This window comes from Hylemonella gracilis str. Niagara R (assembly GCF_000600295.1).
Classification (GTDB): Bacteria; Pseudomonadota; Gammaproteobacteria; order Burkholderiales; family Burkholderiaceae_C; genus Hylemonella; species Hylemonella gracilis_A.
The window spans coordinates 3,074,311-3,131,556 of the sequence record NZ_JEMG01000001.1 but is presented as its reverse complement, the minus strand read 5'-3'; the positions used below and the strand labels follow the sequence as shown (position 1 = coordinate 3,131,556).

At 60.9% G+C, this 57,246-nt stretch carries 50 protein-coding genes and 1 tRNA gene (1 of these 51 only partly in view); 20 read left to right on the top strand and 31 right to left on the bottom strand.

Annotation, left to right across the window (positions count from 1 at the left end):
* The 9 genes from AZ34_RS14230 to AZ34_RS19050 form a co-directional block, all read right to left on the bottom strand.
* Positions 1-715: the beginning of a sensor histidine kinase gene (locus tag AZ34_RS14230; RefSeq protein WP_035609226.1), read on the bottom strand. Its footprint begins 1,874 nt before the window's first position; only the first 715 of its 2,589 coding nucleotides appear in the window; it begins with the start codon at positions 713-715; the stop codon falls past the left edge of the window.
* Positions 715-1,803 (bottom strand): hypothetical protein, encoded by a 1,089-nt coding sequence (locus AZ34_RS14225; RefSeq protein WP_155831830.1) that lies wholly within the window; start codon positions 1,801-1,803, stop codon positions 715-717. Before AZ34_RS14225 ends, AZ34_RS14230 begins: the two co-directional genes overlap by 1 nt.
* A gap of 191 nt (positions 1,804-1,994) precedes the next feature.
* Positions 1,995-2,207 carry a hypothetical protein gene (locus tag AZ34_RS18425; protein ID WP_155831829.1) on the bottom strand — a complete coding sequence of 71 codons (213 nt, stop codon included), beginning with the start codon at positions 2,205-2,207 and terminating at the stop codon, positions 1,995-1,997.
* A gap of 818 nt (positions 2,208-3,025) precedes the next feature.
* The gene (locus AZ34_RS18420) at positions 3,026-4,342 is read right to left on the bottom strand and encodes an ImmA/IrrE family metallo-endopeptidase (RefSeq protein ID WP_155831828.1); all 1,317 of its coding nucleotides are present in this window, start codon (positions 4,340-4,342) and stop codon (positions 3,026-3,028) included.
* Complete coding sequence (locus AZ34_RS18065; protein WP_081767233.1) at positions 4,335-4,775, bottom strand: hypothetical protein; 441 nt, start codon at positions 4,773-4,775, stop codon at positions 4,335-4,337. The genes AZ34_RS18420 and AZ34_RS18065 overlap by 8 nt, the downstream gene beginning before the upstream one ends.
* A complete protein-coding gene (locus AZ34_RS14220; RefSeq protein WP_051509871.1) occupies positions 4,772-5,089 on the bottom strand; it encodes an AbrB/MazE/SpoVT family DNA-binding domain-containing protein in 318 nt (105 codons plus the stop codon). Before AZ34_RS14220 ends, AZ34_RS18065 begins: the two co-directional genes overlap by 4 nt.
* Positions 5,090-5,248: 159 nt before the next feature.
* Positions 5,249-5,674 (bottom strand): helix-turn-helix domain-containing protein, encoded by a 426-nt coding sequence (locus tag AZ34_RS14215; protein WP_035609223.1) that lies wholly within the window; start codon positions 5,672-5,674, stop codon positions 5,249-5,251.
* A 232-nt stretch (positions 5,675-5,906) separates the two neighbouring features.
* Positions 5,907-6,512, bottom strand: coding sequence for a 5' nucleotidase, NT5C type (locus AZ34_RS14210; protein ID WP_035609221.1), 606 nt, complete (start codon positions 6,510-6,512; stop codon positions 5,907-5,909).
* Positions 6,513-6,551: 39 nt separating this feature from the next.
* Positions 6,552-6,830, bottom strand: a complete 279-nt coding sequence (locus AZ34_RS19050) for a DUF433 domain-containing protein (protein ID WP_081767232.1) — start codon at positions 6,828-6,830, stop codon at positions 6,552-6,554.
* A gap of 271 nt (positions 6,831-7,101) precedes the next feature.
* On the opposite strand from AZ34_RS19050, the gene AZ34_RS18415 reads away from it, so the two are divergent.
* The 3 genes from AZ34_RS18415 to AZ34_RS14195 are packed head-to-tail and all read left to right on the top strand — an operon-like array spanning position 7,102 to position 8,805.
* Positions 7,102-7,554, top strand: coding sequence for a hypothetical protein (locus tag AZ34_RS18415; protein ID WP_155831827.1), 453 nt, complete (start codon positions 7,102-7,104; stop codon positions 7,552-7,554).
* A gap of 13 nt (positions 7,555-7,567) precedes the next feature.
* A complete protein-coding gene (locus tag AZ34_RS14200) occupies positions 7,568-7,990 on the top strand; it encodes an HAD domain-containing protein (RefSeq protein ID WP_035609214.1) in 423 nt (140 codons plus the stop codon).
* Positions 7,987-8,805 (top strand): metallophosphoesterase, encoded by an 819-nt coding sequence (locus AZ34_RS14195; RefSeq protein ID WP_035609212.1) that lies wholly within the window; start codon positions 7,987-7,989, stop codon positions 8,803-8,805. Before AZ34_RS14200 ends, AZ34_RS14195 begins: the two co-directional genes overlap by 4 nt.
* A gap of 51 nt (positions 8,806-8,856) precedes the next feature.
* Here AZ34_RS14195 and AZ34_RS14190 read toward each other — a convergent pair whose 3' ends face one another.
* The 4 genes from AZ34_RS14190 to AZ34_RS14175 all read right to left on the bottom strand — a co-directional run bounded on the left by AZ34_RS14190 (position 8,857) and on the right by AZ34_RS14175 (position 14,527).
* Positions 8,857-9,162: a HigA family addiction module antitoxin gene (locus AZ34_RS14190; protein ID WP_035609210.1), complete on the bottom strand. Its 306-nt coding sequence runs from the start codon at positions 9,160-9,162 to the stop codon at positions 8,857-8,859.
* A 100-nt stretch (positions 9,163-9,262) separates the two neighbouring features.
* Positions 9,263-10,624 carry a TniQ family protein gene (locus tag AZ34_RS14185; RefSeq protein ID WP_035609208.1) on the bottom strand — a complete coding sequence of 454 codons (1,362 nt, stop codon included), beginning with the start codon at positions 10,622-10,624 and terminating at the stop codon, positions 9,263-9,265.
* Positions 10,605-11,810 (bottom strand): AAA family ATPase, encoded by a 1,206-nt coding sequence (locus AZ34_RS14180; RefSeq protein ID WP_035609206.1) that lies wholly within the window; start codon positions 11,808-11,810, stop codon positions 10,605-10,607. Before AZ34_RS14180 ends, AZ34_RS14185 begins: the two co-directional genes overlap by 20 nt.
* 2 nt (positions 11,811-11,812) lie before the next feature.
* Entirely contained in the window at positions 11,813-14,527 is a 2,715-nt protein-coding gene (locus AZ34_RS14175) for a Mu transposase C-terminal domain-containing protein (protein ID WP_197026561.1), read from the bottom strand.
* 398 nt (positions 14,528-14,925) lie between these two features.
* Between AZ34_RS14175 and AZ34_RS14170 the strand changes: the two genes are divergently transcribed.
* Positions 14,926-15,750: a hypothetical protein gene (locus AZ34_RS14170; RefSeq protein ID WP_155831826.1), complete on the top strand. Its 825-nt coding sequence runs from the start codon at positions 14,926-14,928 to the stop codon at positions 15,748-15,750.
* A 94-nt stretch (positions 15,751-15,844) separates the two neighbouring features.
* Here AZ34_RS14170 and AZ34_RS18410 read toward each other — a convergent pair whose 3' ends face one another.
* The gene (locus AZ34_RS18410; RefSeq protein ID WP_155831825.1) at positions 15,845-16,597 is read right to left on the bottom strand and encodes a hypothetical protein; all 753 of its coding nucleotides are present in this window, start codon (positions 16,595-16,597) and stop codon (positions 15,845-15,847) included.
* Positions 16,598-16,641: 44 nt separating this feature from the next.
* On the opposite strand from AZ34_RS18410, the gene AZ34_RS18055 reads away from it, so the two are divergent.
* On the top strand, positions 16,642-17,958 hold the full coding sequence (locus AZ34_RS18055) for a DNA cytosine methyltransferase (RefSeq protein WP_081767231.1): 1,317 nt from the start codon (positions 16,642-16,644) through the stop codon (positions 17,956-17,958).
* Between the two features lie 41 nt (positions 17,959-17,999).
* On the top strand, positions 18,000-19,658 hold the full coding sequence (locus AZ34_RS18050) for an ATP-binding protein (protein WP_081767230.1): 1,659 nt from the start codon (positions 18,000-18,002) through the stop codon (positions 19,656-19,658).
* Positions 19,659-19,790: 132 nt separating this feature from the next.
* Here the strand turns inward: AZ34_RS18050 and AZ34_RS14160 are convergent, their stop codons facing one another.
* Together AZ34_RS14160 and AZ34_RS14155 are read right to left on the bottom strand one after the other, a co-directional pair.
* The gene (locus AZ34_RS14160; protein ID WP_051509869.1) at positions 19,791-20,180 is read right to left on the bottom strand and encodes a hypothetical protein; all 390 of its coding nucleotides are present in this window, start codon (positions 20,178-20,180) and stop codon (positions 19,791-19,793) included.
* A complete protein-coding gene (locus AZ34_RS14155) occupies positions 20,161-20,919 on the bottom strand; it encodes a LysR substrate-binding domain-containing protein (RefSeq protein WP_231495540.1) in 759 nt (252 codons plus the stop codon). Before AZ34_RS14155 ends, AZ34_RS14160 begins: the two co-directional genes overlap by 20 nt.
* Before the next feature lie 282 nt (positions 20,920-21,201).
* On the opposite strand from AZ34_RS14155, the gene AZ34_RS14150 reads away from it, so the two are divergent.
* Together AZ34_RS14150 and AZ34_RS18045 are read left to right on the top strand one after the other, a co-directional pair.
* On the top strand, positions 21,202-21,573 hold the full coding sequence (locus AZ34_RS14150; protein WP_035609197.1) for a cupin domain-containing protein: 372 nt from the start codon (positions 21,202-21,204) through the stop codon (positions 21,571-21,573).
* A gap of 33 nt (positions 21,574-21,606) precedes the next feature.
* A complete protein-coding gene (locus tag AZ34_RS18045; protein WP_081767228.1) occupies positions 21,607-22,023 on the top strand; it encodes a cupin domain-containing protein in 417 nt (138 codons plus the stop codon).
* Positions 22,024-22,257: 234 nt separating this feature from the next.
* Here the strand turns inward: AZ34_RS18045 and AZ34_RS18405 are convergent, their stop codons facing one another.
* Positions 22,258-22,419: a hypothetical protein gene (locus tag AZ34_RS18405; RefSeq protein ID WP_155831824.1), complete on the bottom strand. Its 162-nt coding sequence runs from the start codon at positions 22,417-22,419 to the stop codon at positions 22,258-22,260.
* 204 nt (positions 22,420-22,623) lie between these two features.
* Here AZ34_RS18405 and AZ34_RS14145 point away from each other — a divergent pair, with 204 nt between their 5' ends.
* From AZ34_RS14145 to AZ34_RS14135, 3 genes are read left to right on the top strand one after another with little or no spacing between them, the layout of a single operon-like run.
* Complete coding sequence (locus AZ34_RS14145; protein ID WP_231495539.1) at positions 22,624-23,787, top strand: efflux RND transporter periplasmic adaptor subunit; 1,164 nt, start codon at positions 22,624-22,626, stop codon at positions 23,785-23,787.
* A gap of 32 nt (positions 23,788-23,819) precedes the next feature.
* Positions 23,820-26,978, top strand: coding sequence for an efflux RND transporter permease subunit (locus AZ34_RS14140; protein WP_035609195.1), 3,159 nt, complete (start codon positions 23,820-23,822; stop codon positions 26,976-26,978).
* Positions 26,975-28,447 carry an efflux transporter outer membrane subunit gene (locus AZ34_RS14135; RefSeq protein WP_035609193.1) on the top strand — a complete coding sequence of 491 codons (1,473 nt, stop codon included), beginning with the start codon at positions 26,975-26,977 and terminating at the stop codon, positions 28,445-28,447. Before AZ34_RS14140 ends, AZ34_RS14135 begins: the two co-directional genes overlap by 4 nt.
* 296 nt (positions 28,448-28,743) lie before the next feature.
* Here AZ34_RS14135 and AZ34_RS14130 read toward each other — a convergent pair whose 3' ends face one another.
* The 8 genes from AZ34_RS14130 to AZ34_RS14095 form a co-directional block, all read right to left on the bottom strand.
* The gene (locus AZ34_RS14130) at positions 28,744-29,397 is read right to left on the bottom strand and encodes an SOS response-associated peptidase (protein ID WP_035609191.1); all 654 of its coding nucleotides are present in this window, start codon (positions 29,395-29,397) and stop codon (positions 28,744-28,746) included.
* Positions 29,398-29,581: 184 nt separating this feature from the next.
* Positions 29,582-32,497 (bottom strand): Tn3-like element IS1071 family transposase, encoded by a 2,916-nt coding sequence (locus AZ34_RS14125; RefSeq protein WP_003049965.1) that lies wholly within the window; start codon positions 32,495-32,497, stop codon positions 29,582-29,584.
* 114 nt (positions 32,498-32,611) lie between these two features.
* Positions 32,612-33,925, bottom strand: coding sequence for a hypothetical protein (locus tag AZ34_RS14120; RefSeq protein ID WP_155831822.1), 1,314 nt, complete (start codon positions 33,923-33,925; stop codon positions 32,612-32,614).
* Positions 33,926-34,776: 851 nt separating this feature from the next.
* Positions 34,777-34,852: transfer RNA gene (locus AZ34_RS14115), tRNA-Ala, on the bottom strand.
* Positions 34,853-34,943: 91 nt separating this feature from the next.
* Entirely contained in the window at positions 34,944-36,191 is a 1,248-nt protein-coding gene (locus tag AZ34_RS14110) for a M20 family metallopeptidase (protein WP_035609184.1), read from the bottom strand.
* A 61-nt stretch (positions 36,192-36,252) separates the two neighbouring features.
* Complete coding sequence (gene uraD / locus AZ34_RS14105; RefSeq protein WP_035609181.1) at positions 36,253-38,049, bottom strand: 2-oxo-4-hydroxy-4-carboxy-5-ureidoimidazoline decarboxylase; 1,797 nt, start codon at positions 38,047-38,049, stop codon at positions 36,253-36,255.
* Between the two features lie 23 nt (positions 38,050-38,072).
* Positions 38,073-39,020 carry an allantoinase PuuE gene (gene puuE, locus AZ34_RS14100; protein ID WP_035609178.1) on the bottom strand — a complete coding sequence of 316 codons (948 nt, stop codon included), beginning with the start codon at positions 39,018-39,020 and terminating at the stop codon, positions 38,073-38,075.
* A 28-nt stretch (positions 39,021-39,048) separates the two neighbouring features.
* Positions 39,049-39,717 (bottom strand): GntR family transcriptional regulator, encoded by a 669-nt coding sequence (locus tag AZ34_RS14095; RefSeq protein ID WP_035609176.1) that lies wholly within the window; start codon positions 39,715-39,717, stop codon positions 39,049-39,051.
* Between the two features lie 110 nt (positions 39,718-39,827).
* On the opposite strand from AZ34_RS14095, the gene uraH reads away from it, so the two are divergent.
* Both uraH and AZ34_RS14085 read left to right on the top strand, forming a co-directional pair.
* Complete coding sequence (gene uraH / locus AZ34_RS14090; RefSeq protein ID WP_035609174.1) at positions 39,828-40,196, top strand: hydroxyisourate hydrolase; 369 nt, start codon at positions 39,828-39,830, stop codon at positions 40,194-40,196.
* Positions 40,197-40,227: 31 nt separating this feature from the next.
* Positions 40,228-41,454: a urate hydroxylase PuuD gene (locus AZ34_RS14085; RefSeq protein WP_035609171.1), complete on the top strand. Its 1,227-nt coding sequence runs from the start codon at positions 40,228-40,230 to the stop codon at positions 41,452-41,454.
* Positions 41,455-41,530: 76 nt separating this feature from the next.
* Here AZ34_RS14085 and gshA read toward each other — a convergent pair whose 3' ends face one another.
* A complete protein-coding gene (gene gshA, locus AZ34_RS14080; protein ID WP_035609168.1) occupies positions 41,531-43,135 on the bottom strand; it encodes a glutamate--cysteine ligase in 1,605 nt (534 codons plus the stop codon).
* Positions 43,136-43,345: 210 nt separating this feature from the next.
* On the opposite strand from gshA, the gene AZ34_RS14075 reads away from it, so the two are divergent.
* From AZ34_RS14075 to AZ34_RS14050, 6 genes are all read left to right on the top strand, one after another.
* The gene (locus AZ34_RS14075) at positions 43,346-43,897 is read left to right on the top strand and encodes a hypothetical protein (RefSeq protein ID WP_231495538.1); all 552 of its coding nucleotides are present in this window, start codon (positions 43,346-43,348) and stop codon (positions 43,895-43,897) included.
* Positions 43,898-43,968: 71 nt separating this feature from the next.
* A complete protein-coding gene (locus tag AZ34_RS14070) occupies positions 43,969-46,074 on the top strand; it encodes a PAS domain-containing hybrid sensor histidine kinase/response regulator (protein WP_035609162.1) in 2,106 nt (701 codons plus the stop codon).
* Entirely contained in the window at positions 46,058-46,744 is a 687-nt protein-coding gene (locus AZ34_RS14065) for an RluA family pseudouridine synthase (protein WP_155831821.1), read from the top strand. Before AZ34_RS14070 ends, AZ34_RS14065 begins: the two co-directional genes overlap by 17 nt.
* 130 nt (positions 46,745-46,874) lie before the next feature.
* The gene (locus AZ34_RS14060; protein WP_035611800.1) at positions 46,875-47,684 is read left to right on the top strand and encodes an SDR family NAD(P)-dependent oxidoreductase; all 810 of its coding nucleotides are present in this window, start codon (positions 46,875-46,877) and stop codon (positions 47,682-47,684) included.
* A gap of 112 nt (positions 47,685-47,796) precedes the next feature.
* Complete coding sequence (locus AZ34_RS18945; RefSeq protein ID WP_035609156.1) at positions 47,797-49,290, top strand: methyl-accepting chemotaxis protein; 1,494 nt, start codon at positions 47,797-47,799, stop codon at positions 49,288-49,290.
* A 72-nt stretch (positions 49,291-49,362) separates the two neighbouring features.
* A complete protein-coding gene (locus tag AZ34_RS14050) occupies positions 49,363-49,815 on the top strand; it encodes a PAS domain-containing protein (RefSeq protein WP_051509865.1) in 453 nt (150 codons plus the stop codon).
* A gap of 95 nt (positions 49,816-49,910) precedes the next feature.
* Here the strand turns inward: AZ34_RS14050 and AZ34_RS17705 are convergent, their stop codons facing one another.
* Positions 49,911-52,559, bottom strand: a complete 2,649-nt coding sequence (locus tag AZ34_RS17705; RefSeq protein WP_051509863.1) for a molybdopterin cofactor-binding domain-containing protein — start codon at positions 52,557-52,559, stop codon at positions 49,911-49,913.
* Positions 52,556-53,134 (bottom strand): (2Fe-2S)-binding protein, encoded by a 579-nt coding sequence (locus AZ34_RS14040; protein WP_155831820.1) that lies wholly within the window; start codon positions 53,132-53,134, stop codon positions 52,556-52,558. Before AZ34_RS14040 ends, AZ34_RS17705 begins: the two co-directional genes overlap by 4 nt.
* Positions 53,135-53,293: 159 nt before the next feature.
* On the opposite strand from AZ34_RS14040, the gene AZ34_RS14035 reads away from it, so the two are divergent.
* On the top strand, positions 53,294-53,731 hold the full coding sequence (locus tag AZ34_RS14035) for a universal stress protein (RefSeq protein ID WP_035609154.1): 438 nt from the start codon (positions 53,294-53,296) through the stop codon (positions 53,729-53,731).
* A 41-nt stretch (positions 53,732-53,772) separates the two neighbouring features.
* Here AZ34_RS14035 and AZ34_RS18940 read toward each other — a convergent pair whose 3' ends face one another.
* From AZ34_RS18940 to ettA, 3 genes are all read right to left on the bottom strand, one after another.
* Positions 53,773-53,895 (bottom strand): hypothetical protein, encoded by a 123-nt coding sequence (locus tag AZ34_RS18940; protein ID WP_269320447.1) that lies wholly within the window; start codon positions 53,893-53,895, stop codon positions 53,773-53,775.
* A gap of 163 nt (positions 53,896-54,058) precedes the next feature.
* A complete protein-coding gene (locus AZ34_RS14030) occupies positions 54,059-55,357 on the bottom strand; it encodes a PA0069 family radical SAM protein (RefSeq protein WP_035609151.1) in 1,299 nt (432 codons plus the stop codon).
* A gap of 46 nt (positions 55,358-55,403) precedes the next feature.
* Complete coding sequence (gene ettA, locus AZ34_RS14025) at positions 55,404-57,065, bottom strand: energy-dependent translational throttle protein EttA (RefSeq protein ID WP_035609148.1); 1,662 nt, start codon at positions 57,063-57,065, stop codon at positions 55,404-55,406.
* Positions 57,066-57,246 lie beyond the last annotated feature (181 nt).

Below are 57,246 nucleotides of genomic sequence, written 5' to 3'. Positions count from 1 at the left end.
TGGTACGACGCCAATCTGGCAGGTCTTTCAGGCCGTAGATGTTGATTCGCGTGCCCTTGAAGCGTTTAGTGTTTTCTCGGGTTTGCGTGAAAACGGGCACTTTATCGACGGTGACGGCACTTTGACAGTCTTGCCATCGGAAATGCGCGACAGTAAGCGGCATATCGGCACTCGTTGCAGATTCAACCTCCAATATGTCGCCCAACTTCATAGTGCCCAGGCGCCCAAGACCCTTGTCTCCCAGTGGTGTGCGCCCTTTATTTGTTGCTTTCTTTGGCCCCTGCCCATCGGACCGCTTTGCGGATCCGCTAATGACCAGCCATGACGATGCGATTTTCTCGGGACTAATACCATCACCGCTGTCCTCGATACTCACCTTGCCCATGTAGTGCAAGTGGCGATGAATGGTCGCCTGCGGATCCAGTTTTCGAACCGATCCATTGGGTCCATCTATCCGCTTGCCCTGGTCGTCATAGAGGACGACTTGGACGCCTTCAGATGCCTCAGAGAAGCCGAGAAGTTTTTCTGCAGTGGCTGTTTCATGGATCTCACCAGCATCGCGCGTGTCAATCTCGATGCGACAGCCGGGTGAGTCAGCGTCGTAAGCGTTCTTAACGCATTCAAGGAGCGCCTGGTCAACGTCGGTGACTAGCTCGCTGCCCAACTGGACCAGCACATGGGCGCTGACTTTGAGAGATGTGGTGTCTTCGGGCACTATGCAAACTCCGCGACAAGAGTGGCCTCGGCGGTAATCATTTCGCCTACCGAATTTCGCGAGGGCATACGTTTGCTGGGCAACTCTCGTTGAAGTGTCGCAATCGGCTTGCCGCCGAGAAATTCGACAATGTCCCGACAGATGGCATCAAACGGTACGCGCATTCCACTTGCCGTCCTGTTTCCTGTCGTGAGAATCCAGTGCGCGCTGCTCGATGACTGCGAGCGTATTTGACTGAGCGATTCCAAGAAGTCGTAGGTGAAGCAGCCGACCTTCTGAATCGCTGCCGTATTGCCGGCATTCCTGGCCGTTTTGACAAAAGCTGCGAAGGTCGGCGACGTGAACTTCATGGTCTCGGCCTTCTCCATTGCGCCAACCTTGGAGCCGCCGAGGCTTGAACTGTCAAGCGCGTGCGTATTGGAAATGTGGTCGCTTGACCAGCCTGCAGGTAGATCGATTTCCGGAATCCACTGTAGTGTCAGATACGAGAACTGACCGTATGGAATTGTGGTTTGGTTATCGCCATAGGGCGGTGACGTTACCAGGATGTCGTGCTGCTTCGCGCTTTTTCCGAGTTTCGCAACACGCACGTCGCTACAAATGATGCGGACTTTGGGCTTGCGCGCACGACCGGCGAGATGCTCCTTCCTATATTCCTCAATCCTGTACAAAGTCTGGCGTAGGACATCCTCAAATATGGAGGCAACGCGCGATCCCTCAACGAGTTCATCGTCTTTGCGAATGTGCAGCTTGTAGGTGCTTGTCCGTGAGTTGGAACTCTTGCGCACGGTTTCGGCAAAAGCCGTCCACAGAACCTTACGTGCAGCACGGTCCGCAACTTGTTCAATTCCGCGTCGCACTCTGGACAGGTGCATGGCGCTCTCATCGCTGAACCACTTCGAGCGATTGTTGAACTCGACGTCAATCGTTTCTTGAATGTCGGTCCGCAGATAGTGAATGACGGTCTTCGCAGCTCCATTGACATCTGCTCCTGCATCAATAGCCGCTTTGGCTTCGCACACGAGCACGGCCAATGGGTTGATGTCAATGCCAGTGAAGTCTAGCCCTCGGATGATGGCTTCAGTCATGATCGTGCCTGAGCCCACAAACGGATCTAGAACTCGGCAATCTTGTCCGGTGACTCCCAGCACTGCATCGATGATGTCTCCCTGCATCTTCGGCACCATCATTGCGGGATACCGCAGCAACCCATGAAGGTTCGGACGGACGTTAAGTCCTACTTCGCACCAAGACTCTGGGGGGGCCAAAGCTAATTGCGCTAAATCGCGAACAAGGCGGCGGGAAGTGATGGAAGATATTGCACGGGCCATTTTGATGATGGCCCGTCGAGTAAGTCGAAGGACCAGGCGAATCTTAGAGTGCCGCGCGAGCCGTATAAAGCTTTTTTGTATGTTTGTCTAAAGAATATCGCCTTGATTCCGCCATGCTGTTGCATTCCAGCATCGGCATGGTCAATTTGAGCGGTACTCATCTAATGCTTGCATGGCTGAACATGTGACTCCGCCTGGAACGGATAGGCCCGCATGCATGCGTCTCCATTTGTGCTGCCTGCCGTGCAGCATCAAGTTGGCAAAGTCTATAAGGCTCGCTGTTCTGGTGATATCCCCCAAAAGGAGCATCACATGACAGCTTTTGGGGCCACTCCCTCACTTCATTGCTTTTGGCAGACTCATAGCAAACCGGGACGGAAGCAATTCCGTTCCGCATGGAACCATAATCGTGCCGAAAATGAACCGATTTGCAGCCCTGGCGTGACGTAGGCACAAGTGTGCTCAGGAAGAGCATCAGCGCCTAAGCGATTGAATTACAGGGATTTTTTGTCTGACGCAGCGCATCCGATGCCGGTCAGTGGATTCTGGCGTAGGACCAAAATCGCCGGAAGCAAAACCGTTCCGGCCCAAAAAGAAGCATAAGCGTTCCGAAGCGGAACAGTTATGGTTCCAGCGACAAAAGCTGTCGCTGGAACCATAAATATGCCGCGACGGGAAGCATAACTGTGCCGGCTGGTGCTGATATGACGATTCGACCTAGGTTTCAAACGCATAGGCCATCGAACTTGTGGTCATTGGCACATTGCGGTTATTGAGCCGATACGCCAGCGAGGGCGACGACGACCAATATCAAGTGCACTGCTGGTATTACCACTATCAGCGTTCAGTCAGTTTTGCTTCGATTTGCCCGATGCTCGCTTTCACGAGTATCGAACTGGGCCCGGCCCACGTCAAAGTCTTATGACCGGGTATGACGATTGATCTCGTGGAAGAAAGTGCCGGACACACCTTTTAGCAGTCAGGCGGCCATTTGATAGGGCAAGTTCTGTGACCACTGATGATGTATATAGCCGTTGTTGAGCAATAGGCTAGTTATTGTCTGCTCACTGACCTCGAACCTGTAGGCGGCGTCCTCGATGGCATACGATGAAAAGTCGCCATTCAAGTAGGATTTTAGTGCATCAATCGGGCATAGAAACTCGGCAGCAAAAGCTCGTTGGTATTTCTGACGAGACGTCCCCAGGTCGGTCGATGCAAGCCATTGATGCTTATCTGTCGGACGTAGATACTCGCCTAGAAAGCGGGCGAATTCAAACCGCTGCCCAATCCGATTGCGTTTTCGCGGAACGAACTTCAACTGACGATCTTTTGCCGGTATCGCCACTGCAACGGTTGACCTCCCCTCGGGTGCGGACCAATTGGTAACAGCTTCATTGCTTAGACCAAGAAGATCGTGCAGGTACCGATCTGAGATAGGGCCGCTGGGATTGCCAATTTTTCGGCGAAGCGCCTGTGCATCATGAACCGCTCGCTCCCAGGGTGCTCCTTGGTCTGAGTGCCCAATGCTGTCAGGCGAAATCGTAGGTTTTCCAATGATTCCATTGGCCGTGGCGAGTTGTCCAAGGACCGACAATTCAGGACCGTTTCCTGAAGCTGAAATTGCGGGTGCTAGTTCTGATAGAGCTGCCTCGCCGACCTGCTCTTCCCATTGCAGTGCCGCGTTCAGCGCGTGTTCAGGGCACTCCTCGGGATCGAAGCCCAGTTCAGCCTCCAGCCTCCTGCGGCGAATCACTTTGGGATTCGCAAGATCTTCCTCCAGGATGGTCCAAAGATGCGCCAGATTTGTATCTCCAAGTTCCTTAGCATCTAAACGAGCGAGAACGCTCTTCACGAAGTGTTGGATGCTTAGTTGGAAGCTGGGCAACGGAATCAGCCTTGGCACATCCAGCGCTTGCAGATATTGCACCGACTGGTCGGGTGTCATTGAGGCCCCAGCCCACACATAAACTGCTTCACCGTCCGGGATAAAAATGACGCGCGGCCACACGAAACCGTGATTTGCCGCACCGAGCTCATGGACCATTCGCCAGTCATGGCTAGGTTGCTGAGTTGGCAGTGGCTCGTAGTTTAAGCGCCACCAAGAGCTTGCAAACCACATCGCCAAGGGATAAGCCGACACGAAGACGTTGTCGCGGATAGTCTCAGCCCAAATGTCCTGATTCTTAGTCAGGCTGATGTTGTCGACATACATGTCAACCAAGGCCGCCGTGGCTTTGACTTCCGGTTCTCCCGAAGCCGCTGACATCCATTTTGCGTTGAGATTTAGCCTAGCCATTGAGACGCTTCCAGCGACGAATCACTTCCAACGACAGCGGATCGGTATCAGGCATCGGATAGCCGTGATAGGTTCCCAATTCGGGATTCTCAAGCTGAGCTTCCATGGCAAAACCGTCCTCAGTAACTGACCAGACGTTCTTTGGCCATTCCCCATCCATTCGATCGCTTGCGAGGCCGCTGCGCAGTCCGAGCTGAAGCAACTTTTCTGCTTGCTCTCGCTTAAAAATTTTGGCGACGTCGCACAAAGATTTTCCTTGCCTTGGATCTGATGGCGGTGTCAGCCCGAAATCACCCGGATTTTTCTTATGCTCCGGGTTGCCACCATAGCGAACTCGCTCAGCTAACTTCCCAAGCTCATCCGCGCGAGCTTGTGCCTGAGCAGGCGTGAGTAGCTTGCGTTTGGGATTGAACGGGCCGTAGCGAGGCTTCATGGTGTGGCCTTACGCTCAGAGTTTACCCCGTATGTTGAATTCCGCCGAAATCTGTCCCACAACCACACCTGCTCCGCGTCGCCTTTGTTGCCGAACTCGCCCATCACCAACTTGTCGCCGCCTTCGGCCGCGAGCTTCTTGGCTGCTTCGGCCCAGCCGTCGCGGGCCGGCTTGGCGGGCGTGCGCAGGACGATGGCGCCGTTCTCGACGGTCATCTCGGCCTTAGTCGCCTCTTCGAGGCCGGCTTGCGCCAGGATGGGCTTGGGCAGGACGATGCCCTTGCTGTTGCCGATAGGGCGGATGGTTACGTGCATGGCTAGCTTCCCCCCGCGTTTAATGGTCTGCGAGTTGGGTCTACGTGGGGCAACTTTGGATGAAAATTTGGAGTGAGCCCCTGCAGCTAGGCCACCGGGAGTCAGATCTAAGCCGCGTGCCGGACCAGTTGCTCTTCGAGCTTAGCTAGAAGGCAATAATTAGGTTTCAGCCAGCCGTGCCGCCGCGCCGCGCTTTCCAAGTTTCCGAACTTCGGCGATACCTTGCAGTTGACTGGCCCTGGGCTTGGCTTGTCCCTTTTCCCAGTGGTAGATGGTTTGTAGTGAAACACCCAGTAGTTTCCCCATCTCGGCCGCTGACAAGCCTAGCTTCTTGCGCAGGCTTGCAAAGCCGGCCGCACGAAAACGCAGCTTTGGGTTCTCGTCTGACGGCGCATTGGTGGCCGAAGTTTCAGTCTTGCGAAGACGGTTGATCAGCTTCTCCTGAGCGGCCAAGGCTTGCTTGAGCGCAGCGATGTCACTACGGTAGTGAGCGGCGGCTTTTTTGAGGCTGTCAATTTCGGAGCGGACTTCTTTCCGAGCGAGGCGAGAGATTTCTGATTTCAGGAGGCTTGTAATGTTTGTCATTTCAGTCCCAACGGTTGGATTGAGAGCAATGTTACAGAACACCAAGCGGGTAGCAATTGGCGGCAGCTTTCGAGCTGAACAGTAGCGGTGTTCTACGCCAGGGACGACACGCGTTGCCTAGAACCTATCTAAAAATCAAACCACCGAGCCTGGGAGGTTTGCCAGGCATAACGGTCTGTGTCGATTTCCATTGAGAGTAGCGCCGGTTGAGATCCCCTGAACAATCGGCTTTTCATTTCCGTTCGGCTAACCATGAACGGGAAAATTCCAATAGGTCTTTGTGCCGCGAGTCGATGTGAGCCAGTAGCGAACCAACGTTCGGTGAGCCATTTTCCCCGCGCGTGATGAGCGCCCGATGGATTCCAGCATCCACCCCGACGAAGTAGGGCAGATAGTCGTCCACGAACGCGACCGGTCTGAGCGCTTTCAGTTTGTCAGCCTTTGGGCTCATGGGTGTCGCCACGTTGTCGGTCACGTGCACCATGTCGATTGGAAACCCATGGGCCCTCAGGTTGTGCTCGCGAGCCGTGCAGAACTCTTCCGGCAACGCCGTCACGCACACCAACTCGAATCCTGCGTTTGCGAGCGACTGACATGCTTCGACGGCTCCCGGCACCGGTGGGATAGACGCCCAGAAGTCCGAGTCGAAGGCGTCGCGAAACTGGGCCAACCGATCACCTTCGAGGTGCTCCACCTGCCACCGATCCATTGGCCAGTAGGCCAATGGATCCCGTTCCAGGGGATACACGCCAAAGGCTTTCTGCCAGGCACTGGCATATGCCAGACTGTAGTCAAGAAGCACGCCATCAGCGTCAAGCGCGATGATGCCCTTGCTCATGCTGTGAAGTCATTCGATAGCATCTGTTCAAGCTAATGCCTAAATCAATCCCTGATGAATGCGTTGAAGCGTGAGCTTGCTCACCGGCTCTGCGCCAAGGAAGGTGTCGCTGAGTCGCCCTGATGGCCTATGGCGTGGGTGTGATGCCGCATAAAGCCACGCGGCCAAGATGTGCTCAGCTGTCAGGAATGGATAGGCTGCACACAGACGCTTCACGTCCACGCCTTGCTCCAAGGAACCAAGAACATTGTCGATGGGAACTCGCGTTCCGGCGAAACAGGGCAGTCCGCCCATCACATCGGGATCTACGCTGATCATCGTTTTAATGCCCCACTGAGAGTCGAAACTTCAGCGCGCCGCGCCTTGGCAACTCGAAGAGAGGATTCATGCACCATAGCTCGCAACTGGTCCTGGCGTCGAATCGGCTCTTGAAATACCTCCCTCCCAGTATGAAGCTATTTGCCGGGAAGCATAAATGTTCCGAGCGAAACACATGGGATTCGTTGCCTGAAGCGTTTGCCGCTTTCAGAATCTGATCCATCGTTCTACGGCCAGTGAAGACGGCCATCCTGGACGCAGGAGGTGTGATGTGAGTGAAAAGGAAGAGCTTCACCCAGACAGAGATGAGGTGTTCGACACCTTGGTGCTTTATCTGACCCGCGGCGGCGTGCATGGCATTGCCCCTGTCAGTCAGGAGCCGAGAACAGACCTTGTGAACTGGAAACTCTACCGTGTTCGCTGGCCTGATGGAAGAAAGACGCGACACTTGATCGGGCGCAATATCCGTACCGATGAAGGTCGAGTCTGTTCATCCATCAAGAGCGTGGATTTGGAGGCCTTGACGTGTACGTCATCTTCGGGGCGGATCTACCGGGTCCATGGACCCAGCTGGCATGATGTCGATGCCTCCTACGTCTTTGGCGTCTGGTTGGACGGAATTCGAGGCCAGGCTGTGGAGATCACGGATCCTTTCCTCCGCCTGCTGCGTATGCGTGCTCCCAAGGCGTTTGATGGCGTGTCAGTCGGGCTTACCTTGCGATGACTTCTAAACAACGATGACCGAAGCAAAGATCCTGTTCCTGGATTTTGATGGTGTTCTGCATGCCACTTCGGGCCCGGCCACCAGCATGCGCGAGTTCGTCTGGTTGCCCATCCTGAAAGATCTCATCGCAGGCCACTCCGATCTCAGGATCGTGCTTCACACTTCACATCGGTTCACTTCTTCACCCGAGTTCCTTCTCTCGCGGTTGGGTTTGGGTAAAGACGTCTGTCTGGGTGTCACCAAACCGTCGCTGGGTCGATGGCCGTCAATCCAGGACTGGACAAAAGGCCGTCCCTGGATCAAGTCCTTCAGAATCCTGGATGACCAGGCCCGTGAGTTTCCAAATCCTCCGCCCACTGAGCTGATCCTGTGCGATGGGCGACGGGGACTGTCTGAAACCCGCGTTCAAGACATACTGCGTCAGTGGCTGGCATGAAGATTCAGCTCGCCTCTGATCTGCACCTGGAAATTTTGGTCAAGGCTTCCGGTGGGAATGACAGCCTGCTCCTCCAACAGACCATCATCCATCCTGTGCCGAATGCTGACGTCTTGGTTCTGGCAGGGGACATCCACCGCGGCATTCAGGCTGTCAACGTATTCCGCGATTGGCCCGTTCCCGTCATCTATGTTGCGGGCAACCATGAGTTCTACGCCCGCAAGTGGGAAGAAACGCGGCTGAAGCTGCGCCAGGCCTGCGAAGAGGCCGGCATCCATTTCCTGGACGACGACGAGCTGGTGCTGGATGGAGTGCGATTTCTGGGCTCCACGCTTTGGACGGACTTTCGGCAGCGTGGACTCACGCAAGAGCAGAGCATGCGGGAGGGTAGCCAGCACATGACCGACTACTACCGCATCGAGACCGACACGGGCCTGCTCACCCCGCAGCAGACGCTGGATGCGCATCTATCCAGTCGAAGATGGCTGGAGGCGGAGCTCAACAAGCCGTTTGAAGGCAAGACGGTCGTTATCACGCACCATGCGCCGCATCCCCTGAGTGTGCACAGGCGTTTTGTCGGGGACTCACTCAATGGGTGCTTTGTGAGCGACCTCACGCCGCTCTTGTTCCAGGCCGACTTGTGGCTGCACGGGCATTGCCATGACAACTTCGACTACAAGGTCGGCCGCTGCAGAGTTGTGTCCAACCCGACGGGATACATCCAGAATGGTCCGCAAGTGCAGTCGCCGCAGGACATGGGGCAGGCCGTTTTCGAGAACACGGGCTGGGACCCCAATCTGGTGATCACCATCTGACTCGTCTGTTGCTGGGCAACTGCTGGGTGGGGATGAGTGTCTTTTCTAGGGTCAAACCGCCAATGCAAGCGGCCTGATCTCCTTGGCAATGGTCTTGCCGGCCGCTATCTCGGCAGTGCGAAGGTCATACGCGCTTTGCAGATTGAGCCATCCTTGCGCCTCGCTGCCGAAGTAGCGCTCCAGACGCAAGGCCGTATCGGCTGACACGCCCCGTTTGCCCTTGGTAATCTCGCTGAGGCGAGAGTAGGGAACGTGCATGGCCAGAGCCACGGCGCGCACGCTGACGCCCATGGGCTTGATGCAGTCCTCCAACAGCACCTTGCCGGGGTGGACAGGACGCATGCCATTCCTGAACATGATGTGCTCCGTAATGTTTCTGAAGTTGATGATAGACCTGTGATTCAGTGCGTGTTTTCAATCAGCACGTGGTAGCAGTCAATTTGCGGAGGTTCCCTGTTCATTGGAGGCTCATCAAACGGCGCCTGTACGCCGTGTAGAGGTCTGGCCGCATCAAGGAAAGCTGGCGTTGACCGAGCATGCGCTCCACCTTGCGCCGGCTCGGATAGACCCGGGATGCGACAAGTTCGGTGATGACCTGCTGGAGGTATTCGTGGTCAGTCCGGTAGCGTCGTTCCAGAGTTCGGGATTCGGCCATGCGGCGCTTCAGTACGATCTCTTTCGATTGGGCAGGGAACCAGTACTTCAGGGCGTGCCTGCTGAGGCCCAGCTGGTGGGCGACGGCAGCCAGGCCGCGGTAGTCCGAGGGATTTTCCAGTACCAGCTCCAACTGCCTTTCAAGCAACTCGCGTTGCCGATAGCCCAGCATCGGCCGCTCCTGTCGATCACTCGAAGGCGTCTGGGCTGGTTTGGGAAGCTCGGCGCGTCCAATCGCCCCATTGGCCAAGAACAGATCGGCTGGAAGCAGGTTGAGGCCATGGCAGAACCGAAGCAGCAGGGCCAATGAAGGGCGCTCATCCTTGTTGAGCCAGCCATTGATCGCCCTGGGCTGCAGCCCAAGCGCCTCACAGAGTCCCTTGCGGTTGCCCTGGGTCAATGAAGCGGCAAGGTCCACCAGGTTCTGTTGCATCTGTGCCAGGCTGCCGGCGCGCTGAAGCTCGGGAATCCTAGAAACCAAGTCGACGAGTGCGCTGGCCGACCAGCGGTCAAAGGCCGAGATTTCCTCTTGCGAGGAGGTAACTTCCAGATCGGCGGGACCCGGCGGCCGCACGATCATGGATTCCCCGCAGGCGTTGCAGTGCAGAAGACTGGGGTAGATCGGCAAAAACGCTTGCTCAGCGCCACAGGCCGGGCACCGCTCGCTCATGAACCCCTGATGCACATGACAGACCCGGTAGTGTTCAAACGACCACACCAAAGGGTGATGCGGTCGTTGTCCCTTTCGGGCCTGTTCACACAGGCAGGCTGGGCACCAGCGGGGATTTCTGGCCAGTAGGCCTTCCCCATTGAAAGGCAGCAGATGGGCCAATCCCAGGAGGGTCATGCACTGCGCCTTGGATGGTCGCGGCCTGCCCAGGGCATCCAGCATCGTTAGGGCGTACCTGCCCAAGCCATTGACCGTGGCGCAATGCCGCTCAAAGTACGCGGTATCGCTCCAGAAGTCCGCATGGCGTTCGGACTGCTCCAGCAGGTATTTCACGAGTGTCCTTGGGCCTAGGCAATGCGCGTGGGCCAAGCCGACAACCCAGGAAAGCAAGCCTTCCGGTGATTCCGAAGACCCCTCCCTCCTGAGTGCATAAAGGGTGGGTGGGATAACGGCTCCGGCGTCAGCCTCGAAGGGATCAAGTGCGCCGTGGGCCATAGGCTCCTCCCGCCGGGTCTCGACTCGAATTGCGTTCGCCTATGCGACGTTGGTTGAAGCCGCCTTGAGTGCCGGTGGTTTTCTTTGGGGCGGACCTGTTCGAGGAATTCCCAGTTCCTGAGGATGCGCCAGGATTGGTCGCATTCAAAACGCTCCTGACATCGTCCAGAGAGACATCGAGGAGAAGGCGTTCACCATGCATTGCATCCCGCGCAATCTCGCGAGCCACAGTGTTGTAGGGTGTGAACTGAAGGATGAAATCCTCGGTCATCTTCTCGCCGGTGCGCAGCGCATGCTGGAACGCGCGCGTCAGCGTTCTCTTCAATGTCCCAATGCACCCAACTGTGCTGATGCAAATCTTCTTTGCACCTTCCAGGCTGAGAGTCTCCATGCGTTGCTCGGTCGGCATATGCGCCAGAAGATTGATAAGTGTCCGGGCGTAGGCGTTGAATTCATCCGAATCCGTTGGGTCGTAACGCCGCAAATGCACTGTGTGCTGGCGATGCAGCCAGTTGTTGCGAGTGCAGGCGGTGCGAGCCAGTTGATAGCTGCCAATCAGGACGATTCGGGTATCCGTCTGTGCTGCCAGATCTCTGAGGATCTGCAGACTTTGGAGACAGCCGCTCGGATGAGACTCTGGAAAAAGACGGTCTGCCTGATTGATCAAGAGAAGTTGAGTCTGGCGGTGTTTCAACATGCTGATGGCTGCGTGCTTCAGCGTGTCGAAGTTCCGGTTGCGCGGATCCGCATACGGGATTGGATGTGTCAGAGTGAACTGACTTGGTGGAACGTAGATCTTGCGGTCGATCAGAACGTCGCCATGCGCGTGCAAGAGGTCGCCCAGCAATCGGATCCAGTATTGCGTGTTGATACGCTCGGCGTTGTCTGGCGCATCGACAACGACAGTTGCTGTTGTCGGTGCTGCCATTCCATCCTCATCCGGTTCAGAGGGCGCGTTGCTGGTGTCTTTCCAAAGTCTGCGAACGATCTGGGTTGTTCCGACGCCGGCGGGGCCAACGATCCAGACGAGTTCGCCTTTTTCGCTGAACTCGATGCAGTCCAGAGCCAGGTTGTAGGACTGCACAAGGTGGGGATGGCTGACGATCTTTTTCTTGAAGTAGTCCAGTTTCTTCTCGCTCGCGTCGCTCAGGAGTTCGGGAGGGAATTTCGATTCGATGTATTGCATGCTCAGAAGTCCTTGTACGCCTCTTGGGAGATGGAGTCGAAGCCGACATCCTTTGTCGGCTCGGAGGGGGACGGATGCGGCGGGGAAAGTGGCGACGGCGAGAGGGTGTCGCTGGAATCCGCGGGGCCTGTAAGCAGGCCGACATCCTGATCGGTGGAGCGAAGCTCGCGATCGCGTGTGCGCTGAAGTTCCAGCTTCAGTTTTGCCTCGCGTCCGCGAATCTTCTGGAGGTAAGCGCCTAGAAGGGCAGCACGGTCTTTTTCCCGTACGCCATCGCGCCTGTTGACCTCATTGATCTCTTGGGAGATGGCTTCGATTTCCTTTTCGGAGCGGCCTGCCAGTTCGCTTCGATACATGCTCGTGGCCTCAATCCATCCGAGTTTCCCCAAGGCATAGGCATGGGAAACATCGAACGGGTCGTACCGCACAGGAATGTTTTGGCCGACGTAGTCCAACAGAGCGTTGGAAAAATAGTCGATCCGGTTGACTTTGATGCTTCCGTCGCGCTGAACGCGAGACGTGCCCTTGGTATTCGTGGGCATGGACAGGATCAGGAAATTTTGGTCGTAGGGAATCAGGGTGTGACTGCGTTCGCCCGACTGCACCATGCCTATTTCCATGGCAATCGTTGGACTAATACCTAGCGCAGGGTGCTCCACCTGGTGATAGACCTCTCCCAGGTATCCATCGAAGGATTCTCTGAAAGCACGCAGATTCCAAACCGCCAAGTCGCGCGGATCGTGAGTTGGAGACATGCTCCGCGGCGACTGAAGAGCTTTGTTGTTGCCGATCAATGCAAGAGTGAACTGCGAGTTCTGGACTCCGAAGACGCGTTCAATGATGTTGCCGAATCGGGGTTGGCTAGCAGGACGCGTTCGCTTGTTCACGCCGAACATGGCTAGCAACTGCTCGTAGTAAGTTCCCAGGAATTCCCGTCCTTGATCAGAGACAAGAGTCCGTGGCAGCCGGTGATGTCGCCGCACACAGTCACGCAGAACCAGCATGCAGGATCGGTAGCTAGGCTCAACAAAGAGAAGGACCCAAGCCAGGATCATCCGTGTGTAGGCATCGATCATGACTGTCAGCCATGGCTTTCCCATGGGCGCGCCCGTAGCCTCATTGACCAACTGCAAATCGAGCTGTGTATGGTCGATGTGGGCAATGTCGAAAGGGCGTGTACCGTGTTTGGGTGTATCTCGCTCCAGGATGAGGAAAGGCAGTTCCAAGCTGTATCCGGCTTTTTCACCTTCTCGTGCCTTCTTCAGTGCCTCTGGCGTTGTCACTCGCTGAATCTCAGCAGTAAAGGTCTTGCGGCTGGGCAACATCAAGCCCTCTTTGCGGCAGGTGTTGACAACCAGTGACCATGCGTTGAAATTCCCCGGGGCGGTGCTGGATTGAACTTCTTGGTCAATGACTTCATGAATGATTTCAAGCACGCGTGGGGGAAGTCGGCGCGCGCGATTGCCCCGGTCATGGATCTGAGGCAGTAGCCCGACGAATTCATTCCCGTATTCAATCAGTCCTTGTTGTGCGAACCGCTTCCATTTGCGGATGGCCCTCGAACTGGCGAGATGGTTCTCCGTAGGCGGACAGAGCTCAGGGTGGATGCAGTAGTAGCGATGCATGGCCGAGCGGATATCCTCGGCCGTAGCCCGGCACAACCGAGCGCCAGCGGCGGCCAGTTGTGGATTCGTAATCGCGGTCGTACCGGCGATCGATCCGGTGCCAACTAACTGCTCGAAGTCGGCCACGGGCAGGCGTTGGACGCATTCCTTTCCATCAGTATTCTTTCTGCGCAGAAAGATCTCGGTGTCTCCGGCATTGACGATCTCCCAAGCCGATCCGTCCCAGACCACGGCCGAACCAGATGTCGGCGTCACGCTACGGATCCCAGTACTAGACGTGGCAAGCAGCGGCTCAAACCAGATTTCAGAGGATTCCAGCAGGGCGCGAGTCCTGAACACTCGGACCCTGTGAGGCTCGCGCATGAGGGATGCCACGCGCAAGTCGACGTGCAGTTTTTCGTCTGCGATCAGCTTGTAGATGGCATCGGCCATCGGTCCATCGCCGCATTTCAGGAGATCGCGCAGCCAGCACCAACCATCGCGCAAGGCATCCTGAATCTGCTTCAGCTGCTGTATCGTCGGCTCAGGACAGTCTTCGCGGTAGTAGTCGGAAAGGTCAGAAATGTTCTGAATGACAATGGGATCCGATTCGACCGAGGAGCGGACTGTGTAGTCCAACCCGTATGCGTGAGCAAAGCGTTCCGCGGCCGGGCACCGCCAGGTGCCGGTCTTGTCCTGGATGTAATGGGGTGAGGGCGACGTGGCTTGCTCCCGCAACCACCCTTCCGCTTTGCATTCGACCCAACCCACGAAGTCTTCCGCGATGCGGAAAAAATCTGGTGTGTACAGGTGGCTTCTGGTTTTTCCGTTACCCAGATCGTGGATCTTCTTGATCGCCGGCGGCTGGTCGTAGAACTCGTGGGTGACATCGTCATGGTCCCACTGGAAGATGGCGGCCAACTCTGTACGACGTGCCTCCGCTTTGATCACACAGCCCATCTTTCGGCTGGTGTAGTGCGTCACGACGTTATGCGTGCCGCTGCGCAGGATTCGAGACGGCTCACTCTGCCGGATGTTCTCGATCATGGCGATGGCGTCGGCGCTTAGTCGACGCCGGTGGAACAGGTCCGCCAATTGCTCTTGAGACGACATTTCAGACTCCTGAAATGCCACGCGGTCGCTGAGAACTCTACAAATCGACAGGCAAAAGAATCCCTCCGCGCACGACTTGACGTGTGCGACAGGAGTCATATACTTTGAAGCGTTTCAACCAAAGCTATGACGGCTGAGGGAAAAAGCCTGGGTCTTGCCGGACCCGGGCTTTTTTATTTCTGGCTGTCCTTGTGTGTGCTCTTGCTCCTGCGTGGCGGTTGGTGAAGCCCGGCTGAAAAGCGCGGGCACCACAGCACTTGCCGTGGCAAGAACCAAACTACGACAGCTCTTTTTTTCGTCAACGGTCGATAGACGGAAAGGAAATAAAATGGGAATTTATTTCCTGCATCTTGGAACGGAGAATCGCATCCAAGCGTGGGCGACCAGCAACCCCGCTGTTGCAGCGACTACGCGTCATCGTCTGGAGTCATCATGTAATGGTGGCCAGCGGTGCCGTGCAGGCCGATCAGTTTGAGAGACTGATTTCAAAATCGCACCCCAAGCTGCGTTTTTCTAGTGGGCTATGGCCGCGTTACTTGCGCGGGGACGTGATGCCGCAGGGTGCCCAGGAGCAAGCCAAATCCAGCCTGATCCTGCGCCTTGATCGGATCTATCCGGGAACGGCCGAAATCTTCTATCACCCGATCTGGGAACTGATGGACTTTGATCGGCTGCTGGGACCTCAACGCCTGAGAGAGCTCTACCTGTCCATGGCTCCATCGATATGGTCGCCATTTGTGGACAGCTCATCTGATGGGGATTTGGCGAGGTTGCATGCTGATGAAGAGCCCTTCTGGAAAGTCCATCACAAAGCTGAAGAACTGGACAGACTCTGGTCCAGGGTGACGGGCCTGGACGGAGTCGCCGTCTGCTTAATCGAAGCTCGGATGAGCTATCTTGGGCAAACAGGCATGAGGTTCGTTCACGCCATGCTGGGTGCGCGGACGCGGCTCCTCAGTTTTGGAAAGGATGCAGGTTTTCAGTTCCCGAAGCAGCAGTCGATACTCGTCTTGCTTGAAGCGATGTGTCTGCGCTTGATCGAGTGCCTGGTTGTGGATCGAAGTGGGCTTGCCAAGAACAACGACATTGCCCGGGCAATCAGGCATTGGCAAGCAAGCGCAGAGAGGCGGATGAACTCACATCTTGAGTCCTTGCCTCGGCCAGATCGGTTGGCGCTGCAGATGTGGTCTGCGCAGGTGACTCGTCAAGACTATTCTTGGTAGATTGCATTGACAAAAACGCCCTCAAGCGCCTGGTCGAATGCACATCACGCAGCCATCTCACGTACACAGTAATGAGCATCGACGATCCGACATGTCAACAATCTTTTGTACGTGCCCGTTGCTTAGGTCGTAGTTTTTCACCGCATAGCGCACAGATTAGCGCTAGGTTTGGGCGCCCCCAAACATTGACATCGCAATTAAGACACGTGTACTTAATCTTGCGCTTGGCCTCTTTCAGATCCATCTGTTCCTGCAGCTGAGGATCGATCACCGCGGGGCCAACCGGAGATGAAAGCAATTTGGAGATGTCTTTTGGTAAATCAGCTAAAGGTCTTTCTGGCGTAATTTCCGACTTCAGCCAGCGCTCGGAAAATGGTGGCCGCCCTGAATCGCCGGCGATTTCCGCGCAAGCGGCAAGAAATTTCCCTCCGGGTTGCGGTATCAGGTCCAGGCCTTGGCCTGTCTGCCGCTGCGATTGTTCATCTCGCGAAACAGGCTTGATACCGATGTCGATCATCTTGCGCGTCCACTGCGCGTTTCTGTAACCAGGTCGGCTCGGTTCGCCATGCAGGTGTTGCCACATATCACATTGAGCTTGGACTATGGTCAGTAAAAGTGTTAGCAGTGGACGCTGAGCAAAGAGCTCTGGATTCAAGGTGATTTCATTCACCCGCTTGCCAGACCCTGCGCTCCACCTTCGACCGGAGAAATACCCAAGGCCATGGCCGTGGCGGCGCAATGTAAACAAGGGGGCGGGTAGCGTATTGCCGAAGAGTTTTTGATTGAACACTTCGCCTGCGGACTCAAGATACGCATAAAAACCACGCGTGGGATTGACGTTTCTCATATTCTGAGTGTATCGTACGATACATTTCATTGAGAGAGGGAGCGATGGAGGAAAAAATTACAAAACAGTTTGAAGATTTTCAGACTGAAGATTGCGCCCAGAATTTGAACGAAATTCCGGTGCGCTATGCCTTTGTTGACCTTTTCTCTGGTCTAGGTGGATTTCGTGTGGGGCTGGAGCGGCTCGGGCATCGGTGTGTTTTTTCAAGCGAGATTGACGAAGAGCTACGGTCTGTCTATCTAAGTAACTTCGGCGAATTACCCGCAGGGGATATTCGCGAAGTGCAGGCTACCGATGTGCCTCAGCACAATATTCTTTGCGCGGGTTTTCCTTGTCAACCATTCTCTCTCGCTGGGAAAAAGCGAGGTGCAGCTTGCCCTGATTCAGGTCGGTTAATCGATGACGTTTTACGCATTGCGGATCATCATCGTCCCAAGTATGTCTTCTTGGAAAATGTTCCAAACGTACTCACGATCGCGGACGGTTCATTCTGGAAGTATGTTGTTAAAGGTTTCCGGCGTCTGGGCTATCACGTGGATCACCGCGTATATTCACCGCTACAGTTCGGGATTCCGCAGCAACGGTTGCGAGTTTTCATTGTCGCTAGGCGTAACGATATTCCTGCTTTTGAGTGGCCAGACCCAATCAGTACAAAAGTCAAGCCGCTTGCCGAATTTCTAGAGAATCATGCTGGCGAAGACGTGCGTAGGATTGAGCCAGCGAAAAGCCTGGTGTTGGAAAAGTGGGCGCAGTTCGTGCGTCGTATTCGACCTGAAACCAGCTCCACAATCCTTGCGCCAGAGTTCGGCGCTACCTATCCTCTAGACGGTCTTCCACTAAAAGGATGGCGCCGCTTTAAAGGTGCTTATGGAATCAGTCTGGCTCATGCGGCTGATCGAAACGAGGCGCTTGAACTGCTTCCTCACTACGCCCGCAGTGGTACTTTGCCAAAATGGCTCCGTAGATCGCCAGAAATCTCACGCGAGCTATACAAGCAGGACTCGGATTTTCTGGATGAGTGGAAGATTGCCATAGAAAAAAGCTACAAAAGCTGGCAAATGCTTGAGTGGCGTGGTGATCGATCAAAGTTTGATTTGTGGTCACACACAATTCAATTTCGGGCATCGGGCATTCGCGTAATGCGCAGTCATTTGGTTCCTTCGCTGGTTGCCATGACTCCTACACAGACCCCGATCATCGGAAAGCGAAAAAGGTATCTCGCAGTTCGCGAAGCCGCGTCTTTACAGTCTCTGGAGGAACTGCGTGTATTTCCAGAGAGTAGTCCACGAGCATTTCGTGCTCTCGGCAATGCGGTCAATGCACGAATCGTGACCGAAGTGGCTAGGGCGGCCATACGTTAGCTGACTTCTGATCGCAAGTTATATTAAAAGGGAGGAAGATCATGAAAGTCAATGTTGCTCCAGACATGGGTATGTACAACCTCTTGCGAGTCCAGGGGTATGACCCCGCCTACGCGATTGCAGAGTTTGTGGATAATGCCATCTCGGCACATTTGAAAGAAAAAACTAAGACCGCTCTTAAAGTTGAAATTAAGTTCTACTCTACGGAGTATGTAGATACAGCAAAGGCTCATTCGATTGAGATCATCGACAACGGGCCTGGAATTCCTGGGGAACGTTTGGCTGAAGCGATGAAGCCGGCCAAGCAACCTGAGCACAAGGGATTGAGTGAGTTCGGTATCGGGATGAAGGCCGCCGCCGTGTGGTTTGCGGATACGTGGAAGTTGTCGACTAAGCCAAGATCCGAAGCCCAAGAGCACAGTCTGACCTTTGATCTCACGGCTTTGCTCGCTAGTGGTCAGCAAGAGGTCGATGTCACCTCCGAAGTCAGTAAAGTCAACAACCACACCACGATAAGACTGCTAAAGCCTCGTCGTACGATCGATCGAGAAGCCTTTGCATCTATTTGCGCCGAGCTTCGGGATGTTTATCAGCGGTTTACCTCTGGTGAAATTCCGCGATTGGAACTAACAGCATATTTCGATGGGACGCCAACGAATTTGCGATTCGATCCTACTGTCATTGCTCCAATACTCGATGCACCAGAATTTCGGTCTGTAGGAAAACAGACGTATTCCATTGGAAAGAAGCGTGTTTGGACCGTCGAAATTGACACAATGTTTAAGGGGTCCAGGGTGACCGGGACTATCAGCCTATTAGAAAAGGGGAGCTACAAATCAAACCCCGGGCTTGTTATCTTTCGGCATGAGCGCGTTATTTGCGGTACAACGAATCGTCCGTTCGTACCAGCAAACTTGTTTGGTACTGGCAACAAGTATGCGCGTCAACGTGTATACGGGATTCTTTTTGCCGACGATTTGCCTGTCACATATACCAAGGATGCTTTTGATTTCAAGGAGTCTGAATTCGGCGAACATTTAATGACGTTGCCGAAGGTGCTAGAGCTCAAAACCCAAGCTGAGTCATATCGAACTGATTCGACAAAGGTCATACACTTCAAGACTGAAGCGGAATTCAATCGCAATGTGACTAACGCCGCTAAACCTCGGCCTAAACCCCCAGCACCGAGTCCTGCCGGAGGTGGCGGTTCCGGCAGCGGGGTGGGGGGAGGGGCGGCGCCACGGCCAACTCCCGCTCCTCCCTTGCCTGAGCCTACTGAAAAGGTGATGACGGATCTGCAAGCATCCCCTCATGCCTCAACTGCACTACGGGCAGTAATTTCCGAGGCGTTGCTGCTGTATCGAACGCGACGCGAAATTGCTCTTTCTATGTGTCTGCGTGCCGTTTTAGAGGCAGGGATGTTGTTGAAGATTCAGCGCTCTTTCCCCAAAGAATATCCGAAGGTCGCCGACAAAGGTGTTGTCGCATTAATCAACTACATGAATACCCACACGACAGATTTCTTTGATGCAAAGAATGACTTTCGATTGATCAAGACAATCAACAGTATTGCGGGTGGGCAACAGAAAGATGTAGTGCTTTTGAACAACGCATCTCATGCACATTACCAGCCCAGCCTTGAGGAAATCAACCGCTTTGTTGGCAATCTTGAAAACTTGCTCGTCTGGGCTTATTCGTGAGCGGTTAAGAAGAATAGAGGTTACTGACCCTGTCCCAGGTTTGAACAACGTTCATTTACAGGGTCAGCTGGACCGAGGCTCAACACGATCTGCTCTGGGCTTTGGGGGCGGCGAATCCTCATCACCGGCGAGTCAGAATTTAGCCGTTGAGTTGAGCCTGCATTGCAGGGCTATCTCATAGGCTGTCTGGAGGTGCTGAGCTATGTGTCGCCCTGCACCGATGTGTTGGGTGATGACCGTGTCCTTGTCACCGTCGCCTAGCCTGCCGGTGAAAATAAGCCATGAGAATAGGTGCGGTGTCGTCTGCGCGTACGCGTGGCCAGAGTCCTTTGCTAACTGCCAAGCTTTCCTGTCGTCGGTAATGACTCCCTGGCGGATCTTCATCGCGAAGGCGATAGAGGAGAGTTCGCCTTTACCCAACTTCTTGCGCTTCTCCAAGACCTCAATGGCTTGAAGCTCCTCAATGCCGCACGAATGAGCCTGGAAGGCACCGCGTCGCTGTTCAGCTCGCAGGCGATCCATCAATGTCTGCTCGTTTGGCAAGAGCGACATAAGGGAATTGAGCGATGGCGACTCCGACGCCATCCAGCGCCGCCTGCATCGCCATAGCGTTGCTCTCGAATGACACCTCCCCGGCGGGATGCAGTGGAGAGAATAGGTGCGCTTCCGCAAACCAGTGTGGCCATTCGTTGGGCATGTTGGACGCGACAATAAGAGTTGCGTTGCGCAGGTCGTCGGGTGAGCGCAGCGTCGATGCGAGTTCCGGCGTGCAGACTGGCACGACGGCGCTGGAGAACAGGTGCTCTGCAGTATGGCCCGGCAGCGCGTTGGTATCGCGCCGGATGGTGCAGGTCCAGTCGTCACGCACCGCGCGGGTCGCGCCTCCGGTCGCCACGCGCACCTCGATGTCGGGGTGGCTGCGATAGAAGTTAGCCAGCCGCGGGATCAGCCAAGCGACCGCGAGGGTCGGTCCCACTCCCACCGTAAGCACAGGGCCGGCGCGCATCGCTGCGACGCTTTCGGTGAGGCGGCCGATTGAATTGAAAGCATCGGTAAGACCGAGCAGCAGCGCTTGTCCTTGAGCGGTCAACTCGAGCGCGCTCGCATGCCGTCGGAACAGCGCAAAGCCGAGACGGTCCTCCAGCAGGCGAACCAAGCGGCTCACTGCAGTTTGTGTGACGTTCAGTTCTCGCGCCGCAGCGGTGAAACTGCCATGCCGGCCGGCCGCTTCGAACGCGCGCAGTCCGTTCAATGAAGGCAATCGCCGCACCATATGGACCCCAACTTTTTGTTGGTTGCACACTAAGTTAAAAGCGTTTTCGAGTCAAGCATCAGCACGCTAATATGCCTTCTATCGTCGAACACTATGAGCAGGAAACCTAAGATCGGGAGCACGGGCTCAGCCTCTGTTTTCAATGGGCTGATTGCCATATGCGCACCCGACTCTGGCAGGGCAAAGATCAGACATCTCGCAGCGTCGGGAGGAAGGCATGATCAAAGGCTTTCCCTATCAGCATCGGTATTTTTACAATAGGAGTTTTCTATGCTCTACGCCCCGCCCTACGCCCAAGAAAAACGAGGAGTAATCCCGCATGCGCCTTTACTGAAAACGGCCGTGCCCAATACGGCGAACCAGGAAGCCGCCGTCTATCACGTCGAATATGAGCCAGGTGGAATCAATCCGCGGCACTTCCATCCGGCCGCAATAACCTTCCACATCCTCTCCGGTATCGGCATCTGGCAGGAGGAAGGCGAATCACCGGTCATCTTGCACGCGGGAGATAGCCTGCTCGTTCCGGCCGGTACGACTCATGCGCATTGGAATCCCAGCGCAACCGAGAAGCTCCGCTTTCTCGAATTCATCGTGTCTGAAAAGGATAAGGGTCGGGCCATTCCCAGACCATTGAAAGACTAAGTTATGCGGCACTCATCGAAATGGAGATTGAAAATGAACAGACTAACTAAACTCATCTTATTCGGGGCGGCTCTAGCTGCGTCTGTAGCTCACGCACAAGATCCGAAAGACATCCCACAAAAATCTGGGGTAACACCTACGGATCTCATAGTACGCGGAGTGGACGGCACAGCGAATCTGGACTTCACAGTCATAGATGTGAAGTACGAGCCAGGTGGTGTCAACCCTCGCCATTTTCATCCAGCGGCGGTCACCTTCTATGTAGTTTCTGGGACACCAGTTTTCCAGGAGGAGGGCAAGGAACCCATTACCCTAAAACCCGGTGACAGCCTACTCGTTCCGGCCGGCACCACTCATTCCCATTGGAACCCTAGTAAGACTGAAGGTGTTCGATGGCTGGAATTCATCGTGGCTGAAAAAGGTAAAGGAAGATCCATCCGAAAGCCTTGAATAGAAAGTTTCGCCTCATAATCACGAAAGGAAAATGTAACCGCGACCAGCCGCCTTTGGTCGTAAGCAGAAAAGTAGAGGCCCATGAAGTACACAACCAAGTGCCGCATAACCATGCGCTGCAGCGAACCCGGCATGACGTCGTGGTTTGCAATCCACGCGTCCCGTGCGCCGGGTCGCTGAGCTTGGGTCGTTATGCGGCACTCATCGAAATGGAGATTGAAAATGAACAGACTAACTAAACTCATCTTCCAGGCGCCCCACCGCTTGTTCGTTCAGGTAGCCCAGGAAGTCGCGGTTCAGGTTGACATGGGCACCCACCCCCATGGCCACGGCCACCACCATCGCAGCGCCCAGGACGGCGGTAAACAGGCGGGCTGCAAGATTCAGCTTCATGCTCAGGGGTGAGCTGGGTGGGGATCCAACATGACGTTGGAGGCTACACCAAGTCGTTTGACCCGTGCAAGGCACCCGGCACCCGCCCCTCGGTGGGGCAGGTTCTTCAATATGTCTCCACATTGTGGAGGCAGTATGGGACGCATGCCGAGCCTCCCCACCCTCCGTCCTTCGTTCCTCGCCCCGGCAACATGCCTGCTGTTGGTGAGCTTGTTGACCGCCTGTCAGGACAAGCCCGCCGCGCCGGCTGCCCGCGCCGCACCGGAGGTGGGTGTATACGTCGTCGCGGCGCAGGACGCCCCCCTGAAGCTGGAACTCCCCGGCCGCTTGAGCGCCAGCCAGGTGGCCGAGATCCGCCCCCAGGTGGGCGGCTTGGTGCTCAAGCGCCTGTTCACCGAAGGCAGCATCGTCGCCGCTGGGCAGCCCCTGTACCAGTTGGACGCGTCTAGCTTCGAAGCGGAGCGCGCGCGCACCGCGGCCGCCTTGCAAAAGGCCCAGGCCCAGATGTCCGCCGCACGCGTGAAGGCCGCGCGCGACGCAGAACTCTTGCGCGCCGACGCCATCAGCCGCCAGGCCGCCGATGACAGCGAAGCGGCGTTGCGCCAGGCCGAAGCCGACGTGGCCGTGGCCCAGGCGGCCTTGAGCGCCGCTGCCGTGCAGTTGCAACGGGCGCGGATCGTGGCGCCCATCAGCGGTCGCATCGAGGTCTCGACCGTGACGCCTGGCGCCCTGGTCACGGCCAACCAGACGCAGGCCCTGACCACCATCCAGCAGCTCGACCCCATGCACGTGGACATCGTGCAGAGCAGCGCAGAACTGCTGTCGCTGCGCAAGCAGCTGGGCGACCAGACCGCCAGCCGCGAAGTGCAACTGGTGCTGGAAGACGGTAGCGAGCATGCGCAACCCGCCACGCTGCAGTTCAGCGGCCTCCGGGTGGACCCCGGTACCGGCAGTGTCACCTTGCGCGCGACGGTGCCCAACCCGCAGGGAACGCTGTTGCCCGGCATGCTGGTTCAGGCCCGTGTGCTGGCCGGGGTCGACCGGGACGTGCTGCTGGTACCGCAGCAAGGTGTGAGCCGCACGCCCACCGGCGCTGCCACCGCGCTGGTGGTGGGTGAGGGCAACAAGGTGGAACGCCGCCAACTGACCCTGGCACGCGACGTGGGCAACCAGTGGCTGGTGAGCAGCGGGTTGAAGGTGGGTGACCGCGTGATCATCGAAGGTCTTCAACGGGCCCGCGCCGACATGGTGGTGACGCCTGTAGTCGCACGCACGGATGCGGCAGGCAAGGGGGCAGACAAAGCCGCTGGCGGCGCGCCAGCCGCTGCTGCCCCCGCAGGGACCACGGACGCCACCGTGGCCCGCTGATCTCGCCCACACAACCACCACCGGCACCCACCATGGCCTCGTTTTTCATCAACCGCCCCATCTTCGCCTGGGTGCTTGCCATCGTCATCATGCTGGCCGGGGGCGCTGCCACGCTGACGCTGCCGCTGGAGCGCTACCCCGACATCGCGCCCACGCGCGTGACCATCAACACCAGCTATCCCGGCGCGTCGGCGCAGACCATCGAAGACTCGGTGACGCAAATCGTCGAACAGAGCCTGAAAGGTATCGATGGACTGGTGTCGATTGAAAGCAGCAGCAGCGCTGCCGGTACGGCCAGCACCTTCCTCACCTTCCAGGCGGGGACCAACGCCGACACCGCACAGGTGCAGGTGCAGAACAAGGTGCAAAGCGTCATCAGCCGACTGCCGCAGTCGGTGCAGGCGCAGGGTGTGCGAGTGACCAAGGCCAGTTCAGAGTTCCTGATGGTCGCCCTGTTGACCAGCGACGATCCGAATGTCACCTCCGGCGATCTGGGCGACTACTTGAACAGCACGCTGGTGGACATCATCAGCCGCGTGGAGGGCGTGGGGGACGTCAACGTCTTCGGCTCGGGCTATGCCATGCGCATCTGGCTGGACCCCGCCAAATTGCAACGCTACAGCCTGATGCCGGGTGACATCCGCACCGCGCTGCAGCAGCAAAACGCCGAGGTGTCCGCTGGCCAGCTCGGTGCGCTCCCGGCGCCCGAAGGTCAGCGGCTGTCGGCCGTCATCACCGCGCGTTCCAAGCTCACCACGGTCGAGCAGTTCCGTGATGTTGTGTTGCGCGTGCAGCCTGATGGATCCGCGCTGCGCCTGGGTGACGTGGCACGCGTGGAGTTGGGGCGGGACAGCTACACCACCAACATCCGTAGCAATGGCCGCAGTGCCGCGGGCATGGCCATTTTCCCAGCCAGTGGCGCGAATGCGCTGACCACCGGCGACGCCATCAAGGCCAAGCTGAAGGAATTGGAACCGTTCCTGCCGCCCGGCTACCAAACCACCGTCACTTACGACACCACGCCCTTCGTGCGCGTCTCGCTTGAAGGCGTCGTGAAGACGTTGCTTGAAGCGGTCTTGCTGGTGGTGGTGATCATGTATTTGTTCATGCAGAACTTGCGCGCCACACTCATACCGGCCATCGCCGTGCCGGTGGTGATGCTGGGCACCATGGGCGTGCTGGCGGTGGCGGGGTTTTCGATCAACACGCTGACCATGTTCGGCTTGGTGCTGGCGATCGGTTTGCTGGTGGACGACGCCATCGTGGTGGTGGAAAACGTCGAACGCCTGATGAGAGAAGAAGGCCTCAGTCCTCGCGAAGCCACGCAGAAGAGCATGAAAGAGATCAGCGGTGCGCTGGTCGGCATTGCCGTCGTGTTGAGCGCGGTGTTCATCCCCATGGCCTTCTTCGGCGGCTCCACAGGCGTCATTTACCGCCAGTTCAGCATCACGGTGGTGACGGCCATGGTGCTGTCGGTGCTGGTGGCCATGAGTCTGTCGCCAGCGCTGTGCGCCACGCTGCTCAGGCCTGTGCACCAGGGGGAACATGCCGCCCACGGCGGCCCCTTCGGCAAACAGCTTGACGGGTTCTTCGGTGGCTTCAACCGCGGCTTCGACCGCTTCACCGAACGCTATGTACGCGGCGTCGACTGGTTGGGCAAGCGCACCTTGCGCAGCGTGGCCATCTTCCTGCTGCTGATCGGCGCCACAGCCTGGATGTACGTCAGTCTGCCCACGTCCTTCCTGCCCGACGAGGACCAGGGCGGCCTGCAGTTGCAGGTGCGCATGGCGCCCGGCGCCACCAGCGAGCGCATGGAAGCCGTGGCCTCGCAGGTGGAGGCCTACCTCGCCGAACAGCCTGAGGTGCAGTACTACAACGTGGTGCGGGGCTCCGGCGGCGACCAAGGCTCGGGCCAGGGCTTCATCCGCCTGACCGACTGGGCCGAACGCCCCGATCCCGGCCAGGGCGCGGGCGCACTGGCCGAGCGCTACAGCCGCGAGCTGGGTCGCCGGGTGCGCGACGCGCAGGTCTTCATCGTGCAGCCACCCACCGTGCGCGGCCTGGGCGGCAGCGCCGGCATCCAGCTCTTTCTGCAAGACCTGGGCGGGCTGGGTCAAACCCAGCTGATCGCCGCGCGGGATCGGCTGATAGAACTGGGCAACCAACGCCCCGAGTTGTCGCGCACCCGCACGCAGAGCCTGGCCGAAACCCCGCAGCTGACGATCAACATCGACGATCAGAAGGCGGGGGCACTGGGCGTTCAACCCAACGTCATCAACGACACCCTGTCCATCGCCCTGGGCAGCAGTTATGTGAACGACTTCATCGACCGTGGCCGCGTCAAGCGTGTGCTGGTGCAGGGCGAGGCCGCCTACCGCGCCTCGCCCGAAAACCTGAAGCACTGGTACGTGCGCAGCAACAGCGGGCAGATGGTGTCGGTGGCGGCTTTTGCCAGCAGCGCATGGTCAACGGCGCCGCGACAACTGGTGCGCTACAACGGCAGCCCGGCCTTCGAGATCCAGGCCGACGTGCCGCCGGGCGTGAGCTCCGGTGCCGCCATGGTGGTGATGGAAGAACTGCTGCGCGAAATGCCGGCCGGCGTTGGCTACGAATGGGCGGGCCGCAGCTACCAGGAACGGCTTTCCGGCGACCAAGCACCGTTGCTCTACGCTGTGTCGGTGCTGTTCATCTTTCTGTGCCTGGCAGCGCTGTATGAAAGCTGGTCGGTTCCCTTCAGCGTGATGCTGGTGGTTCCGCTGGGCATCCTGGGCGCGCTGGCCGGCAGCCACCTGGGCGGGCAGAACAATGACGTTTTCTTCCAGGTGGGCTTGTTGACCACCGTGGGGCTGAGCGCCAAGAACGCCATCCTCATCGTAGAGTTCGCCGAGGCACTGCGACAACAGGGCATGGGCCTGTTCGACGCCACGCTGAAAGCCTGTCGGCTGCGTGTGCGGCCAATCATCATGACCTCGCTGGCCTTCGGCATGGGCGTTCTGCCGCTGGCGCTGGCCAGCGGTGCCGGATCGGGTTCGCAGCAGGCCATCGGCTTCGGCGTGCTGGGCGGCATGATCAGCGCCACGGTGCTGGGCATTTTCTTTGTGCCGTTGTTCTACCTCTGGGTGAGGTCGCTGTTTTCGCGCGGTACGCCAAGACCCGAAGCTGCAACGCCTGTTCATGAGGTGACGGCATGAACCACATCCGTTCAAGGTCGGCCATCCTGGCCGCGCTGACCCTGGCGTTGGCCGGTTGCGGCAGCCTGGTGCCGCCAGTCGGAACACCCCAGGGGTCGCTGCGCGACACCTTTAGGCCCGACACCGTGACCGCTGAAGCCACGCTGACCAACGCCGCCGAGGCCAGTGAATGGGACGGCTTCTTTGTGGACGCAGGCCTGCGCCGCGTGGTGGCGCTGGCGCTGGCGGGCAACCGCAGCCTGCGCGCCAGCATGGCAGCGGTGGACCGGGCTCGCGCGCAGTACGGCATCAGCGAGGCCGCGCGCTGGCCCGAGCTGGAAGGCACGGCCTCTGCGACACGCCAGAGAAACGCCGGCGGCGTTGCGGGTGCCACCGCGGGAAGCGGCGCCACCGGAACCACCAGTGGCAATGCCGGCACCAGCTACAGCGTCAGTCTGGGCTTGACGGCCTGGGAGATCGACCTCTTCAACCGCCTGGCCAGTCTGGAGGGCGCGGCGCTCTCGCGTTTTCTGGCCCAGCAACAGACGCAGCAAAGTGCACGCCTGACCCTCGTGACCCAGGTCGCAGAGGCTTGGTTGGCCTTGTCTGCGGAAGTGCAGCGCGTGCGCCTGGCCGACGAGCTGCGCGCCAGCCAACAGCGCACGCTGAACCTGATCGAGCGGCAGTACCAACTGGGCGCGGCTTCCGGGCTGCAACTCGCCCGCGCCCAGACGGCTTTTGAAGCCGCCCGCGCCGAAGCGGCGCGCAGCGCGGCAGCCGCGAACCAGGCCCGCTTGGCGCTGGAGCTGCTGGCGGGCCAGCCATTGCCTGACAGCTTGTTGCCCACAGCCCAAGTCACCGAGGCCACGGCCCTGCCCGATCTGCCTGGCGGCCTGCCAGCGGCGGTGCTGCTGCAGCGCCCCGACCTGCTGGCCGCAGAACAGGCGCTTCAGGCCGCGGCCTTCGATGTGGGCGCAGCACGGGCCGCGCGATTCCCGCGCCTGACGCTGACGGCCAACGCGGGCAGGCGCAGCCCGGAGCTGGGCGACCTCTTCAGCAGCGGCAGCAGTTTCTGGAGCGTCATTCCCAGTCTGGAGTTGCCTTTGTTTGATGCCGGTGCCCGCCGCGCTCAGGTGGACGTGAGCGAAGCCACGCGCCGCGAGGCCATGGCCAACTACGAAGCGGCATTGCAGTCGGCCTTCCGCGAGGTTGCCGATGCGCTGGCGGTGCGAGACAGCCTGACCGAGCGCCTGGCCGCGCAGGCCGCACAGGTGAACGCAGCCCAGCGCACGCTGGATCTGGCCGAACAGAGCTACCGCCTGGGCGCCAGCAGCCAGCTGGAACTGCTGGACGCACAGCGCGAGTTTTCCATTGCGCGGCAGGGCTTGGTGAGCCTGCGACAGATTGAACAGTCCAATCGAGTGGTATTGCTGCGTACCCTTGGAGGACGCTGGTCGTTATCCTTGCCCGCTGCCGCAAACGGCGGTTGAGCCGTCATACGTCTAGGTGGGATGGCCAGCCGACGCACGCTGCGCACTAGTTTGGAGCTGTTGCGAGTCGAGGTATGGTCCCGACCATCTTTATTCCCGAAAGTCACAGCTGACATTCGCCGCGAGTTGGCGGAGCAATCTGCGACCTGCCACGTTGGATGACAGCAGCCCCATCAATACCGGCCATTCATGCTGCCGCGCCAGGTTAGCTGATGACAGCTTCGTGCCATCCTACGTGAAATCAGCTCCCGGCCGCGACCGACGGCAATCGCTGCAAACTTGTCTCCCACCCTCCTTCAATCTCGTTCACTCCCCACCCTCAACCCCTCCGCCGCAAACGGCACCAGCAACTGCCCACTGCGCTCAGCCGTCGCCACCAGCCACTCGTCATAGACCGACTCCGGCAACACCACAACCATGCGTTTCTCGTCGGTCGGCTTGTGAAACTGGTTCATCAGCGGGTGGGTATCGGCGTTGGTCGTCAGCATGGTGTAGCTGTGCACCCATTCCCCTTGGGGAGACTTCCAGGCAGACCACAAACCTGCAATGCCCATGGGCCGACCGTCTGACCGTTCGATACGAGTGGGAACGGCCTTGCCGCTGCGCCAGTCCGGTTCGTAGATGGCTTGGGCCGGGATGATGCAGTGCTGCGCCCTCTTCCAGGCCTCACGAAAACTCGGTTTGGTGGCCACCGTCTCGCTGCGGGCGTTGTAGGTACTGCGGCAGATCTTCAGGTCGGTCGCCCAGTGGGGCACCAGGCCAAACAGGCCGGGTAACGCTTCCCGATCTGGTACTGCATCATCCCCCGAGTCCTTCTCCCTAGGGCGGCGGATCAGCAGGCCGGGGTATCCCGGCCAGAGATCGGTTTTTCCCATGTCGGCCGGTGGCTCCACCTGGAACACCTTTCGCAAGACCTGGGCGTCTCGCACGCCTTCGTAGTGACTGCACATGGTTCCATCCTATGCGCGGATTCGCGCCGGTTTTCAGTGAAGGGGTCTCCTCGTTTTCAGTGCAATAAGTGACGGTACGAAAAGCTAGCACTGGCGCGGAGGTGGTGTTGGTAGATCGTTGATTTCATTGACTTTCCTGTTCACTTTCAAATCTGCGATTCGTGGCGTCAAACCGTGGTCGGTTTCATCCATTGGTGCCAGTTATCGATGCATTTGGCCGCGAAGGCAGGATTTGGTCAGCATAGCGGTCAACCGGGAAGCGAAACACACCCCGCAAGTTGATGCTCTCCAGCCTGGTGGGCGCAATCTTCCCGATCAGTTCCGGTGGAATGACCTGGCGGCGGTTCGACCAGCGATCCAGGACCGCCTGCATCTGTGAGGTATTCCACGCCATCACGATGTTGGCCATCAGGCTCAACGCATCGGCCACAGCCTGCATTTCATCGACACGTTTGGCCTGCGCCGGGCTGATCCGGCCGGTATAAATGGCGCGCTTGAGGGCGTTAACAGCCTCGCCCCGATTGAGCACCCGGCGCAACTCGTTCCTGAAAGCGTCCTTGACAAAGTAGTCAGCCAAAAACGCCGTACGCAGCAACCGCCCCAATTGCACGCCAGCCTCATAGATTGGATCGCCCTGGGCGGCAGAACCGAACCGCGCAAGAGCTGCCACCGCACTGGCATGTCCGCTCATGACCGAGGCTGCCAGGTGCACCAGACTATCCCAATGCTTTTCGATCAAAGCGACGTCGACATTGGCTTCGCACACCGCAGCGATTTCTGCGGGCACTTTGGTGCCGCGTGGCACAAAGAGGTGGCGCTGTTTGAGTTCCTTCAACCGCGGGCAAAGATCAAAACCAAGCAAACGGGCATGTGACATGGCAAAGTCGGTGTAGCCATGGGTATCCACAGCAAGCTGGCTGGTCTCCAGCTTTTCTTGGCGGATGACACCTTCAATGGCCACGCCCGCCTGGCGCTCATTGAGCACAAAGGGCTGCGCATGGAAGATGCCCCACCGGTCTTTTACATGGGAGTAGATTCCAATGGAAGGTGTGTTGCGCCGAGGATCAAGCCGGGCTTGCCACACCCGTTTGGTGGTCTCCATGCTCATCATGTCAGAAGATGCCAAATCGGACCGCCCCCAGGTGGCGGCAATCGGGTGTCGCTGCATGAATTCCAGCACAGCCTGGCAGGCCTGGCTCAGACGCCGTTCGTCCCGCGCCCAGCGCATGGCCTGGCGAATGCTGGTGGCAGACAATTGCGGAATCATGCGCGCGCATTCGACCGCAGTCAGACTGGTGCCGTGGGCCATGATGCCGGCATAGACCATCAGCAGCTCGTCGGTAGAGCGCGGCTCACGTCCGAGCATGATCCAGCTAAAGCGCACCTGGGCGTCAACGGCCAGAATCACTTCCGGCAATTGAACCTCACCGATGCGGTGATCCAAAGCCGCGCGCAGCTTGGTCACTTCTGGGTCTTCGTCCTCTGCGGGCAATGGCGACAAATGGAGTTCATCATCCACGCGCAGTACGCCACTGCGGGCTGCAGCGGCCACCGCATCGACACCGGCAGTTACTCTGGCCAGCAAAGGCTTCAAGAAAGTGGCAGCCTTGCTGGGTAACGATAGACGGGCATAGTGTTTCTTGGACTCTGCCTGCCAACGCTCGTCCGTGAAGAACAAGCGCGCACGACCCCGAAAGCTCAGGCTGTGCTCAATCCAGACCGAGCCATTGCGCACCGCGCGGCGCAGGGCAAACAGGGTGGCCACCTCCAACGCCTGAAACGCCCGTTCCCGGTCTGGGCTGGAGATCGAAACCTGCCAGATCATTCCCAGACTTGGTGCCACCACTTCAACTGGCAGCTTTCTGGATCCTTTGAGATATAAAGCTTGCAGCTTGGCAAGGTACTCGATGGCAGGATGCTCGCCGGTGGCCTGCCAGGGCAGCTTTGCAATGGCGACGAGCAACGACCGCACGGGGCGAATTCCATCAATCAATCCCTCGCGGACCAGGGAGGCCCTGCTCGGTGGTTTGCGTTTCTGGGTTTCGGTGATCAAGGCTTCAAGACGGGCACGCAACTCAGCATCTGGCACCGCACCTTGCGCGCTCAAGGCAACAAGTTCGCCGAGCAGCGTTTTGTACATTGCGGCCCAATTGACGGTAGCGGGGACATCGGCGGCAGCCTGACGCCACAGATCGGCGATCCGGCGCTGCACCATAAGGATCAACTGGTCTGTGGTGGTGAACAGGCAATACCGAAGAAAGCATGCGACCTCCACGGTGCGCGCTGGCTCTTTGATCTTGGCTCCGGCTGAGGGCGGCCTGGAGACAAGTCGGCGCGCGTAGCGGCGCAAGATGAGATCGGGGATGTCTGCCAGGTGCTTATGAACGTCCAGCGTGTAAAGCAGGTCGATGCGCTCCAGTACCTCGCTGATTTGGCGGGTTGAGTGTTTCGCCGGTGCAGCCCATAGCCAACTCTGCTGGGTTTGTCCATCTGGGCGCAGCTCTGAAACTGAGGCTCGCCAGCGATCAAGTGTTGCTGGATCAACGCTGGCGGCGATGGCGGTGCCTGTTTCAACTTCAAGCTGGGCAAGTGCCGCCGCAATCAGTGTCCGAATTGCCCGCTCGTGCACGATCACCAGCTTGTTCTTGTACAGCCATTGACGCGCCCGCACGAGTAGCTGATCGCGGTCGGCGCAGCGCGCCACTTCGTCGCGCAGTTCACGTACCAGTGAGCGGCGCTGGTGCTCGCTCATCCACTGGAATCCAAGGACCGTGCAGGCTACTTGTTGGTGATCGAATAGCGTGCGCCCGCGTTCATACATGGCTCTCAGCGAGGCGACTTCTGGTGCTGCAATGCCAAGCTCGTTGCCAAGGTGGCGCCACAAGGCTACTGGAATTACCCGAAAGGCACCGAGCAAACGCCCACTCATGCGCAGGAAACCAATATGGAGCGCCAGACCAAGCTTGTGGGAATCACCTCGGCGTGCATTGATTGCGTCGCGCTCGGCACCATCGAAGGTGAAAAATGCCTTCATCTCGAAGTCGCTGATATCGCGGGGGAGCCCACGCATCCCCAAAAACGTTGTGTGCCAACCCTGCATCGTGAACCTCAAAAGTGGGAGGCCACCATACCCGTTTACAAAGCGAACAGGAAAGTCAATGAAATCAACGGTCTACCCAGACCACCCCCGCGCCAGTGCTAGCTTTGCGTACCGTCACTTATTGCACTGAAAACGAGGAGACCCCAGTTCGTGCCACGACCAACACGAGTTGTTGACGAACAAGGGCGCCGACTCAGGAGCGAAGCCATGCGAGGCAAAGAGCCAAACGCCGTCGTGCAGTTGTATTGCCATCGATCCGGTGACACGGGGAATCGGTTGCCGATCGACGATGAAGTTCCTGCGCTCCATCTGTCCGCCCATCGCATTCCAAGTCGTTATGGCTGTTCCGACGGGTAACACTTCCTTGCCAGCCGTGTCGCGCCAGTCGACACCATCTAGGGAGTGAAAGCGGTGAAACTCCGTAACCCTGAACATGCCGTTAGATGCGTCGTAGCCAATGCCCAGCGCTTGATCCACGACGAGCCTGCGCCCTCGGCCATCAGCGTCGGGGTATTCATAAGTGATGCGCTCCCCAGGCGCGTCTCCCGCGTGACTGGAAAGCACGATGATGTCGTGAGGCAACAAGTCCAAGAGGTACTGGACTCGCGTCTGCGTCGCTGCTTGCCCACGAACGATGCGCGTTAGCGTGCCGTTTTTGAGCAATGCGCGGTTAATGGCTGGAATCTCCGAACCTTCAACGGTTTGGGGGTCGATGAGCAGTGCGGTTCTTGCGCTGCGACTCGAGCTCTGGGATGCCCGCAGTCCTTCAATGACCGCTCGTCCAAAGTCAGGGTAGCGGTACATGTGCGAGTTCGTAACTTCGGGGACCGCAATCCCCCAAGGGAAGCCGGCAGTTACGAAGAGGATGCCCTTGTACCTCGTGAAGTCGATCTGTCCCAGGTGGCTGCGCGCTCGCCGGGCTAAGTCGCTGAATCGCTCCGTCACATCGCCACCCTGTCCCAGCGCATATATTTCCTCTAACCAGTCTGCGCGATCGCTCTTTGCGAGTTCAGGGAACACCGCGAATGAAGCCCCGCACGCGAAGGCGAGGTTGCTTGCTATTACCTCTGCCAAGAGGTCTCCGCGTTCGCAGGCGACAAGAAGGTGCTTGCCAGATTCGACCACGTTCAGCGCAGGTGAAGTTTCGAGATCCGGGTGAAACTCCTGCCGAGCGAGACGTGCTTGATACAAGCCAATGCCTAGGTTGTCACGCCCCCACCGAAAGGCGCCCTTCGGGCGCTTCACCGTCCCGCGTAGCGCCTGGGCATGGTCGTCGTACAGATCGGAGACCGAGCAGTTCTTCCAACCCGGGCGAATTCCGGCTGCAGCCGAAGCAGGTAGGCCGCCGATCAAGACCTGACGAGCGCCGGTCATGACCATTGCGTTGCGACGGCGCACGATTTCGTTATCGGCATCTGAACGAAGCATGCGTGGACCGTCCATAACCGGCAAGTATCGACCGGGACGAGCGAACAAGGCCGAAATTCTCGCCGCCAGCAACGGGTCATCTGTCAGCAAGACAGAACTTTCGAAGGACGGTACCTTGAGCATTTCAGCGGTGACAAAAAACTAGGGACTGGTTATGGCACTTGTTTCACAGACACCAACGAGCGCGATAGATAGTCCACGAATGGTAGGTGATCGGCAAAGAGGCCCACAACTGTCGACCAAACTGCCACGGCTAAGGAACGACGCATCAAATACGGCCGCAGGGCGGCGAAGACATGGCTGTGGCCTTCCTTCCCTAGACCGAAGGCTTGCCGTCCGTGTCCCGCACTTTTCAGACGACCTGGGCCAGCGCTGCCGGGGCGAGCCGCCGTGGAGTGGCCGCTGCCTCTCTATGGCCGACTGGCGCTAGTGGTTCGAATGTTGCCCTCCTAGAGTGGGTCCGTGGAGGGACGCTCCCAGCCTTTTACGGTCATGGATCTATGCAGTCGTTATGGACGGCCATCTTGCGTCGAGTGCGGCCCGTCCGACGGACTGCCATGTGGAAGCAATTCCGTTCCGCTTTGAACCATAACCGTGCCGAAACTGGGCCAGTTAGAAGCCTCGGGGCGAAGCTGCGCAAAGTCTGCTCAGGAAGAGCATTGGTGCCTAAGTTATTGAATTACAGGGGATTTCTGTCTGACGCAGCGCATGCGATGCCGGTCAGTGGATTCTGGCGTAGGACCAAAATCACCGGAAGCAAAACCGTTCCGGCCCGAAAAGAAGCATAAGCGTTCCGAAGCGGAACATTTATGGTTCCAGCGACAAAAGCAGTGTTGTCGCTGAGTGATCGGTGGTGGAGAGGATGAGGATCGAACTCACGACCTCCGCATTGCGAACGCGGCGCTCTCCCAGCTGAGCTACCCCCCCACGAGCGGAGCGAATTCTAACAAAAGCCGGTTGCCTCTTGTGCAGCAGCGTAGCGCCCGCACTATTTCGACGTGAACCTGCTTGCAGCGTTTCAGCTCAGCAGGTCGTGCAGGGTGCGGGCGATGACCTGGGTGGCACGCTTCAGGTCGGCCAGCACGATGTGTTCGTCGGCGCGCTTGGCATTGCTTTCGCGCACGGTGCGCGGGCCGGCGCCGTAGATCACGCCAGGGATGCCGCGCTCCACATAGAGGCGCACGTCGGTGTAGAGCGGGGTGCCCAGGGCCGGGATGGGTTCGCCAAAAACGTCCTGCCCATGCTTCTGTAAGGCGGAGACCAGGGGTTGGTTGCCGGGCAGGGGCTGCATGGCGCGGGCCAGCAACATGCGCTTGATGTCCACGCGGATGTTCTTGCCGCCGCGCGGGGGCGCGTAATTTTGCGCAGCCTGGGCGATGGTGGCGCGCAGATCCGCTTCCACCTGCACCGGGTCTTCCTCGGGGATCATGCGGCGGTCGAGTTTGAAGACGACCTTGCCCGGCACGACGTTGGTGTTGGTGCCGCCTTCGATCAGGCCGATGTTCAGGTAGGGGTGGGTGATGCCTTCCACCTTGGATTTGACCTTGAGATAGTCGGCGTTGAGCTGGTAGAGCGCGCTCATGATGTGCGTGGCGCCTTGCAGCGCGTCGACGCCGCTGTCGGGAATCGCTGCGTGGGACATCTCGCCCTGCACGGTCACTTCGAGCTGCAGGCAGCCGTTGTGCGCGGTGACGACTTGGTAGCTGAAACCGGCGGCCATCATGAGGTCGGGCTTCGTGTGCCCGTGTTCCAGCAGCCAGCCGGGGCCGAGTTCGCCGCCGAATTCCTCGTCGTAGGTGAAGTGCAGTTCCACGCTGCCGCGTGTCGGTTTGGCCACGGCTTCGAGCGCGCGCACCGCGTGGGTGAAGCTGGCGAAGTCGCTCTTGCTCACTGCGGCGGCACGCCCGTAGAGCTTGCCGTCCGCGATCTCCCCTCCGTACGGGTCATGCGTCCAGCCTTCGCCGGGGGGCACCACATCGCCGTGGGCGTTCAAAGCGATGGTGGGGCCGCCGCTGCCGTAGCGCCGCCGCACGATGAGGTTGGTGATGCTTTGCAGGCCTGCAGCCTCGACGTCGGCCCGGGGCACGGGAAAGGCTTCAACTTCCCAGCCCCAGGCGCGCAGCAGCTCGGCCGTGCGCTCGGCGTGCGGCGCGTTGTTGCCGGGCGGCGTGTCGGTGGGTACGCGCACGAGTTGCTGCAGAAAGGTGGTTTCTTCGTCGAAGTGCTGCTCGACCCAGCGGTCGAGGGCCTGGTAGGTAGTGCTCATGGAATGACCTTGGTGCTGCGCGTCGTAGAGCGCGCTTGCGGGGAAAGGCCCGACGCGTTGCTCATGCGAGATGCGTCAGGAGGTGCTGGAAGGCGCGCACCGCGAGGTCCATGTCCTCGGCGGTGCTGGATTCCAGCGGGTTGTGGCTGATGCCATTGTTTTCGCCACGCACGAACAGCATGGCCTGCGGCAGGATGTCGTGCAGCTTCATCGCGTCGTGGCCAGCGCCACTGGGCAGGCGCAGCACCGGCAGACCCAGGGCGGCCACGGCGGCTTCCCAGCGCGCCTGCCATGCGGGGCTGCTGGGCGCGGCGCTGGCGCGCATGGTTTCTTCCAGTGTGTAGCGCAGGCCGCGCCGCTCGCAGATGGCCCGCAGGCCTTCTTGCACATCGGCCAGCAGCGCGTCACGCTGGGCGTTGGTGGGCGCGCGCAAGTCCAGGCTGAAGCGGCAGCGGCCGGGAACCACGTTGATGGAACCGCCGGGCACCTCGAGTTTGCCCACGGTGCCCACGGTGTCAGGGTGGCGCTGCGCTGCGGCCTGCTCAACGTGCAGGACGAGTTCGGCTACGGCCGCCGCCGCATCCGCCCGCATGGGCATGGGTGTGGTGCCAGCGTGGCTGGCCAGGCCGATGACTTCGCCCAACAGGCGCACGCTGCCGTTGATGGACGTCACCACGCCCAGGGGCAGTTGTTGCTGGCTCAGCACCGGCCCCTGTTCGATGTGCACCTCCACGAAGCCAAGGTACTGCGCTGGGTCGCGCCGCAAGACGTTGATGGCCGCCATCGTGCCGGGCAGGCCGGCGGCCTGCATGGCAGCGCACATGGTCACACCTGCGGCGTCCTGCTGGTCCAGCCAGGCGGGGTCGAAGCTGCCGGTCAGCGCGCTGGAGGCCAGGAAAGTAGCCTTGTAGCGCTGACCTTCCTCCTCGGCGAAGGCCACGATTTCCAGCGCGTGGCGCAGGCGCTTTTTCTGGGCGCGGAGCTGTTGCACGCAGGCCAGGGGCACGTAGATGCCCAGGCGTCCGTCGTACTTGCCGCCGTTGTGCACCGTGTCGTAATGGCTGCCGGTGAGCAATGCTTTGGCATCAGGACCGCTGCCTTCGTAACGCCCCACCACATTGCCCACGGCGTCGATGGTCACGCTGTCGCAACCGGCCTCCCGCATGGTCTGCGCGATCTGCGCGGCGCAGGCGCGGTGCGCGTCGCTCAAGTAAGTGACGGTCAATTCGCCGCGTGCCCGATAGTCCGGTTCGCTGTGTGTGGCCAGGGCTTCCTGCCAGTCCCAGACACCTTGGCCGAGTGCGGGGTGAAAGGGCGAGGAGGGCCCGAACTTGTCCTGCAGGCGCAGTTCGGCGATGCGGTGGATCTGCCGGATGCACTCGGCCCGCTCCGCATCGGGGTGGCCGTGCAGGCGGCGCTCGAACGTGGTGACGATCTGCTGGCGTGTCAGCCCCGTGCCGCGAGGGCCGCGCACGGCCAGGATGAAGGGCCAGCCAAAGCGGGCTTTGTAGTTGGCGTTCAGCTGCTGCAGCGTGGCGAATTCTTCGGGCGTGCAGTGGGTCAGGCCTGCGGTGCTCTGTTCGTGGTTGGACTCGGCCGTCAGCGTCCGGGCGATGGCGGCCTTGCTCGCTAGCTCGGGATGGGCGCGGATCAGCGCCACCTCCGCTTCGCCGTTGGTGGCCCGGCCTTCGGCTTCGAGCACGCGGATGCAGGCTTGCTGCAGTGCGGCCAGCGTGGCGAACGGCCGTTGAGCCAGCGCCCGCTCGACGATCCAGGGCGAGTGTTCGTACAGGCCGTCCAGCAGGGCACTGGCCTGGGGCAGTGGCAGGGTGTTGAGCTGTTCGAGGGTGAGGGCCATGGCGTGCCTTGGTTCCAGCCGATTCAGGCCGGGCAGGGGTAAGTCTGGCGCCAGTGTCGCGCGATGTCGATGCGCCGCGTGATCCACACCTGCTCTTTGCCCTGGATGTAGTCCAGAAAGCGCTGCAGCGCGGTGATGCGCCCGGGCCGGCCCAGCAGGCGGCAGTGCATGCCGATGCTCATCATCTTGGGGCGGTCCAGGCCTTGCGGATCGCCTTCGGCGTAGAGCGCGTCGAAGCTGTCCTTCATGTACTGGAAGAAGGGATCGGCGTGTGAATAACCCTGGGGCAGGGAGAAGCGCATGTCGTTGACGTCGAGCGTGTAGGGAACGATGAGCTGATGGGCATCCGTACCGTCGGTCTTGCGCACCTTCATCCAGAAGGGCAGGTCGTCGCCGTAGTAGTCGCTGTCGTACTCGAAACCGCCATGGTCAGCGACGAGGCGGTGCGTGTTGGGGCTGTCGCGGCCGGTGTACCAGCCCAAGGGACGCTCGCCCGTGAGCCGCGTCATGATGTCCATCGCCTCCGCCATGTGCGCGCGCTCGACCTCCGCATCGAGGTTCTGATAGTGGATCCACTTGAGGCCGTGGCAGGCGATCTCATGCCCCAGTTCGACAAAAGCCGCGCACACGTCCGCAGAGCGCTGCAAAGCCGTGGCGACGCCAAAGACCGTGAGCGGCAACTGGCGCTGTTCGAACTCACGCAGGATGCGCCAGACGCCCTGGCGCGAGCCGTATTCGTAGATGCCGTCCATGCTCATGTGCCGCGCCGGGAAGGCGGCGGGGTTGAACATTTCGGAGAGAAAGGTCTCAGAGGCGGGGTCCCCGTGCAGCACATGGTTCTCACCACCTTCCTCGTAGTTCAGCACGAACTGCACGGCGATGCGCGCGCCGCCGGGCCAGCGCGCGTGCGGCGGGGTGCGGCCGTAACCGGCGAGGTCGCGAGGGTAGGCGGCGGTGCTGTCGTAGATCATGGCGTGGTCCGCGGAGGGCGTCGCTGGTTCAGGCCAGGGCCTGGGCGATGTCGTGGCTGGGCGGGCGGCGGGTGAAGGTGAGGTTGTCCATCACGTGGCTCAGGTGCTCGTCCATGAGCTGAATGGCGCGCTCTTCGTCCTTGGCCGCCAGGGCCTTGACGATTTCCAGATGCTCGTCGTTCGAATGCTCTGCGGCGCTGCGCGTCTGGTAAACCAGGGTGATGAGCGCGCAGCGTGAAATGAGTTCACCCAGCATGTCGGCCAGCACCTGGTTGCCCGTGAGTTCGGCCATGCGCACATGGAAGTCACCCAGCAGTTCATTGCGGCTGGGCACGTCGTTGGCGGAGACGGCCTTTTTTTCCTCGGCCACATGGGCGCGCAGCACCTTGAGCTTGGCCGGCGTGATCTCGCGGACCAGGGTGCGCACCATTTCGAGTTCCAGCATGCGACGCACCGCGAAAACTTGTTGCGCTTCTTCGACCGAGGGGCTGGCGACAAAGGCGCCGCGCGCGGGCTCCAGACGGATCAGGCGGTGCTGGGAGAGCTGGAACAGGGCCTGGCGGATCAGGGTGCGCGAAACGCCGAAATGGTCGGCCAGCTTCTGTTCGGCCAGTTTGGCGCCGGGATGCAGGCGGTGCTCGACGATGGCGCGGGTCAGCGATTCGACGATGTGATGGGTGCTGCTGGAGGTTTCCATGAAGCTTGGGTCGAGACAGCGAGTCAAATTGTATACACTTTGATGAACCGGCTCGGTTCTTGCTGCGGTTCATTGAGCAAGAACTGTGCGAGAAAACGGAAAGGACTGGTATGGGCCTCAGTACCCATGTGCTCGACACCATGCATGGCACCCCCGCAGGGGGCATGGCGGTGGCGCTTTTTCGTGTCCAGAAGGACCCTGGCGCGGGCGAGCGGGCCGAACTCGTCAAGCGTTTCACGCTGGACGCCAATGGCCGCAATCCGGATGGCCTGCTGTATGGGCACGATGAATTGCGGGTGGGGCGTTACCGTCTGAGCTTCGACGTGCGGACCTATTTCGCGGCCCGTGGCGTCGCGCTGCCGGAGCCCGCCTTCCTGGACGTGGTGCACATCGATTTCGGCGTGGCCGAGCCGAGCCAGCATTACCACGTGCCCCTGCTCGTCAGCCCCTGGAGCTACTCGACCTACCGGGGCAGTTGAGCCCGGAGGTCTGGAAAGAAAACGGATTTTCATGGAAGCATATCTGCTGGACTGGGCCAACCTGCTGTTGCGTTGGCTGCACGTCATCGTCGCCATCGCCTGGATCGGTTCCTCCTTCTATTTCGTCTTCCTTGACAGCAGCCTCACGCCGCCCGCCGACGAGAAGCTGCGCCGCGAAGGGGCGACCGGCGAACTCTGGGCCGTGCATGGCGGCGGCTTCTACCACCCGGTCAAGTACGCGGTCTCCCCACCGGTGCTGCCGCCGCACCTGCATTGGTTCTACTGGGAGAGTTATGCCACCTGGCTCAGCGGCTTCGCGCTTTTTCTCGTGTCCTACCTTTGGAGTCCGAGCGTCTACCTGATCGATCCGCGCGTGCTGGATTGGCAGGCGCATTACTCGCAATGGGCGGCCGTCGCGGCCGCGCTGGCTTTCCTTGTGGTGTTCTGGCTGCTCTACGACGGCATCTGCCGGGTCGTGGCCCGGTCCCATGGCATCGGCGGCAAGGGCGATGCCATCGTGGGCGTCCTGGTGGCGCTGCTGGTGGCCTTCGCGGCCTGGCTGGCCTGCCAGCTCTTCGCGGGGCGCGCGGCCTTTCTGCTCGTGGGCGCGATGATCGCGACCACCATGAGCGCCAATGTGGCGCACTGGATCATTCCCGGTCAGCGCAAGGTGGTGGCCGCGCTGAAGGCCGGCCAGCCGGTCGACCCGATCCACGGCCAGCGCGGCAAGCAGCGCAGCGTGCACAACACCTACTTCACGCTGCCCGTGTTGTTCGCGATGCTGAGCAACCATTACAGCTTCACCTACGCGCACGCATGGAACTGGCTGTTCCTGATCGCCATCATGGCGGCGGGTGCGGCCATCCGCCAGTTTTTCGTGCTGCGCCATGGCTACAAGCTGGGGCGCAACGCGCATCCCTGGCCTTACGCGCTGGCGGGCGTGCTTGTGTTGCTGGCGCTCATCGTCTGGTTGCGGCCCGCGCCAGCGGCTTCGTCCGCCACGGCGACGGCACCCGTGCCCACACAGGCCGAAGTGCAGGCCGTGCTGACCCAGCGCTGTGTGCTGTGCCACGGCGAGGCCTTGCAATCCAAGGGCCTGCGTCTGGATCGGGACGAGGACCTGCGCCAGCACGCAACGCTGATCCACCAGCAGGCCGTGGTGACGCGCCAGATGCCGCTGAACAATGCGACGGGCATGACCGACGAGGAACGCGCCTTGCTGGCACGTTGGTTTCAGGCCGGGGCTGCGGCACGCTGAGGAGGCGAGCCCGTTCCTGGCCCGGTTGCCCTTGGATGGGTCGCCGCGCAGTGAGACGGACGGATTGCCGGGCCGCTTAGACCACGACGGGTTTCGCGGGCTTGGGCTGTCCCAGCCGCGAGGGTGAGACGTAGAGCTTGCGGAATTCCTCGAAGGGCAGGGTGTCAGCCGCTTCGATGGCGGCCTGCTCGCGCACGGAAGCCTGGGCCATGGCCTCGTACTTCGCCTGCTGTGCCGCATCCCAGGGGCGTGCCAACAGATCGGCGCTTGTGGCTTGCGAGCGCGCGCGCACGAATTCCAGAAAGGAACCGTCGTGCTCCGCCTGGATGGCGCGCAACACGCGGGCCGAGGGCAGCATGGCTGGGTCGTGCACCGCATCACGCGCGGCCTGCAGCGCGGCGCTGTAGTCCGTGTTGCCGTGGGCCGCGTCGAGCTGCGCCGCCAGAGGCATGCAGGCCTCGAGCAATTCCAGCGCCCAGTCACGCAAGGGCGTGGCCTGTCGGCCCTCGCGCCAGAGCAGCAGGCCGGGTTCGCGGCCACGCGCGGCCGTCAAGTGCTGGTTGCGGCCGATCTCGGCGATTTCCTGGGGTGTGTCGGGCGGGCTGGCGCTGCTCAGGCAGTGCAGCAGGAACACGTCCAGGAAGCGCAGGGTGCGGGCGTTGATGCCGATGGGTTCGAAGGGGTCGAGGTCCAGCAGCCGCACTTCCACGTACTCCACGCCGCGTTCGCGCAGGGCGTGCAAGGGACGTTCGCCCTGGAAGATGGTGCGCTTGGGACGGATGGTGCCGTAGAACTCGTTCTCGATCTGCAGCAGGCTGGTGGCGAGCTGGATGTAGTCGCCGCCGGGATTGAGCACGCCCAGCGCCTCGTAGGCGGGCCAGGGGCGGGTGAGCGCGTCGTGCAGTGAAGCGGCGTAGCTCTCCAGGCTGTTGTAGCTGACCGCCAGCGAGGCTTGGGCCTCGCTCTGGTAGCCCAGCTTGCCCATGCGCAGTGAGGTGCCGTGGGGCATGTGCAGCGTGCCCTCGCCATGCGGTTTTTTGGTGCCGTCACCGGTATGCGCGCCGGAGTCCGTGCGCAGGGGTTGCAACTCGTGCGCGCGGCCCTGCACGAAATCACCGTGCAGCGCGGGTGAGGCGCCAAAGAGATAAAGCAGCAGGAAGGCGTGGCGGCGGAAGTTGCGGATCAGGCTGAAATAGTCTTCGTTGCCAGCGCCTGGCAGTGACCAGTTGTAGTGGATGCCGCTGATGGTCTGCATGCGCCGCCCGTAACGATGGCCCAGACCCATGCGGTAGACGCTTTTTGCACGACCGATGTTGGACGATCCGTAACGGCCCAGGGGAATCGTCTCGTCGGTGGGCAGCACGCAGGGCATGCTGCTGACCCAGAGCATCTCGTCGCCGCAAGCCGAGCGCAAGGTGCGGTACGTGTACTGATGGATCTCGGCCAGCTCGGCCAGACAGGATTGCACTCCGGCATGCACGCCGGTAATGAGTTCAAGTTGCGATTCCGAGTAATCGGTGGTGATGCGCGGGTGCGTGAGCGCCGAACCCAGCATCGCCGGGTGGGGTGTGAGCGCGAGCCAGCCACTGGGCTGGGCGCGCAGGCTCTCTTTTTCGATGCCACGGCGCATGCCGCGCAGGCGCTCGGGGTGGAAATCGGGGGAGGGGGTGAACGAGGACACGGGGAACGGCTGCGGCGGTTGTGTTGTTGGTTTTCTAGATGGCTTCATGCATCGCGCGTGGCGCAAGTTAACACAGAGGGCATACACCGTGCTGGCGCCGGGCCGATCCGGGTCGACCAAGGTCGACGCGCTGGAGTGGTCCGTTTCAGGCATGGCTTATGCATACAAGATGCGCCGTATCCGGGGAGTGAGGTCGGGAGTGAACAGGCCATGTCGGCGCACAGCATGAAGGACGATCCACAAGGCCGACGGCCTGAGGGGATGGCGACGCCCCTACCCGTCGTGCTGGACCTCGAGGCCTCGGGCTTTGGCCAAGGTGGCTACCCCATCGAAGTCGGCTACGCCATGGCGGATGGCCGATTGTTCTGTTCTCTCATCCGCCCCGAACCGGATTGGACCCATTGGGACCCGATGGCCGAGCGGCTGCACCGCATTCCGCGCCATGTGCTGATGCGCCATGGCCGCAGTCCGCTGGAGGTCAGTCAACTGCTCAACAACAACTTGCACGGGCGCACGGTGTACTCGGATGGCTGGGCGCATGACTACCCCTGGCTGGCCTTGCTTTTTGACGCAGCGGGGCTGCGGCCGCACTTCAAGCTGGAGAACCTGCGTGCCCTGCTGCGCGAGGACGAGGCTGAGCGCTGGCATGAGGTCAAGCAGCAGATCGCGCGCGAGCGGGGCGGTCAGCGGCACCGCGCCAGCGCGGACGCGCGACTGTTGCAGTTGAGCCTGGCGCGGGTGCGGGAAGGCGGATACCGATAAGGCATTTGCCGGGGGTGCGTGCTTCCGCGGCGATAATTCCTCGCCCCGCATCCCATGCGATTGCCCCCCCTATGTCGTCAAGGCGTACCCTGCCCAAGCTCATCGAAGACCTGCGTGCCTACCAGGCCGACCTGGAAGCGCGCAATACCGCGCTGGAGTACAGCCGCGTCGCGGCCGAGGGTGCGTCCGAGCGCTTCGAGTCACTCTTTTCCAATGTGCCGCTGGCGCTGATGGTGGTCGACGAGGACGGGATGATCGAGCAGAGCAACACCATGGCGCTCAAGCTCTTTCGGCCGCTGGAAGCCGATCCGCCGTTGACCTACCTGCAGCCCCTGGTCACCTCCAACCACGTCAAGCGGGTCCAGCAGGCCCTGGACGCGGCGCGCCTGCATGGCCAGAGCGGCGCCACCGAGGTGGTCTTTCTCAGTGGTCTGCAGTCCCGTTTCACGGGTGACCTGCACATCGCACGCATCCGCTACAGCAGCGACAAGGACATGTCGCACTTCGTCTGCGCGGTCATTGACCAAGGACCCTTGCTCAATGAGCGTCGCGCGCTGCTGGAAGGCCGCCGCGCGCTGCAGGAAAGCGCGCAGGTCCTGCGCAAGCGCAACGAGGAGTTGCTGCTGTCGGAAAACCGGCTCGCGGCCGTCATCAATTCCTCGCTGGACGCCATCGTCTGCGTGGACGATGCGCAGTGCATCACCGTGTTCAACCCCGCCGCGTCGGCCTTGTTCCAGTGCCCACCTGAGCAGGCCCTGGGCGCGTCCCTGGCCCACTTCCTGCCGGACGCGATCGAGGCCATCGCGTCCACCCTGGTTTCCACCCAGGCCATCCTGGGCGAGGTCAATGGCCGCACGGCGGCCGGGTTGCCGTTGACGCTGGAGGTCAGCGTCTCGCGCGAGCGCCAGCCGGACGGGCAGGGCGACATCACCACCATCTTCGCGCGCGACCTCACCGCGCGCCGCCAGGTGGAGGCGCAGCGCAATGTGTTGGAGGTGCAGCTGCGCGAGGCGCACAAGATGCAGGCCATCGGCACCATGGCGGGTGGCATCGCGCATGATTTCAACAACATCCTGTCCGCCATCCTGGGCAATGTGATGCTGGCGCGTCAGGATTTGCCGCCCGACACGTCGGCGCAGGTCAGTCTGGCCGAGATCGAGAAGGCTGGACGGCGCGGGCGCGACCTGGTGCGACAGATCCTCACGTTCAGCCGCAACGAGCCGCCCCGGCGCCGGCCCCTGCACCTGGCCGAGGTGGTGCAGGAATCCATGCGGCTGATGAAGGTGACCCTGCCGCCCGCCGTGGACCTGCAGCTCAATCTGCTGGAGACCCCGCCCGTGCTGGCCGACGCCACCCAGGTCGAACAGGCGCTGATCAACCTGTGCACCAACGCCGTCCATGCCCTGGGCGGCGCACCGGGCACGGTCAACATCACGCTGACCTCCGTGATGCCGGACAAGCGCGAATGCCAACGCCTGGGCCTGTCGGCGGGGCGTTATGTCATCCTGGCTGTGCGCGATACCGGCACCGGCATGGACGCGGAAACGGTGCAACGCATCTTCGAGCCTTTTTTCACCACCAAACCGGTGGGGCAGGGCACGGGCCTGGGCCTGGCCGTGGTGCATGGCGTGATGCGCTCCCACTTGGGCGCGGTGGACGTACGCAGCCGCTTGGGCGAAGGCAGCGAGTTCACGCTCTACTTCCCCGCCGCCAGCAGCCAGGCTGCGGTCACCGCCGCCGAGCCCGCTCGCATGCAGACCGTGATGGGTTTTGGTCAGCATGTGATGTACGTGGACGACGATCAGGCCCTGGCCTTCCTGGTGGACCGGGTGCTGAGCCGGCGCGGCTTCAAGATCAGCGTCTACACAGATCCGCTCTCCGCCTTGGCCGCGCTGCGCGAGCAGCCGCAGGCCTATGACCTGCTGATCACCGACTACAACATGCCCGGCTACAGTGGCGTGAGCCTGCTGCAGGAGGCGCGTCGCATCCGGCCCAAGCTGCCCATGGCACTGACTTCGGGTTATGTGACGCCCGAGATCGAAGTGCAGGCCATGGCCGCTGGCGCGAGGGCGCTGATCCTCAAGCCGAATGACGTGTCCGAACTGTGTGACACGGTGCAGCGGCTGATCCAGGGCGTGCAGGGCCCGGGGGCGGATTCCGGTGGCAAGCGGCAGTGAGGTGGACGGGGATCTGACCGTCGTGCATGAGGACGATGACGTCCTTGTGCTGGACAAACCCGCCGGCCTGCTGTCCGCACCCGGCCGTGGCGAAGACAAGCAGGATTGCCTGGTCCTGCGTGCCCAGGCGCGTTGGCCAGAAGCCCTGCTGGTGCATCGGCTGGACCAGGCCACGTCTGGCTTGCTGCTACTGGCGCGCGGACCCGAGATGCAGCGGACCTTGAGCATGTGTTTCGCGGCACGCCAGGTGCACAAACGCTACGAGGCCGTGGTGGATGGCTGGGTGCATGGTTCGCCAGGACGTGAGGATGAGGGCGAGATCGACTTGCCGCTTTTAGCCGATTGGCCTCGCCGCCCGCGGCAGAAGGTGGACGTCCAGGGCAAGCCCAGTCTGACCCGCTGGCAGGTGCTGGCGCGGGAAGAACGTGGTCAGACCGGCTTGGTTTCAGGACGGTCGACGCGATTGGCCCTGTTTCCGGTCACGGGTCGTTCCCATCAACTCCGCGTGCACCTGCAAGCCATTGGTCACCCCATACTCGGCGATGCCTTGTATGCCGATGCCGACAGCCTGTCGCGCAGCCCGCGGCTGCTGTTACATGCCTGCGAACTGTCCCTGCGCCATCCGCGATCCGGTGCGCTTACCATCTGGAACAGCCCGCCGCCGTTTTGATCCCCCGTGATGCATCCGATCGTGGAAGATTTGAACATTCCACATTTGCATGCGACGCGAACGGATACTCCGGTTTAATGGGGCCGGTATTCTTGGTTCAATCGACGGTCTGATCCGTCGGATGTCTGCCATGCACAAAATGGATTTGATCGTCTTGACTGGCGCCACGCGCGGCCTTGGCCTCGCGATGGCTGGCCAACTTATCGCGCAATACGACCCGGGGCATCCGGATCAGCGTCATCTGCATCTCTTGTGCATCTCGCGCGGTGTCAACGATGCCCTGGCCGACCAGGCGCAGCAGGTGCGCAAGACCGGCTTCACCCTGATGCAGTGGCCGCTGGACCTCAGCCGCAGTGTGGAGGCCGGCAATGCGCTGGCGCGCTGGTTGCGGGAGCAGGACGGTGGCAGTTACGCCAGCGCCACCTTGATCAACAACGCGGGCGTGATTCCCGGCATCGCCCCCTTGTCGACGCTCACACCCGAGGAAATCTCGCAAGCCTTGCGCGTGGATCTGGAAGCCCCCATGGCGTTGAGCGCGGCTTTTCTCGGCGCCACCGAGCGCTGGGCCGAGGTGCACGGCACGCGGCGCAAGATCCTCAACGTCTCTTCGGGCCTGGGGCGTCGGCCCATGGCCTCGCAGGCGGTCTATTGCGCGGCCAAAGCAGGGATGGACCACTACACACGCTGCGTGGCCTTGGAGGAAGCACGCAAACCCCACGGGGCCAAGGTGTGCGCGCTCGCACCGGGCGTGATCGACACCGAGATGCAGGCCCAACTGCGTGGCGCCGATGCGGCAACCTTCCCCGACCGTGAACGCTTCAACCTGCTGCAGAGCACGGGCCTGCTCGACAGCCCGGCCGCAGCGGCCCGCAAGCTGCTGGCCTGGCTGGACCGACCGGATTTTGGTCATGAGGTGGTGGCCGACGTGCGCGATGACTAGAGGGCTCTGCACGTTGTCGGAAGTTGTGACAAAAATCTTCAACAAGAACGCGCTTTGATGCCAGAATCGGCCCAGATGCTGCTTGCGTCGCATCGCGAGTAGAAGCCGCGCCATGTCACCACCCTTGCCCACCAGTTTTCATGCCATGCGTCTGGGGCTGGCCCTGGGCCTGCCCGTGCTTCTCTGGTTGGGGTATGTGTGGCTGGTGACGGTGCAGGTACAGCAGATGGCCGAGACCGAGGCGCGGATGAATGGCCACGCACGGGCCCGCGCAGAGGCTACACGGCAGATCAATGCGGGCATCGAAACCTTGGCGCGGACCACCATGGAGCACATCACCGCGCCCATTGTTTTTCCGGCGGGTGCCGCCGATCAGCCGACCGATCCCTTGCCTTCGGCCCCAGGCGTTTCGAGCACGCCAGACGACCGGCAGTTGCAAGCCAACCGCCGCATTGACGAGGCCTTGCGCGCGCTCACGCAGGGCAGCGGCGCCAACGGCGCGGCTGGCAGTCCGCGCCAGATGGTCGGCCTGGAGGCCGAAAACACGGTGTTGCTGGCCTTGCAGACCCAGCGTGGCGCCCACGAGGCCTCCGTTGCAAGGGTGGAGAAGCTGGTGCAGGAACGACTGTATCCCGAGGCAGCACTGCTGTTCATCAGCGAAACCTTGCCAGCCCTCAACGCTCTGCGAACTTCGATTCAGGACCTGGGGACACAGCAACGTCGCAACGTCGAACGCGATGACGCAGACACCATGCGCGGCCGTTTGCTGTATTTGGGCTTGGCGCTGGGGGCCTTCACATTGCTGTGGAGTGCTGGCCTGCTCTGGCGCCTGCGTGCGGGCGCGCGGCAGGGCGTGCAACTTGCCGCAGCACATGGGCGTGAGCGGGTGCTGAATGAAATGGCAGCTACGCGGGAGATGCAGGGCACGCGTGCCGCGATCCCGCCCGGTGCATGGGATGCCGGGCAAGAGGAGCAGCCTGCCCACGTTGCGGTTCAGGTGCGGATCGGGGCGGAGCGCGAACAGCAATTGCGGCGAGAAGTGAAGCTGGAGTTGCGTCGCGAGATTGAGCAGGAAGTGCGCATGCAACTGGCGCGCGAGGAGACGCCGTCGCGACCGCGCCCGTCCTTGGCGGCGCGCATAGAGCAGGTCCCTCCCTTGGAGGGCCAGGTCGAGGCGCGGCAACAGGCGCGGCTGTTGGCCGATCGCATGAAGGAAGCCGCCACCCGCAGCAACACGGTCTTCACCCAGGTGGTGGAGGCGATGCGCGGCATCAACGACGGCAGCCGAGAGATCGGCGAGATCGTCAATGTGATCGACAGCATTGCCTTTCAGACCAACATCCTCGCTCTCAACGCCGCCGTCGAGGCGGCGCGGGCCGGGGACCAGGGGCGCGGCTTCGCCGTTGTGGCGGCAGAAGTGCGCTCGCTCGCTGGGCGTAGCGCAGCGGCGGCCAAGGAGATCAAGCAGTTGATCGCCGCGTCCGCAGGGCAGGTGCAGCAGGGCAACCGTTTGGTGGAGGAAGCCGGGCGTGCCATGCAGGAAGTGGCGGACCAGGTGCAGGCCGTGGCCCGAACGCTGTCGTCCGATGGTGAGGCAGCGGCCTGAGTTTGCTAACCTCGCCGCGTCGGTCGCGCTGAGTTTGGGTCGCGACCGTGAACCATAAGAAGGAGACTGAACATGACCTCACGCAACATTCCCGCCGACTGGGCTCTGGAGACGTTGGCGCCGTCCTTGCTGCGCGGCATTCCGGAAGCACTGGTGTTCTGTGACCTGGAGGGCATCATCCGTTATTGGAATGCAGGGGCCGAGCAGGTGTTTGGCTGGAGCGCACAGGAGGCCATGGGGCAGAGCCTGGATCTCATCATCCCCGAGCGCATGCGCAAGGCACACTGGGATGGATTTGACCAAGCCATCGCGCGGGGCGGTGTCAAACCTGGGCGCGCGGCGATGATGACGCGGTCCCTGCACAAGACCACGGAATCCATCTACGTGGAAATGAGCTTTTCGATGGTGAGCGATGCGACGGGTGCTTTGATCGGTTCGCTGGCGGTGGCGCGCGAGGCCACGGCGCGTTTCACCGAGGAAAAAGCCTTACGCAAGCAACTGGCTGAGCTGACGGCGCAGAAGTGAGCGTGAACGCGCGGGGTCTCTTGGCCCAGTGAGCGCGTCTGCCTGATGCCGCCGTGGCCCGCGCGTCTGCGCGGGCCATGCCATCCCCACCGTGTTCAGGTGCCGAGCTGATTGGCCAACGGCAGTTCCCGGATGCGCTTGCCCGTGGCCGCGAACACGGCGTTGCACAGGGCTGGCGCGGCCAGAGCCGTGGCGGGTTCGCTCACGCCGCCCCAGAAGCCACCCGAGGGCATCACGATGGTCTGCACCGGCGGCATGTCCGCCAAGCGCAGGACGTGGTATCGGTCCAGGTTCTGCTGCTGAATGGCACCGTTCTGGAAACTGATCTTGCCGTACAGGGCGGCCGAGAGCCCGAAGGCGAGTGAGCTTTCCACCTGGGCCTCGATCTGCTGCGGGTTCACCGCGTGGCCGCAGTCGATGGCGACCACGACACGGTGGATCTTGAGCCGGCCCCGGCTGTTCGCATCCTGACTGACGGACACCTCTGCACAAGCGGCCAGGTAACTGCCCATGCCCATGACTTGGGCCAAGCCACGGTGCACGCGTGCTGGCGCGGGTTTGCCCCAGCCGACCTGCCGTGCCACGGCGTCCAGCACAGCCAGGCGGCGCGCTTGGCCCGCCAGCAGCGCACGGCGCAGGGCCAAGGGGTCTTGCCCGCTGGTGGCGGCGATTTCGTCGATGAAGCTTTCCAGGTAGAAGGTGTTGGGGTTGAGGTGGGCACCACGCCACCAGCCGGTTGGGGCATGCAGATCGCGCTGCACATGGTCGATCAGCAATTGATCGAAACGGTAGCCGCAGGCGCTGTCATTCGCGGTCAGCAGGGCCGTAGCCTGGGCTGGCGCCACAGGCCCGGTCGTCCGGGGCAGGCTGCTGGTGATGGGTGTTGGCGTGGACGGCGCCGGCAAAGGCTCGACCACGCTTTCCGCCGTGCCCGTGCCCGTGCCCATCACTGGGGCCGTCGGGGCTGGCGCAGGTGCAGCTGCCTCGGGCTGGCTCTCCTTGCGGCCGCCAAACAGGAAACTGAAAAAGCCCCCCCGTTTTGGCGCTTCTGGCGGCGCTTCCGGAGCTGGTGCAGGCTCGGATGGGCTGGTCGTACCGGGCGTCATGCCTTGCGGCGGCTGAGGCGCTGCGGCCTCGGGTGCAGTCGCTGGCTGCTTGTTGTCTTTCGCGCCGTCCTTGGCTTCCAAGGCGCTGGGGTCAGGCAAGGCGGCCGCGTCGGGCAGCAGGCCGAGGTAGTAGGCGCGCTGTGCGGCGTAGGGGGTGGGCGGGTCGTAGGGGCTGCGTGGCAGCGTGACCGGCGCACCCGCGATGCGCAGGTGCACGCCACGCGGCATGCCGCCTCGCGACAGGCTGGCGCTCAGCTTGGCCATGCTGGGTGGGTGGATGGGGCCGTGTTGCATGTCCTCCTCGCGTGACCAGGCCAGCTTGATCACGGAGCCGGGCAGGTTGCGGGCGATTTGCACGGCCTGGACGATCACGTCATGGTAGGCACGGCGTCCGAAGCTACCGCCCGGCACCAGGCGGTGGAACTCACATTTGTCGATGGGCAGCTCAGCCACGGCCGCCACGGCGGCCAGCGCGGCTTCGGCGTCCTGGGTGGGCGCCCAGACGATGCAGCCCGTGCGGGTCCAGCGCGCGGTCGCGCTCATGGGCTCCATCGTGGCGTGGTGCTGGGCGGGATAGCTGTAGATGGCCTCGACACGGCGGTCCGTGTCGTGGATGTCCTTGACGATCGCAGCCGGGGCGCCGCCGTGGTGGTGGCCGGTGCTGGTGGGGGTGTCTGACAAGGCGGTGCGCAGCTTCGTCTCGATGTCGGCCTGTTGCACGTTCGCGTTGGGACCGTAGTCCCACTCGATGGTCATTGCATCCAGCGCACTGTGGGCACGCCACCATTGATTGGCGACGACGGCGACCGCGTTGTTGCCGATGCGCAGCACTCGCTGCACACCCGGTCGTTCCTGGGCCTCCTTGGCTTCGAAACGCTTCAAGCGGCCGCCAGGCACGGGGCAGACCTTGATCGCGGCGTGGTAGATGTCCTTGAAGTTGAGGTCGGTTGCGTAGTCTTGTGCGCCGTTGGTTTTGAGGAAAGTGTCCAGGCGCAACATGCGTTGCCCAAGCAGCTTCCAGTTCCTTGGGTCCTTGAGCGGAATGCTTTCGGGCTTGGGAGCTGACAGCTGGCTGGCCGCGTAGGCGACACGGCCATAAACAGTCTTGCGGTTGCTGGGCGTGTGCGTGATGACCCCCCGGTGCACCGCGCATTCCTCCATGGGCACGCCCCAGGCCCGGGCCGCAGCCTGGACCAGCAGGGTGCGCGCAACCGCGCCGCCACGGCGCAGGGGTTCTTGCGAGTCCCGGATGCTGCGACTGCCCACGGTGCTGAAACTGCCCCAAGCGCGATTGCGCGCCAGGCTCTCGCTGGGGGTGGGGTATTCCACGCTCACGCGCACCCAGTCGCATTCCAATTCCTCGGCCACGAGCTGGGCCAGACCCGTCAGCGTGCCTTGACCGGACTCGGCGCGCACGATGCGGATGAGTACACTGTCATCGGGGCGGATGTAGACCCAGGCATTGACCTCTCCTTGCTCGGTCACTGCGTTTGCCTCGGGTGCATGGAGGCCCAGGCCGGCGCCCACCGTGACGCTGACGGCAAGCCCACCGCCTGCTGAACCCACTGTGACGAGGAAATCGCGGCGGGACAGTTCAGCGCCCGTGGTGGTGCGCTCTTGGGTAGACGCCTGGCTCATTGGGCGCTTCCTTTCGATGCGGCATTGTCCTGGGGGAGTGGGGTTCGGCGGGTACGGACCTGCGAGGCGACTCGGATGGCCAGACGCACTCGGTTGTAGCTGCCGCAGCGGCAGATGTTGGTGATGGCCGCGTCGATGTCCGCATCGCTCGGGTTGGGGTTCTGCCGCAGCAGGGCCGCGGCAGCCATGATCATGCCGCTCTGGCAGAAGCCACACTGGGGCACGTCCAGCATCTGCCAGGCGCGCTGCACCTGGTGGGTGCCATTGCGCGAGAGGCCTTCGATGGTGGTGATCTTCTGCTCCGGGGCGATGGAAGCGATGGGGATGACGCAGCTGCGCACCGGCGCGTCATCGATGTGGACGGTACAGGCACCGCACTGCGCGATGCCGCAACCGTATTTCGTGCCGGTCAGACCGAGCTGCTCGCGCAGCACCCACAGCAGCGGGGTGTCCGGCTCGGGCGTGTTCTCGGGTTCGAATTCTTCCTCCTTGCCATTGAGGAAGATCTTGAATTTCGGGGCCTGTTCTTCAGCAGAAGCGTCAGCGGGGCGGTTGACGTTGTCCGTGTTACTCATCGTTCGAAGTGTAGGGGCAATCACCCTCCATCACTGAATTTGCGGGATTTTTGAGGTGCATCAACCAGGCACCATGCAGGTGGAGCTCAGACTGGAAGATGTGCAGAATGGCCATGCAGTCCGCGATTGTCGCAATCTTGTCTTGTCACAGGAGGTTCCATGTTCAAGCACATTCTGATCCCGGTCGACGGCTCGCCCACGGCACAAAAAGCGGTGGAGAAGGCCGCAGGGCTGGCGCAGGCCTTCGGTTGTCGGGTCTCGGCGGTCTATGTGATCGATCCCTACCCTTTCACGGGCTTGGGTGGCGATTTTGCCTATGGGCAGGCCGAGTACCTGATGGCCGCTGAGACAGAAGCTCGGGAAGTGGTGACCGCCGCGCAAGCTGCCTTGGCCGCTGCTGGGGTGGAGGCAAGGACCGAGGTGGTGCAGGCGCACGCGATCTGGCGCGGCATCATCGACGCTGCTCAGGCGCATGGGGCTGATCTGATCGTGATGGGCTCGCATGGGCGGCGCGGCCTGGAAAAGCTGGTGCTGGGCAGCGTGGCCCAGCGTGTTCTGACGCATTCGCCCTTGCCGGTTCTGATCGTGCGGGATTGAAGAGCTTGTTGGCGAGGGGGTCTCTGGCTTCGACGCTGGTTTCAGATCGGATGCACCTGCAAGGACCGTGCGGCCAAGGCGCTTGCCACGTTGGCGCAGAGCATCATCCTGTCGCCCAGTTGGGCTTGGGCCTGCTGAGCCGAATGATGGGGTGGGCTATTCATGAGTGCTCGACGGTGCGTACCGACATGGCATGTCGATGTGCATCAAGGCTTTGTACATGTTCCAAATTTCAAGCAAGACCTGCACAACACTTGATCGATTCTTGTCCGGGAATGGTGTGGATGCTTCGGAGCAGTCGCGGGGCTTGATCGTGTTCAGGCGTATTCAGAAAAGACTCGCCTGTCCCGCAGCCAAGCCCGGTCGAAACTGGCTGAAGTCTGGCGCATAGCGGGCGGCATAGGGACGATGCAGACTCGCTGCCATCGGGCCTGGTTCGGTGGTGGGGGCAAGGAAGAGGGATGCTTCGGTTGGCATTTCCAGCGGCTGTGCGTCCGGTTTGACGCCAGCTTGAGGCTGGCGTGAGATCCGGGGCGGACGTGAAGCGGCCATCAGTCCGTGGCGCGCGCAGGCCTTCTGAAAGCGCTGGGCGATCAATTCCGCCCAGGTTCCGCTGCCATTCATTCGCGTCGCGAAGTTGCTGTCGTAGTTTCTGCCGCCCCGCATCTCGCGCATCCTGGCCATGACACGCTCGGCCCGATCGGGGTAATGCGTCTGCAGCCATTGCTGGAAGATGTCGTTCAATTCCCAGGGCAGGCGCAGCACGCTGTAGAAGGCGCTGCGTGCCCCGGCCTGAGCGGCGGCGGCCAGCACCTGTTCCATGTCTTCGTTGATGAAGGGGATTTGCGGCGCCACGCTGATTCCCACGGGAACGCCGGCAGCAGCCAGTGTGCGGATGGTGCGCAGGCGACGTTGAGGACTGGCGGCACGGGGCTCCAGCTTGCGGGTCAGCGCCGCGTCCAGCGTGGTGATGGTGATGTGCACGGCGGCCAGGCCGGCCTGGGCCAGCGGCGCCAGCAGATCGAGGTCGCGTTCGACGGTGCTGGATTTGGTGATGAGCGCGAACGGATGCCGTGCCGCACCGAGCACCTCGATGAGGGCTCGCGTGAGCCGGAGTTCACGTTCCACCGGCTGGTAGCAATCCGTGGCCGAGCCGATGACGATGAGGCTGGGTTTGTAGGAGGGGGAGGAGATTTCCTCGCGCAGGCGTTCGGCCAGTCCGCGCTTGGCGATGATGATGCGCTCGAAGTCCAGCCCGGGCGAGAGATTCAGATAGCTGTGCGTGGGGCGGGCGTAACAATAACTGCAGCCATGCTCGCAGCCCCGGTAAGGGTTGATGGACTGGGTAAAGGGGAGGTCGGGGGAGTCGTTGCGCGCCAGGGCGCTGCGGGCGTCTTCCCAGCGGACTTCCGTCGGAGGCGCTGGGGGTTCGGGTGCCGCTGCGGGCTCGGCAGACGGGAGATCGGACGATTTGGCCCGTCGGCTTGAGGAACCGTCGTCCGAATCGGGCATGTCGGACCAGCCATCGTCAAACGCCGTGCGCGAAACCTTCTCGAAGCGATGGGCGTTGCGGGTGGCGACGCCCCGGCCCTTGATGGCGCGAAGAGGAATTTGAAACTCATCCATAACTGTATTTTTATACAGTTATGGATGGAGTGCAAGTGCTGGGCGCTTACTTCAGCGCCTTGAAACGCACGCGCTTCGGCGCCGCGCCTTCCTCGCCCAGACGCTTCTTCTTGTCGGCTTCGTATTCCTGGTAGTTGCCATCGAAGAAGACCCACTGACTGTCGCCCTCGGCGGCCAGGATGTGGGTACAAATGCGGTCGAGGAACCAGCGGTCGTGGCTGATGACCATGACCGAACCGGCGAACTCCAGCAGCGCGTCTTCGAGCGCCCGCAGGGTTTCCACGTCCAGGTCGTTCGATGGCTCGTCCAGCAGCAGCACGTTGGCGCCCTGCATCAAGGTCTTGGCCAGGTGCAGGCGGCCGCGCTCACCGCCCGACAGCGTGCCTACCCGCTTCTGCTGGTCGCCACCGTTGAAGTTGAAACGACCGCAATAGGCGCGGCTGGGCATCTGGAACTTGCCCACGGTGATGATGTCCAGGCCGCCGGAGATGTCCTCCCAGACGGTTTTCTCATCGGCCAGGTCGTCGCGGCTCTGGTCCACGAAGGACAGTTTGACCGTTTTGCCGATCTTCACGGTGCCGCTGTCGGGTTGCTCACGCCCGGCAATCATCTTGAACAGGGTCGATTTACCGGCGCCGTTGGGGCCGATGATGCCCACGATGGCGCCGGCGGGAATCTTGAAGCTCAGGTTGTCGATCAGCAGGCGGTCCCCGAAGGACTTGGACACGCCCTCGAATTCAATGACCTCGGTGCCGAGGCGTTCGGCCACAGGGATAAAGATTTCCTGCGTCTCGTTGCGCTGCTGGTATTCGTGGTCGCTCAACTCCTCGAAGCGAGCCAGACGCGCCTTGCTCTTGGCCTGGCGGCCCTTGGGGTTCTGGCGTGCCCACTCCAACTCCTTCTTCATGGCCTTGGTGCGCGCATCTTCGGTGCGTTGCTCCTGCTCCAGGCGCGCTTCCTTCTGTTCCAGCCAGGTGCTGTAGTTGCCCTTGTAGGGGATGCCGCGGCCGCGGTCCAGTTCAAGAATCCACTCGGCGGCGTTGTCCAGGAAATAGCGATCGTGGGTGATGGCCACCACGGTTCCGGAGAAGCGCGAGAGGAATTGCTCCAGCCAGTCCACGGACTCTGCGTCCAAGTGGTTGGTCGGTTCGTCCAGGAGCAGCATGTCGGGCTTGGACAGCAGCAGCCGGCACAGGGCCACGCGACGCTTTTCGCCGCCAGAGAGTTTGCCGATCACGGCGTCCCAGGGGGGCAGGCGCAAGGCGTCGGCGGCGATTTCGAGCTGATGGTCGCCTGCGTCGCCGGCGGTGGCGATGATGGCTTCCAGCTTGGCCTGCTCAGCGGCGAGCGCGTCGAAGTCGGCGTTCTCATCCGCGTAGGCGGCGTAGACTTCTTCCAGGCGAGCTTGCGCTGCCTTGGTCTCTCCCATGCCGCTCTCTACGGCCTGTCGCACGGTTTCTTCGGGGTTGAGCTGCGGCTCCTGCGGCAAATAGCCGATCTTGAGGCCGGACATCGGGATGGCCTCGCCCTCGAACTCCTTATCGACCCCAGCCATGATCTTGAGCAAGGTGGATTTGCCCGAGCCGTTGAGGCCCAGCACCCCGATCTTGGCCCCTGGGAAGAAGGACAGAGAAATGTCCTTGAGGATCTGCCGCTTCGGCGGCACGATCTTGCCGAGGCGGTTCATGGAGAAAACGTATTGAGCCATGGTGTTCTTCTGACGAGAGAAAGCAAAGCCGCATTATCAGGGGGAGAGGCGCTGGAGTTGTTCTGGTGATGCGCGCTGCATCAGAGGGAGCGAACAAGTGTGCATGCCTGGTGGCATGACAGGCCGGTGAAGCCCGCGAGAAGAATTTCTGACGGCCGACTTGATCGCGACGAAAATTTGA

Coding starts and splice junctions, on each gene's coding strand:
- AZ34_RS18065 (WP_081767233.1), bottom strand. CDS start 4,775: ATGAAGCCTCGCTACGGCCCGTTCAATCCCAAACGCAAGCTACTCACG.
- AZ34_RS14135 (WP_035609193.1), top strand. CDS start 26,975: ATGAACCACATCCGTTCAAGGTCGGCCATCCTGGCCGCGCTGACCCTG.
- puuE (WP_035609178.1), bottom strand. CDS start 39,020: ATGATCTACGACAGCACCGCCGCCTACCCTCGCGACCTCGCCGGTTAC.
- AZ34_RS14215 (WP_035609223.1), bottom strand. CDS start 5,674: ATGACAAACATTACAAGCCTCCTGAAATCAGAAATCTCTCGCCTCGCT.
- AZ34_RS14225 (WP_155831830.1), bottom strand. CDS start 1,803: ATGACTGAAGCCATCATCCGAGGGCTAGACTTCACTGGCATTGACATC.
- AZ34_RS14060 (WP_035611800.1), top strand. CDS start 46,875: ATGCACAAAATGGATTTGATCGTCTTGACTGGCGCCACGCGCGGCCTT.
- AZ34_RS18410 (WP_155831825.1), bottom strand. CDS start 16,597: ATGAGAAACGTCAATCCCACGCGTGGTTTTTATGCGTATCTTGAGTCC.
- AZ34_RS18050 (WP_081767230.1), top strand. CDS start 18,000: ATGAAAGTCAATGTTGCTCCAGACATGGGTATGTACAACCTCTTGCGA.
- AZ34_RS14050 (WP_051509865.1), top strand. CDS start 49,363: ATGACCTCACGCAACATTCCCGCCGACTGGGCTCTGGAGACGTTGGCG.
- AZ34_RS14095 (WP_035609176.1), bottom strand. CDS start 39,717: ATGGAAACCTCCAGCAGCACCCATCACATCGTCGAATCGCTGACCCGC.
- AZ34_RS14195 (WP_035609212.1), top strand. CDS start 7,987: ATGAAGATTCAGCTCGCCTCTGATCTGCACCTGGAAATTTTGGTCAAG.
- AZ34_RS18945 (WP_035609156.1), top strand. CDS start 47,797: ATGTCACCACCCTTGCCCACCAGTTTTCATGCCATGCGTCTGGGGCTG.
- AZ34_RS14110 (WP_035609184.1), bottom strand. CDS start 36,191: ATGAGCACTACCTACCAGGCCCTCGACCGCTGGGTCGAGCAGCACTTC.
- AZ34_RS14030 (WP_035609151.1), bottom strand. CDS start 55,357: ATGGATGAGTTTCAAATTCCTCTTCGCGCCATCAAGGGCCGGGGCGTC.
- AZ34_RS14150 (WP_035609197.1), top strand. CDS start 21,202: ATGCTCTACGCCCCGCCCTACGCCCAAGAAAAACGAGGAGTAATCCCG.
- AZ34_RS14220 (WP_051509871.1), bottom strand. CDS start 5,089: ATGCACGTAACCATCCGCCCTATCGGCAACAGCAAGGGCATCGTCCTG.
- AZ34_RS14120 (WP_155831822.1), bottom strand. CDS start 33,925: ATGCTTCGTTCAGATGCCGATAACGAAATCGTGCGCCGTCGCAACGCA.
- AZ34_RS18425 (WP_155831829.1), bottom strand. CDS start 2,207: ATGAGTACCGCTCAAATTGACCATGCCGATGCTGGAATGCAACAGCAT.
- uraH (WP_035609174.1), top strand. CDS start 39,828: ATGGGCCTCAGTACCCATGTGCTCGACACCATGCATGGCACCCCCGCA.
- AZ34_RS14040 (WP_155831820.1), bottom strand. CDS start 53,134: ATGAGTAACACGGACAACGTCAACCGCCCCGCTGACGCTTCTGCTGAA.
- AZ34_RS18045 (WP_081767228.1), top strand. CDS start 21,607: ATGAACAGACTAACTAAACTCATCTTATTCGGGGCGGCTCTAGCTGCG.
- AZ34_RS17705 (WP_051509863.1), bottom strand. CDS start 52,559: ATGAGCCAGGCGTCTACCCAAGAGCGCACCACCACGGGCGCTGAACTG.
- AZ34_RS18405 (WP_155831824.1), bottom strand. CDS start 22,419: ATGAAGCTGAATCTTGCAGCCCGCCTGTTTACCGCCGTCCTGGGCGCT.
- AZ34_RS14075 (WP_231495538.1), top strand. CDS start 43,346: ATGTCGGCGCACAGCATGAAGGACGATCCACAAGGCCGACGGCCTGAG.
- AZ34_RS14085 (WP_035609171.1), top strand. CDS start 40,228: ATGGAAGCATATCTGCTGGACTGGGCCAACCTGCTGTTGCGTTGGCTG.
- AZ34_RS14125 (WP_003049965.1), bottom strand. CDS start 32,497: ATGCAGGGTTGGCACACAACGTTTTTGGGGATGCGTGGGCTCCCCCGC.
- ettA (WP_035609148.1), bottom strand. CDS start 57,065: ATGGCTCAATACGTTTTCTCCATGAACCGCCTCGGCAAGATCGTGCCG.
- AZ34_RS14160 (WP_051509869.1), bottom strand. CDS start 20,180: ATGGATCGCCTGCGAGCTGAACAGCGACGCGGTGCCTTCCAGGCTCAT.
- AZ34_RS19050 (WP_081767232.1), bottom strand. CDS start 6,830: ATGATCAGCGTAGATCCCGATGTGATGGGCGGACTGCCCTGTTTCGCC.
- AZ34_RS14175 (WP_197026561.1), bottom strand. CDS start 14,527: ATGTCGTCTCAAGAGCAATTGGCGGACCTGTTCCACCGGCGTCGACTA.
- AZ34_RS14130 (WP_035609191.1), bottom strand. CDS start 29,397: ATGTGCAGTCACTACGAAGGCGTGCGAGACGCCCAGGTCTTGCGAAAG.
- AZ34_RS14210 (WP_035609221.1), bottom strand. CDS start 6,512: ATGAGCAAGGGCATCATCGCGCTTGACGCTGATGGCGTGCTTCTTGAC.
- AZ34_RS14200 (WP_035609214.1), top strand. CDS start 7,568: ATGACCGAAGCAAAGATCCTGTTCCTGGATTTTGATGGTGTTCTGCAT.
- AZ34_RS18940 (WP_269320447.1), bottom strand. CDS start 53,895: ATGAATAGCCCACCCCATCATTCGGCTCAGCAGGCCCAAGCCCAACTG.
- AZ34_RS14185 (WP_035609208.1), bottom strand. CDS start 10,624: ATGGCCCACGGCGCACTTGATCCCTTCGAGGCTGACGCCGGAGCCGTT.
- uraD (WP_035609181.1), bottom strand. CDS start 38,049: ATGGCCCTCACCCTCGAACAGCTCAACACCCTGCCACTGCCCCAGGCC.
- AZ34_RS18420 (WP_155831828.1), bottom strand. CDS start 4,342: ATGGCTAGGCTAAATCTCAACGCAAAATGGATGTCAGCGGCTTCGGGA.
- AZ34_RS14140 (WP_035609195.1), top strand. CDS start 23,820: ATGGCCTCGTTTTTCATCAACCGCCCCATCTTCGCCTGGGTGCTTGCC.
- AZ34_RS14190 (WP_035609210.1), bottom strand. CDS start 9,162: ATGTTCAGGAATGGCATGCGTCCTGTCCACCCCGGCAAGGTGCTGTTG.
- AZ34_RS14035 (WP_035609154.1), top strand. CDS start 53,294: ATGTTCAAGCACATTCTGATCCCGGTCGACGGCTCGCCCACGGCACAA.
- AZ34_RS18055 (WP_081767231.1), top strand. CDS start 16,642: ATGGAGGAAAAAATTACAAAACAGTTTGAAGATTTTCAGACTGAAGAT.
- AZ34_RS14180 (WP_035609206.1), bottom strand. CDS start 11,810: ATGCAATACATCGAATCGAAATTCCCTCCCGAACTCCTGAGCGACGCG.
- AZ34_RS14070 (WP_035609162.1), top strand. CDS start 43,969: ATGTCGTCAAGGCGTACCCTGCCCAAGCTCATCGAAGACCTGCGTGCC.